Consider the following 57,671-nt stretch of genomic DNA (forward strand, 5'->3'; position numbering starts at 1 on the left):
AATAGAGCGATTATTGAAAAACTGAATAAAGTGCGAAAAAAGTAAGCTTTTTAAGCATTATTCTATGTGTCAATAAAATAGTGAAAGGTGAAAACAATATCTGTTTAGATAAAAGGTGGTTGAATGATGATGCTTAATGAGGGCGAGGTGAAAATCAATGATTTCTATTCTCTTTTGCATAAATATCAACGCGTCATCTTATTTTTAATCGTGTGCATGCTTCCGATCTCGTTGTTTGCTAAGAATAATTCTTCTTCAGATACACAGATTATTAGGGGGAATAAAAAATTGCAGGGTAGGCAGTTAGTGGTTGAGGCTGAAAAACCCGGAAAGTACCGAATTGGTATTCTTGTTTTTCCCGGAATTGACGTCATTGCGATTGAAAATAAAGAGGAAAGATTAAAAAAGAAACGAGAGGTGCATGGTAAGGTCATTCAGGCACTGTCAGGGAAAATTTCCCTCTATGATTTTCACTACAGGACCCTGTTTAAAGAAATTACACTCCCTTCAAAAGACAATAAATGGAACCCTGCTTCTGAATATCTGATTGATGAAGAACTCTTAGGCGCAAGCTATGATGTGATTGAGATATCTCGCACCGGGCGCTATATATTCCGCCCGGAAATTATCAGCCAGGACCCGGTATTCACTGATTATACCCTGATTTTTGAACCTGTGGGCCGTTCAGCATCCTTCTATGCCAAAGTGCGTGACTTCTTTCACGGTTACTTTCTGCGTAAGGATACGCAATGATAAACCGCACAGGGACGCTGAAAAAAACGTTGAATAACCCTTTCCCATGGCATGCCTTTTTACACGTTATCGTGTTTCTTGTGGCATTAATGGCACCGTTGGCAGGGTATGCCGAGGATATCAATTCCCCTATGGTATTGGCACCGCCCAAAGCGGAAAAGATATTGGCCAGACAGTTTGTGCTATATGCGGAAAAGTCTGGGAAGTATCAATTGGATATTCTTTTTTCTCCTGGGGAAGAAATTAATAATATTGTTGATTTTAATGAGCGTTTTACCAGGGAACGAGAGGTTCATAGAAAAGCTTTATACGATTTAGAAGGGCGTATTCTTGTTTTTGATTTACAGGAAAATATCCTGGTTCAGGAAATTTTTATTCCTACTCAGGAAAAGACTAAAACCTTTTCGTCACTATATATCATTGATGAAGATGAATTGGGTGAACTCTATCCTGCTGTTGATATACCGCATCAAGGGCGCTACCTGATTCGTCCTGAAATTTTCAGTCATTATCCTGAGTTTACCGATTATACGCTTTATTTTGTACGCGTCAGGTACAAATAAATCATTTACCCTTAAAATATTGAGGTGGATCTATGTCCTATTCAGTTACCGTAATGAATGATTCAAAGATTCTCGATAATCCTGAAGGCGGGGTTATTCATAGCTGGCTAAAATTCAATGATGGTTCTGCTGATGCAGATTATTTTGGTTTTACACCAAAAAATGGCTGGTTTGACAACAATATCCGGGGAAAAGATGCGGAAGGGCTTGTTGAGGATAGAAATGCGCTAGGACACAGACCCCCAACAGAAACCAAAACCATTCCCCTGACCGAAACACAATACCGGCAGATGATGCAAAGCATTAAGCAGTTTAAGCAACGCCAGCCTGGCTACGATCTCACACCGGATGGAAACGGTGATGCAAACTGCACCACGGCAGCAAACCAGATATTACAAAGTGGTGGAATCGATTATTTAGCGGGGCTGCAAACGCCTTTTGGCGTGGCCGATCGCATTAAGGGGCTGAATAATCACAATACCCTGGAAGACACGCTGGATGCCAAGGACAGACTGGATGAGCGCGTGGAACAACTCGGCACACAGACTCAAAAGACCCTGAGTGGTGCCGTCAACGATATCCTGAACGGTGCACGTGATGCCGTTCAGGATCAATTGGAAAACTATCTGAAATCGTTAACAGAACCTCGTCCACAGGCGAATATCGATGCGGCAGCGGCACTGTCAAAACATCTGGTCAGTCAGTTGCAGCACCAACTGGGCAGGATCGGTAATCATCTCGCCCCAATGGCACAAGAAGGGAGCCCATCCGCGCGCAAATACCTGCAAGAAGCGTTGGGATATCTGCGCAATCTCCTGAACGGCCCGCTTCAGGAGGCAATGAACAAGCTCCTTGACGGTGCATTAACGGGGTTGAATGCCAGCCCTTTCGGCCCAGGGGGATTAATGCCACCACTGGACGGGCTGCCCGATATTTTTGGGCCACCGGAGGGACCCGATACGGGGGATTCCGAAACGGCAGTCGACCCTATTATTCTCGATCTCGATGGAGATGGAATAGAAACGCTTCCCCTGTCGAAAGGCGTCTTTTTCGATCACGATGAGAATATGTTCGCGGAAAGCACTGGATGGGTAAGACCGGATGATGGTCTGTTGGTGCTGGATCGTAATGGCGATGGGCGTATTGATACGGGTCGTGAACTGTTTGGTAATCATGCCCGCCTGAAAGACGGCAAGCTGGCAGACCATGGTTTTCTGGCCCTTAAGGAACAGGATGATAACGGGGATGGCGTACTGGATGCCAAGGATATCAGTTGGCAGAAATTGCAGGTATGGCGCGATCTTAACAGTGACGCCAACGTAGATGAAGGAGAATTATTTACACCTAAACAGGTGGGCGTGACATCTATAGATACTCACTGGAAACCCTCCTCCTTCGTGGACGCTCAAGACCATGCGCACAGGCAGGTCGGCAGTATCACTTATAGCGATGGCACAAAAGGCCAGGCAAGTGATGTCTGGTTTACTGCTAATAAAGGGCATACGAGATATACCGGAGACATCAGCGTCGGAGAAGACATTCGGCGACTGCCGCACATTCGCGGTTTCGGCAATATGGCGGATTTGCATGTGGCGATGAGTCAGAGCCCAACGCTCCGCGCTTTGGTTGAAGACTATGCAGCAGACCCACAAGCCGCTCAACAGGCTGGAAAAATGGAGAAAATACTCTTTTCCTGGGCGGGTGTTACGGATATCGATCCTAAAAGTCGTGGTCATTATATTGATGCGCGCCAATTGGCGGTGCTGGAACGGGCGTCGGGCAAGGGCTTTAAACACCAGTGGAGTGGCGATACCAATCCCTTTATTGGCTCCGCTGGATTGTTAAAAGCAGAATACCGTAAGTTTGCCCAGCACACCGAAGCGTGTCTGCTGGCACAGACCTTGTACCGCAATGAATTTGCTTTGATCGCTGTGGATATAAAACCCGATTTCAGTGGCCTGACACTGAATTTTGACGCGTTTGAATCACATCTCAACCAACTTAAAGGGACTGACGTGGTAGCGCATTTAAGGCTCCGCAATGCATTCCATTCCTTTTTTTCTTATCATCCCACATTCAGTGCCGAACAAGAACGTATTGGATTCCCGCCGCAGCGGACATTTATCGGGGGGAGCGACAACGACACGCTTGAGGGAAGCCGAGGGGATGACATTCTGGTGGGCGGTGCAGGTGATGACTATCTCGAAGGGGGAAGCGGCAGCGATGTTTACCTGTTCAATCGGGGGGATGGAAAGGATGTGATTGCTGAGACCAGCAGTGAATCTGACGATGTAGATGTGCTGCGGTTCGGTGAGGGAATAAGCCCGGAACAGGTGGTGGTGGCGCGGCGAGGCGGATTGACGAGCTCCAAGGCGCTCAGTTTGGCTTCCGGTGATGACAGGGTAACGGTCAAAGATTTTTTTTATGAGAAACGACATCAGATAGAGCGCGTCGAGTTTGCTGAGGGTACCGCATGGGATGTGGATACCCTAAAAGCAATGCTGCTGCGAGGTACAGAAGAGGCGCAGACGCTGTGGGGCTATGAAGAAGGGAGTGAGATACACGGCGGTGGGGGAGATGACTGCCTGTATGGCAACAAGGGAAAAGACAGTCTGTACGGGGATGCGGGGGATGACACTCTGGAGGGCGGCACGGGTGACGATACGCTGGATGGCGGAGCGGGAAATGATGTATTGAGGGGCGAAAATGGTAACGACAGGCTGGTGGGGGGCAGTGGTGCTGACAGGTTGGACGGCGGGGCAGGTAATGATGTGCTGACCGGTGATGAGGGCAATGACACGTTGGAGGGTGGTACGGGTGACGATTGTCTGACAGGTGGCAAAGGCGATGACCGGCTTGAGGGGGATGGTGGTAACGACAAGTTGATGGGAGGAAACGGGAACGACCGCCTCAAAGGTGGAACGGGCAATGACATACTCTCAGGCGGTACGGGTAAGGATCATCTTGAGGGAGGAAGTGGCAGCGACACCTACTTGTTTAGCCGTGGTGGTGGCCAGGATGTTATTGCAGAACACAGCAGTGAATCTGGCGATGTTGATGTGCTTAAGCTTAGTAAGGGCATCACTCCGCAACAAGTAACACTACAACGCCGTAGTGGTTCAAGCTACAGCAAGGCCAACGATCTGGCGCTGTTGTTCCAGAACAGCAAGGATAGCGTGACGATCCAAGAATTCTTTAGCGCACCACGATATCAGATAGAACGCATTGAATTTGCTGACGGTACGCAATGGCAGTCAACGGATATTCTCAATCATATTGAATCCGGGCAAGCATTGCCTACTGGCAAGAAAGGGCGTCTGCAACGGTCTGTCGCTTTGATGAAACAAGATATCGTCCAGTTTATGGGTTGGGATGAAGAGGATGATGCCAGTGTCTCTTCCGTCTCGCTGCCGTTAGCAACGGCACCATCAGATCAGCATCGCCAGCAATCTTCTCTCGCGTATTAATGGAGGCAGGGCATGTCTCAAGATAAATACGTGTGGCAAGGATTGGCATCGATCGTGGGATATTACGGTATCGCCGTAAACATAGAGGCATTACAAGCGCAGTTCGGAACTGATACCCACCATGATATTAACGTGCAACTGGTTCGTGCTGCTCGTCACTGTGGCTTTCGCTGTCGCTATCAAGCCCGCATCACGGTTTCTGATGACATGCCCACACCTGCTTTAGTTTATTTTCCGGAAAAAGGGTATGTCTTACTGCTGGCCGTTAAAGAGGGAAAGTGGCTGATACAAGAGATATCTCGCGATCGATCTGAAATTTTCCATCCTGCTCAGGGGCAGACAGTAAGCGGTTTTATGTTCACCCGGCGTTTTTTCTCTGACAATTTGGCTCAGAAATTTAATCTGCGCTGGTTCGCTCAGGCTTTTATTCGCTATAAAAGCCTGGTGGTTGAGATCATGCTCGCCTCTTTTTTTATTCAGATATTGGCACTGATTCTTCCCTTATTTTTTCAGATTGTCGTGGATAAGGTATTGGCACACCAAAGTGTGTCGACGTTGGATGTGCTGGCACTGGGGATGATTTGTGTCACGTTGGCGGATGTGGTGCTGGATGGGTTACGCAACTACCAGTTGGCGCATACCTCGCAGCGTATTGATGCCACGTTAAGTTCGCTGCTCTATCGTCATCTGTTGTCGCTTCCGTTGGGATGGTTTCGTGGGCGTCAGACTGGGGTGACCGTCGCACGGGTGCATGAGCTCAAAACGGTACGGGAGTTTTTGACCGGCAGTGCAATGACGTTAGGGTTGGATCTGTTATTCACTGTGGTCTTTTTTGTGGTCATGGCGATGTATAGCCTTTCTTTGACCGTTGTCGTCCTGATATCCCTGCTGCCTTACATTGTTTTGTCGGCTGTCATTACACGACCACTACGGAATCGATTAGAGGATCAGTTTCGGCAGGGGGCGAAAAATCAGGCTTTTCTGGTTGAGAGTATTACTGCCATTGAACCCGTCAAGGCGATGTCCGTCGAGCATCACCTGACGCGTCGCTGGGATGAACAGACGGCGGCGTTTGTCAGCAGTTGCTTTAAAACTGGCAACTTGAGCAATATCGCGAATCAGATATCGCGTTTTATCAGCAGAATCACCAGCGTGGTTATTTTGTGGTATGGCTCTCGGCTGGTGATTGAGGGGGGAATGACGGTTGGAGGGCTTATTGCCTTTAATATGTTTGCCGGACACGTTACTGGCCCCATCTTACGTCTGGTGCAACTGTGGCAGGATGTGCAGCAAGTTTCTATTTCCGTTAAACGCCTGGGAGACATTCTGAATGTGCCGCCCGAGCAACAGCAACAAAGTGGCGTAACGCTTGCGGAAATACACGGGACCGTGCGTTTTGCTGATATCCGCTTTTCCTACCGTATTGATGCGCCCCCCGTATTGGATGGCCTCAACTTATCCGTGCAGGCAGGTGAAATCATTGGCATTGTTGGTCGCTCTGGTTCGGGTAAAAGTACCCTGGCTCGGCTGATACAACGTCTTTATCTTCCCTCGTCTGGGCAGATCTTTATTGATGACACCGACATTGCCCATACCGATCCGCATTGGCTGCGGCGAAGTGTCAGTGTGGTATTGCAGGAGACACAGCTTTTTTCTGGCACTGTGCGCGACAATATTGCGTTAGCGTTGCCTAACTCGCCCATCGAACAGGTTATTTCGGCGGCCACGTTGGCCGGTGCGCATGAGTTTATCAGCGCGCTACCGCTGGGGTACGACACCCCGGTTGGTGAGCAAGGCAACCTGTTTTCCGGTGGGCAAAAACAGCGTATCGGTATTGCACGAGCCCTTATCACTCAGCCTAGGATTCTCATCCTGGATGAGGCCACCAGCGCACTGGATTATGAATCAGAACGCGTGATTCAGAACAATATGGCTGAAATATGCCGTGGCAGAACGGTGTTCATTATTGCGCATCGGTTATCGGCGGTGCGCCGTGCTGACCGTATCATTGCCATGGTGTCAGGCAAGGTGAGCGAGCAGGGTTCGCATGACGAGCTTCTGGCGTCGGGGGGGCTGTATGCCCGACTGTATGCCTTGCAGCAGGGAGAGGCGTGATGAAAGCGCACTATCGTGAATTTCTTCCTGCGGTAATTGAAATCCAGGAAACACCGCCCTCTCCTGTAGGCAGAGCAATTTTATGGGTCATCATGGTATCACTCATCCTTGCCGTGCTGTGGTCGGCCCTTGGAAAGGTCGATATTGTGGCAGTGACTCACGGCAAGGTGGCGGTGAGGGAACTGTCTCGGCCTGTCAGCACGGCGGTCACGGCAGAAGTTGCCAGCGTGTTGGTACGCGACGGTATGGCCGTTAAGCAAGGACAGGCACTCATTAAACTGAATAGCCAGCATCTGGATGAGCGGGCCGAAGAGTTGCGGCTGAGGCAGAAGCTAAATCGTTTTCACCTTGTGCGACTGGATAAACTCAACCGGTATTACAACGGACAAACGTGGTCCACCGTATTTCCTGATCGTTACCGCCGTGAAGATACCCAGCTAGCAGACCAGCTCGCAGCCCTGCTGATAACCGAGGTGGAAAACGATCGGTACGAAAAAGAGGTCTATGAAAGTAAAAAGGCGGTGTTACACGCAAAAATGATGGGACATCACTCTCGCCAACGGCTGGCTGAAGAGCAGTTAATGGTTTTTAAAGAGCAATATCAGGCGATAGAGAGCCTGTATCAAAAAAAAATAACCAGCCGCGACAGCTTATTAGAGATTAAAAAGGAATATTTGGAGGCGCACCATGCTGTCGATGGCGTAGCGGCAAACCAGGAAGAAAGCCGCCGTAGCCTGACGCAGTTGGAACAGGAACAAAGCAGCGCGGAGGCGAAAAAAATCAATTCGGTAGCCCAGAATATAGCGGAACGTGAACATGAAAATCATCTGTTGGCGAGCCAACTCAAACAGATTAACGCCCAAATAGCACAATACACGTTGCGCTCACCCGTAGAGGGTATCGTTGACTCGCTGGCTTTCCGCGATGCAGGAGGGGCCGTCGAGCCACCTCAGGAGCTGCTCAAGGTTGTCCCCGTCGATAGCGAACTGGTGGCAGAAGTCATGATCAAAAATCAGGATGTGGGCTTTTTGCGCGTGGGGCAGTCGGTAACGGTAAAAATCAACACCTTTGATTTTACGCGCTACGGCTGGGTAGATGGCACGCTACAGAATATCTCTGCGGATGCCACAGAGGATAAGGCGCTTGGATTGGTTTATCGCGCGGTCATTGCACTTAAGCATCGTTCGTTGCGAGTAGGGTCTGACGAATGGCAACTGGAACCCGGTATGCAGGTGACTGCGGAAATCAAAACCGGTAAAAGGACTTTCCTTAGCTATCTCATCAGCCCGGCAATGGAGGCGCTGCACGATGTGGGCAAGCAGCGTTGAAAATACGCGATTAACAGCCCATAAAATCATCTGTCAGAGGGTATTATCTTTGTTTTCGTGAATGTGCTTTTGATTGCGTCACGGCCAACGGGGTTAACAACTGCTCCCGCTCATGCCATACATGGGCAAACATATCCGTGAGCGGCGGATCGAACTTAAGTTTCTTGAGTTGGTAACCGATGCCAAGGGCGGTGATGTAGGTTTCTTCGTCCAGCGGTGTTTTGTGCTCTAAAAAGGTTTCGATAAATTTTTTACCGCGTAGCGCGATAGCCGGGTCTTTTTCCTGCGGGAGCTTGTTGTTACGGGGTGTTTTTTGACAGATGCGTGTCGCGGTTCCTCTCAGTTTGGTATTTTTAAAAATGTCATCGACTGAGGTGACCGCAATACCGATCGCCTGGCAGCGGCCCTCATGGCCTTCTTTAACTGCACAGCGGTACACGCTTTTCAAACAAGGGTGTTTCCTGGTGGTGCGAAACAGAAAACGCTCTCGTTGGGCTGTCAGCAGGGGGAGCAGGTTGTTTTCAATCTTTTTAATCCGGTACGGCGCTATCTTGCTCGGAAACTGTTTTTCCTTGTGCTCAGTCGGTGCTATCAGGGGGCTGAGGCTCGGGGACTTATAGAGCGTGATAATCATGTCATCTTCCTTGTTGTTCCTGATTAGAGACTAGTATGCGCTATAGCCACTTGTTTTCTTTCTGAAAACGTTCCATGTGGTATTGGTGCTGGCTGGGAAAATCACGCCCTACAGTAGTTTTTCTTACCGTGGGTTGTGTCAACGGATGGTTTAAAAAGAGAGCTCGCGAATCAATACTGCCGACGCGAGTTTCCAGCCGCGCACCAACAGGCTTTGCGCTTCGCCCTCCATCACTACCGTGCCGCGTAGTACCTGTCCCGGTGCGTGAAAATCAGGCGGTAGTCGTAGCAGGACGCGATATACCGCCTGTTCCGGGTGGAGTTTACGCTGTCCATCACTCAGGGTGGCGATTGCTCCGCCGTAGATGGAAGCCAGCTCCGGCACGTTGTTCAGATCGCGTGCGGCAGTGCTGTCAATGTCGGCAACGGTGACGGGCATCGCTTCGTGGTTAACATCCTGAGCGTAAAACGTACCGGAATTACCGATGCGCAGGCGCTGCCAATCTTTCTCAGAAACGAAAGCCTCTACCAGCCCGCCAACGGGCTGAGTGACGACGGCCAGCCATTCACCTTGTCCAAGCCACTCGCCTTCAGACAGCGGTGTGCCCATATCTGCCACCACGCCATCCATCGGGGCGCGCACCGTCAACTGCTCGGATTGGCGCAACAGCACCTGTAAACGCTGTTGTGCGGCATCCCGTTCTTGCTTGACGCGCAGGTGGTCGCCCGCGGCCTCTTTATTGAACAACTGGAATGTGCTTTGCCACTCCAAGGTGGCGATTTGTCGCTCCAACTGCTGCCGCTCGTGGGCTAAAGGTTCCGACGAAAGCTGAAACAGCACTTGCCCGGCCTGTACCGGTTGGCCGACCTGTACGGCGATACCGGCGAGCATCGCGGGCAGCGGCGTGTAGAGGCTACTTTGCTGTTCTGCTCGCAGCAAGGCGGGCGCGTAAACGTTTCGTTGCCAGGGCAGCAGCAGGAGAAGCAGTACCAGGGCACTGAGCGTCAGGGTGGTTATCATATTGCGATTCATTCGGTAGTCCTTGCGACGTTGGCTCCACGCGCGCAGCTCATTGACGATGGGCATCACCACGAAAACCCCGATCTCCACGGCAAACAACAGCATGCCCAACAGCTTAAACGCCATGTGATAGACCAGAATCGCGATACCGGTAAACAGGAACAGGCGGTAAACCCATACGGTAAAGGCATAGCCGACCAGCGTGCGTTGCAACCAGCGGGGAAACATCTCGGGTGGCGCATCCCCAAGGCCAAACAGCCACTCGCGCATCTGCCAGCGGCCCATGGCAAAGCCGCGCTGTTGCAGGTTGGGTACCTGCAAGGCATCCGACAGCAAAAAGTAACCGTCGAACCGCATCAGCGGGCTTAGGTTGACCGCCAGCGTCATGATCCAGGTGGTGGTAGCCAGCATAAAGGCAGCGCTGCGCAGCATGCCATCCGGCAGGAAGCTCCAGGCCAGGGTAGCCCAGGCGGCTAACGCCAGTTCAGTCAGCATACCGGCGGCACCGATGGTGATGCGTTGACGCCGCCGCGTTAGTTTCCACGACCCGGAGGTATCGGTGTAGAGCATCGGCATCATCACCAGAAACGCCACTCCCATGGTGGCGACGCGTGCGCCAAAGTGTTTACAGGCGTAGGCATGGCCGAATTCGTGCAGGATCTTGGTAACGCACAGCGTAAGCCCGGCCAGTGCGGCACCTTCCAGCGTGAAAAAGTGCAAAAAAGTGTGGGTGAAGGTGTCCCATTGCCGTCCGACGAGAAACAGCCCCAGCACGCCAGCCAGTATCGTCAGCGTTAAGAATGAGCGGCGATAGAACAGCGAGACCCAGGGCAGCGTAGCGCTGAGAAAACGGTCCGGGTGCCACAGGGGAATACGGAAGAACAGATAGTTCTTCAATAACATGCGCCACAGTGATACCCGCGAGCGCTGCACTTGCTGAGAAAATTGCGCCAGTGCTTTATCACCGCTGACGCGCGTCAGGCTGTTGGTTTGCAGAAAGTGGTTGAAATAGTGCACATCACTTTCATCCAGCGCCAGCGTCGACGCCTGTTGGATATCTGTAATAATGCGTGCGGCGTCACCCAGTGACCAGCGCGACAGCATTGCCATCTCCGGCCATCCGATACGAAAATAGAGGCCGCGCAGCGGATCTTCCAGCGTCCAACTGGGGGAACCATCGCGGTTCGCCGGGCCTTTATGCAAAATCAGCTCATCCCGTAACGGACTGAGTGGCGTCGCGGAAGGGGTTCCCGGCAGCATCAGACCCCCAGCCAGACGCGCAGCGTCGCCAGCGGTTTGCGCAGCAGGTAAGCGACCAGCAGCGTGCGCTTACCGTACAGCTTGGCCGTGCCCTTTAGCCCGACGCGCCGTTGCGCATCGTCCTCGGTAAAGCGGGCGCGCAGGCGGTAGGCCATCACGTTATCCGGCGTGAGCGCCGCACGATAACCGATTTGCGTCAGTTGCGCCTCCTGAGCGGCATTGGGGGCGACATTCAGGAACAGCCGCACATCCGCGCCGGTTTCCAGCGCAATCGCATCCGCAGCGGGCAGTTGGATTTCCAGTTCCACATCTTTCGGATCGGCGATCATCATGATCCGCTCTCCGACCGCTACGGAACGGCCAATCCATTCACTGGCATCGTCAAACACCGCCACGCCATCGCGCGGTGAGGTCAACTGCATACGCTCCAGTTGACGCAGGAGAAAATCTCGCTCGCTTTGCGCCTGCTCGCGGCGGCTTTGCAGAACCGCCAGACTGGCCTTGCTGTTGGCATCAAACAGCGCCTGTTGTTGCGCCTGACGATACTGGGCATCGGCGGTGGCAAACGTCTGGCGCGCGGCTTCCAGCCGGTTTTCCAGTTCGCGTGCATCCAACCGCGCCAGGGGCTGATTGGCTCGGATGGGTTGATTGGGGCGCACCAGAATATCATCGACTACGCCCGCGACAGGCGCGCGCACCATCACCGGTTGATGCGCCACAATCTCTGCCGGGGCCAACACGGACTGGCGCACCGGGATCAACATCACTAACGCCAATGCCACGGCGCTACACAGCACGATGCGGCGTTTTTTCGGGTGTGTTGGCGTCGCGCGGCGCTGTTTATGCAAGCTGGACCAGGCGTGGGCGTAAGGTTCTGCCAGCGTGTCCAGCAGCAGGATCTCCGCTGCCAGCCACGGGGTTTCGCGTGCCAGAATCAGCGTCAGTGTGGTTTCCCCCTGCGCCGATCGCAATGGCAGCCACAACAGGTGTTCGGGCAGATGTTCATGCCATAACGCCTGATCCTCAACCGGCAGATCCTGACAGCGTAGCGTACCGCTCTGGCGCTGTTCTGCCTGCCACTGGCGGCACCACCGACTAAAGGTGCTGCAAAAGGGCGCATTGTGATCGAGCGAGGCCAATCCCGAGACCGCCTGTAACCGCTGCTGCTCGTTGCTCCACAACAGCGCCTGACGATATTTCACCAGCGAATGGGTTTCATTGACGATAAAAAACGCCAACTCATCAGATGTTTCACGCGCGCGGGCACGCCGTTGCAGTTGCAGCAATTCGGCCAGTAGCGTGAGCTGTGGGTCTTGCTCGGTAGGTGCCGCAGGAGCGGCGGTTGGGCGATTCATGGCGTGCTGCCGTCTGGCGCTGCTATCTGCGCGACACCGCTCATGCCCGGCAGTAAGCCTGCGCTTGGCTGGGCCAAACGACCAAACACTTTCACTGACTGACTTACCGGCTCCACCGAGGAGGAGATACGGCTAATTTCCGCTGGGTAGGTTAACCCGGTTTCATCCAGCGTTACCTGAAACGGGCTGCCCTGTTTCAGCCACACCAGCCAGCGAGAAGGCACGATCATCTCCAGCTCAAAGGCGCTGTCGTCATAGATAGCCAGTAGCTCTTTGCCTTCCGGCACGGATTCCCAGCGCTTGACCTTGGTTTCGGTGACTCGCCCCGAGAACGGCGCTTTGATGGCGCAACGTTGCAACATGGCGCGATTCACGCCGCTCTCCGCCTGTGCCATGGAGACGGTGGAGCGCGCCTGATCCACCTCAGACAGGCTGATGGCGTTGAGCTTGTCGAGGCGGTCGGCGATAGCCAGCTTTTTACGCGCGGCGTTTTCCGCCGCGCTGGAGTAGTTCAATTTCTCACGCAACACCGTACAGTCGAAGGTCAGTAGGGTATCTCCCTGCTTAAAGTGTTCACCTTCTTTCACGGTAATGTCGGTGATTTTTCCGGCGATTTCGCTCGATAATACGCTATAGCGCTGCGCGCTGAGCTGAACGCGAATATCCCCCTGCGCGGCCTGCCCCCACAGGGGCAGAACCAGCGTGCTTGCCAGCAGCAGCGGTCGCATCATGCTGCTCATCATTACCGCGAGCCTCCCGCCTGAAGGGATTGCAGGTTATCCCACATATCGGTGTTAACCACGCGATACGGTTTGGCCGCCGCTGATGCTGCTGTGGGGGTTGGCGTTCTCACCGTGGCAGCGGTTGGCAAGGGGGCCGGATGGGGCGCGACGACAGGTGCCGCTGGCGTAGCCGCTGCCAGCGACAGGCGCGGAACGGCGACACCGCCTTTTTCCAGCGCGCCCGTGGTGCGGGAGATGCTGTTGCTCAATGCCGCCAGGCTGACATCGTTGACGTTATCCGGCAACACATCCAACCCCGCCGCTTGGTATACCGCACCCAGTGCGTTTTGTACGTCGGCAAAGCTGCGATCGCGTGCGCGCGTGGTGAGAATGGTTTCGGTACTGACCCGTACCTGTTCCATCTGGGTTTCTGCCCGATGCTGCACGCTCAGTACGGTCTGATTCAGGATACCGCGCTGGATGCGCGCCAGTTCCTGATAGCGACCAAACATGCGTGTGCTCTGTTGGTATTCCTGCCAGGCCACGTTCACCTGCGTCAGCACCGCCATACGCAATGCCTGACGGCGCACTTCTGCCAGATCTTCATTGGCTTCACCGGCACGTTTTACCGACGACCACGACAGCACGTTAAGCAGATTGCCGCTGACCTGAACCCCGGCGCTGGCCCATTGCTGATTCACCAGATAGCTGTTGCTGTCGCTGTTCACACCGGCAAACAGCGAGACACCCGGCAGCAGACGCAGCAGCGACTTGCGGGTTTCCAGCACGCTGTTACGTGCCAGATAGCCCTCTTCGCGCACTTCGGGACGTTTCACCATGGAGAAGTTTTCCAGATCGTCGAGCGAATAGGCGATCTTCGGTGCCACCAGACTGCTTTCACTCGGCACTACAAGGTCGAATTTGCTGGAGGGCGGCAGGTTCATCAACGCTGCCAGACGCGATTTCGCCACCACCAGATCGCTGTCGACGATCTCTAGCTGACGCACCATCTCCAGCATGTTTTTCTGGAAGCGCAGCGCCTCCACAGGAGCCAACAGGCGTTGTTGTTCGGTCTGGCGTGCATAGTCCAGCGTCTGGCGGGCCTGCGTCAGTGCGGTGGTGACTTCCGGTTGTAAACGCTGGGCGGTGGCGGCTTCCCAGTAGGCGGTGCGCACCTGCCGGGTGATATCGGCCACCACGCGACGGCGGCGCTCTTCTGCTGCCAGAGATTTGTTGGCCTGCACCTTGGCGTTAAAGTAGCTGATGCCGAAATCCAATACGTTCCAGCTTAACGACAGATCGGCGGTGCGCGTGGTTTGATCCTGACTGGTGGAAGGCTCCAGAGATGTTTTTCCACTAGAGATAGATTTACTGCTGGAAGCGGAAGCGCTGTCGCGCGTTTGCATCCCGGCGCGGGCAGTCAGTTTAGGCAGCAGCATATCCAGATTCTGCACGCCGAGCAGGTTATCTTCCATGGCCTGTTCCAGCAGCGCAACGCGCTGTTGCAGGTTGTATTTCAATGCGCGCGCAATGGCCTCTTCCAGCGTAATGGTGCCGCGCACCGGTTCCTGATTGGCGAACATCTGCGTTCTGTCGCTCAGCGCCTGCGCCACCTGCTGTTCGGTGCTGATCGGTTGCGGTTTGACCGCGCAACCCGCCAGCCCGATGCAGGCAAGGGTGACGGCGATGCGCAGTGCTTTGGTGCCAGAAAGCCGTTGCGGCACGGCAGTGACAGACTGATGGTGGTGTTGCTGGCTATCCCAGAAAGTGGCTGTGTGCTGATTCACCGGGTTATTCCCTCTTGTAATGGGTTTATTCTCTGTCGGTTGTGGGCTGAGTGGCCTGCAACCGACTGAACGTATGGTTAAATGCTGCAATATGTCCCGCACCTGTCACGCGCGCAGACGGCTCAATTCACTCAGTGCTGCCAGCAGGGCATCCTGCTCGGCACGCGGTGCGCTAAGCTGCTCGCTAAACGCGGTTTTTCCGGTGGGCAGTGCGATCTCGATGCGGCTGTCCTGCACACTGTCGTACGGTAGCGGCGGCAGCGCGGTGGAGGCACCGCGATCCGTTGGCTGGCTAACCGATGTCTCGAGTCCGGTTTGCAATGTGACCGGTATGGTGCGACGCGCGCCGTCGGCCGCCTGCGCGGTCAGCGCCAACTGGATTTGGTTTACCTGCACGGCGTCAGGATCGGTGATGCGTAGCTGACCGCTGCGGGTATCAAACTGAATCCAGGCGGGCAGGGGACGTCCATTGGCGAGCTGCAACGACAGCGCTACGCCGTTATCACGCGCACTGAACAGGCGTGACGGCAGGGTAAACACCAGTGCGCCAGCGCTGTCGCGCTGCAACGACCCTTGCAGGCTGCTGTAAGCCGATTCCAACGAGGTGGTTTGACCGGGTACGCGCTGGAACAGCGATGAATCCGTCGCCTGTACCGGCGTGTTGTCGCGCTGAACCGCGTTGCCGCGCGCGGCAAAATTCACCGTTTCCAGCGGCGGCAGCAGCGTTTGCATCACGGGGTCGAGCACCCAGGGCGCGGCAGTACGTTCTGCTGCAGAGTGAGACTGCGCTGCCGCAAATTCCGCGGAAAACGTAGCGTGTGCTGCCGGTGAAGACGTTTGAGACAGCGCCGCCACGATCGCGCTTAATGGCTGTTCCTGTTCCCGTTCATTCAATGCATCGGGCACGCGTGCCGACGAGGTGGTCAGGATCACCGGGGCCGGTGCCGAGTTATCTGGCGTTTCCGGCTGCGGCTCCACAGGGGCTTGCGCGACGGTCACATTGACCGCATACGTGGCTTGCGCTTTGCCATCGCTGGCGGTGAGTACCACGGTAAACGTGCCTGATGTGGCGGGTGTACCCGAAATGGTGCGAGTTGCTGCATCAAAGCTCAGCCCGTCCGGCAAGCCGCTGACGTTCCAGGTCAACGTGTCGTTATCAGCATCGCTAAACAGGTTTTCCGGCAAGGTGTAGTGATAGGCGCTACCCGCTTGCAGTGCGCCCAGATTCAGCCCGGCTTGGTCGTTGTACACCGGAGCACTGTTATCCGGCTCGACATCAGGTGCTTGCGCTACCGTCACCTTGACCGCATGGCTGGCTTGCGCTTTGCCATCGCTGGCGGTGAGCGTCACGGTAAATTCACCAGACGCCGTAGGCGTGCCTGAAAGGGTGCGGGTTGCTGCATCAAACTTCAGCCCGTCCGGCAAGCCGCTGACGTTCCAGGTTAACGTGTCGTTATCGGCATCGGTAAACAGGTTTTCCGGCAAGGTATAGTGATATGCGCTGCCCGCTTGCAGTGTGCCCAGGTTCAACCCGGCTTGGTCGTTATAGACTGGGGCGCTGTTTTCAGGGACATCACTGCCTTTGAAGGTGACGACAGTTTTTTCACTGAATTCAGTCTTAAGCTCCTGCCGCCAGTCCCCTTCCTCATAAACGGTCAGACCCACTGTGCGGCTACCCGTAGCGTCTGCGTCGTTGTGGCTATAGGTGATACCATCGATCAACTGTGCGGTGCTGGCGCCGTCACGCGTAACATACAACGTCACGGTGGCAACGCCGTTGCTGACACTGACGCGGTATTCCATTCCGCTTTCACCAACAAAAGCCTGATAGTCGATGGTCTTGTCGAGCGAGATGTCCCCGCCCTCTACATGCAGCACATCACCGACACTGACCGGGGAAACGGAAATCTCTACCCGATGAATTTTTTGGCCAGCTTCAATGGTATCAATGAGTGTGTTCTTGAACAGCGTGATCGCATCGCTGCCCGGTACGTAGGTTGAGTTCACTGGCTCAGTGCTGACCACTGCCGGATCGTTAACGCCGATGAGATTCACCACGGTGGTGAATTCGGCTGTATGATTTTGTCCGTCATTGAAGTTGATACGGAAAGTGGCCTCAGTGCTGGCAGCCGTCAGGTCGTTACTGGTGGATTGGTAAGCAATGGCTCGCAGCACCTGCTGTGCTTCCGCTTGCGTAACGCCCGCCAAAAAGGTGATGGTCAGTTTGCCACTGGTATCGATAGTGACATTGGCGATCGCCTTGCCTCCCTGCGAGATCTTGCCATCTTCTGCCAGGGTCAGGCCGCTGCTGGCGGAAAGCCCAAACTGATCGCCAGCCTGTGCGCCGCCGGTGCGTTCAACCACCAGCGTGGCACCTTGATAGCTGCTTTGATCGTTGACCGGGGCCGACAAGGTGCCGCCGGGGAGCAGTGCAACCGCATCGCCTCTTTCGGTAAAGGTTTCAGTGGCAGGTATGAGATCGAGGATAACCATCCCTTCCGGCCTCGAGCCGCTGGTACTATCCTGGATATACAGGGTGCCCGTGAGGTAAAGCTGCTTCCCATCGGCGCTGAAGCTGGCATAGCGCACCTCGCTCAATACCGTCCCTTTATAATCTGCTACATTACCAAAGCCTTCCACTGCCTGGCGCTGTGTCAGGCTGCCGTCGGCAGCGCGCGCATAGAGAATGATGCCGTAGGTGTTGTAATTGTCGCTGCGCCCCAGTTCCCCGGTGATCACCACGGAGCTGCCATCAGGAGAGACCAGTACCTGCTTGACGCTGGTTGGTTTCCCCTCGTCGCCTTCACCTGAGCTGATCGTCAAGGTTGAGGTTGCGGTGAGAGTGCCGTCTTGCGCTACGGTGAAGATATGCAGCGAGGTATTGTTATCCACCACATACAGTGATTTGCCGTCGGGTGAAACCGTGATGGCGGAGGCGTAGTAACCCTCTTCACTGGCCGTCGAACCGGCGATAGCTTGTTTGTAGGTCAGGGTGCCGTCGTCGCTCACGCTGAACCTGCTCACCACCGTATCGCCGCCTGAGGTTGCGACAAACAGCGTTTTGCCATCCGGTGACAGGGTCAGCGCGTTGGCACCGTCGAGTTGCTGGCCGGTGTCTCCCGCATCGGTGAGCGTTGTGGTCAGTGTCAGCGTCTCTCCGGTGCGGGTGAACACCAGCAGGCTGTCGCCGCTGGTGATGTAAACCTTGTCGCCGTTGGCTAACACATCGCGCACCATGCCGATATCGCCGCCAACGGTGCCGATTTCATGCAGATCGTTGGCATCAAACAGCGCGATATTATCTGCACCAATGACATACAGGCTGCTGCCATCGCTGGAAACGCGCACTTGCGCCGCACCGGTTAACCCGGTGATCTCCGCGCTTTTGGTCATGTACAGCTTGCCGTCGGTATCACGCTCGACCAGGTAAAGGACGTTGGACTCAACGTCCTGTCCGGTTCCCGTCGTTTCGTCATAAACCCAATCGCTGTGAGTGCGAACCAGGTAGATCTTGTCTCCTACAATCGTGATGCCTTGAAGGCCGGTAAAGCGGGAGTTGCCTTTGTCATCCAACAGATCAAACAAGTGCGCATAGTCAAGCGCACCCGTTTCGGCACCCAGATGCGGTGTCAGGCGGGTATCAAGCACGGCAACGGTGCTGTGGATATCGAGCGTGGTGGTGTTATCGGCGCTATCAACCAGTTGTGTCAGCGTGACGGTAACGGCACCTTGCGCTACATCGCTGCTCAGTACTCTATAGTGGATATTGTCGATCAGGGCATTCACGTCGTTTGGTGTGTTATCGCCGTTCTTGAGCTTGAGTGTGAGGGTAGTGATACCATCCTTAACCGTCACCTGATACGAATGTCTCTGTGCTGTCACGCCTTCGGAAGCCGTTAACGTGATAGTGGTGCCATCAATCACCAACGCATCATTGGCGCTGGCACGGTTTACCGTGAAGGTCAATTCTGAGAGCGCCGCGCCCGCTTTGCCAAGTCGTACATCCACATTATCGAACAGATCGACTGCTGCGGGCAGGCCGCTGGTAGAGATGATGGCGGTGGTCTGCTTGCCTTCCGCACTCAGCGTGGGTTCAACCGGCGAGTCGGTTAACAGCAGTGCCACGGCGGTTGTGGCTGATTTGCCGCCGCTATCTCGCACGGCGATGTTCAGATCAACCCGCGCTGGTGCTTCGGTGCCGGTGTTACGGTAGGTGACCTGCTGCAATACCTGATTGGCGGTGGCTTTATCCACATCACGGCTAAAGGTGATGGTCAGTACGCCATCCTGCGTCGCAAAGCTGGCAATGGTCGCCTTGCCCTTCATGATCGTGCCGTTTTCCAGACGCAACCCGGAACCATTTTTAAAGCTGAATTGATCGTCCGCCGAGGCACCGCTGGCGCGACTCAGGGTCAGCGTCGTGCCTTTGTAATCCGAGATTTGATCCGCATCGACATCGGAGAAGTGTAATCCTTGCGCGAAGGGGGTTGAGCCATCGGCGGTGTAGGTTGCATTTGGTAAAGCCGAAAGTATCGCCAGTCCGGTGCCGCCGGAACTGCGTCCGCTGTATAGGTTGAGCCCATCTGCGCTGACCGCAATGTGGTTGGTGCGTGCGCCGGTATTGAGCGCGCTGACAAACGTCAGCGCACCGGTAATGGCATCGCGACTGAACACCAGTACTGAGCCACCGTTCATACCGGCATAAAGTGCTGTACCATCCTGTGAGATAACCAGTTCGCGCACCGAAAGCGCATTGGCAGGGGTATAGCCCTTGCTATAGAGATCCACCGTGCCGGCGTAGGTCAAACTGCCATCGCTGGCGTTGCGGCTGAAAATAGACAGCGTAGCCTGCTGCCCGGAACCGACATAAACAAAATTACCGTCGGGAGAGAGGGTAATGTCTTGCATATTCGCCAAATAGCGATTATCGCTGGGGCGCGCTGCGCTGTTGGGATCGGCGCTAATGCTGGCATCATTGATCAGGCCGACGTAAGTCAGTTTGCCGGTTTGCGTATCGCGAGACAGCACAGTGATCATGCTGTTGCTGCTGTTGGCAACGTAAACCGATTTGCCATCGCCGGAGATAACCATGCCGCTTGGCGCATTCATGCCGAGCGTTGCAGAACCCCCTTGATATTCGCCTAAATAGGTGAGGGCACCGGTATCCGGATCGCGAGAGAATTGGGCTAACACCGATTTGCCGGTGGTACCATCCACCGTCGTCAGGCCGTTGATGGTATAGAGCGATTTACCATCCGCTGAAATCACGATTTCGGTGATCTGTGCATCCAGCCCTGTTGCATCGTCCACCCCTTGGGTGGCGACGATGCCCGCATAGGTGTATTGGCCGCTGGTGGCATCGTAGGTGAAGCGCACCAGTGAGTAGGTCGTTGCATCGCCGCTGTGCCCGGCGACGTACAGATCGTTGCCATGCATGGTCATCGTGGTGATACCACTAAGGCCGTTGGCTTCGATCGCCGTGGTCTCCGGATTGTCGCTCTCACCCTGAATAAAGGTTTGCACCAGGGTTAATTCACCGGTTGTGCTGTTACGGCTGTAGATGCGCAGCGTGCTGTTGCCACCCGCATTGGCTCCGTCGCTGCCGCTGACCAGCAGCGTTTTGCCATCCGCCGACACGGTGATAGCGGTGACGTATTCACCGTATCCGCTTAGGGTGCCGTTGTTGTAATAGAGCGTGGCGTCGGGGTTGGTGATGCTGTTTTGCCAACCGGGAGGATTATTGATGGCTAACGCGATAGTGGCGGCGATCGCCAGATCGCCAGTGTCGTTACCCTCACCTTCGGTGCCACCGTTATCGCGCAGGCTGGTCAGCGTGATGGTGCGTGTGCCCGTGGTGGCCTGTTCGGTGTCATTGACGTAGGCGATGCCGTTGACCAGCGTTTGTGCCGCAGCGGCGGTTACGCCTGCTTCATGACCGATCGTCAGTGTGCCGGTTCCGTAGCTACGGGTGTAAGTGTAGTGATAGTCACCGGCCTGACCGCTGCCGTCGCTCGCCAGATCGATGCGCGTGCCAGCGATGATAATAAATTCATTCGCAGCCTGGTCTACGTTGTCAATGCTCAACGTCAGTTCGATAATCGACTGACCAATCTCACCGGCGCTGATCGTGGCGTTGCTAAACGGGTTAACCACCGTGCCGTGGGTGTCATAGGTCTTGTTGCCTATGGGGGTGGCATCGAGCGTCGGGGCGGTATTGTTGGTGATCAGCACATCAAAGGTGACGGTTTGGCTGTCTGCCTTGCCGTCATTGGCGCGCAGGGCCAGTTTTACCAGGGTACCATTGGTGTCGGCGCCGGTGTTGCTGTAGGTGATTTGGTGCAATACCGCATTGGCATCAGCTTTACTGGCACCCGCCAGGAAGGTGAGCGTGAGCGTGCCCGCGCTTTGGCTAAACGTGGCGATGGCGGTATCGCCCTTCATCACTTTCCCGTCGATCAGTTGCAGGCCACTGCCTGGCGCAAAGCCGAACTGGTCGTCAGCTTGTGCGTCGGTTGCGCGGGAAAGCGTCAGCGTGGTGCCGTGATAATCCCCGTTGCCGTCTGCCTGGCGGTCATTGTTGGCATCAGACAGCGTCAAGCCGTGTGCCAGCGTAATTTCACCGCCGCGTAGCAGCGTTTGGATGGGCGAATAGCGACTGATACCGTTGCCAGAAACCAGAATAGAGTTGCCATCGGCAGAGACAGCGATGTCACCGCCGTTGGTGGTGCCGGTGCTGCTGCCGGTGAGCGTCAGGCTGCCACTTTCACCCACGGCGTAAACATTCACGGTGCCCGTCGTGGTCGCAGCGTAAAGCTGGGTGCCATCGCGGCTAAGCGTCAGGCTGGCTATCTTGTCGCTGGTAACGGTGTTGATCTGGGCCAGCTTGTTGTCGCTGCCTAACTGGTAAATAACGATATTGGCGCTGGTTGGGTCACCGACGTACAGCAGCTTGCCATCGTTGGAGGTGGTCAGCGCGTAGTCGATGGCATCCATCCCTTTCTTTGTAAGAATAAGGTCGTCGATCTGTGTCAGGATGCCCGTCGTGGCATTACGTTGATACACCTTTATTTCGTGGGGGGCGGAAATCCCAGCACCGCTGTGGATTACATAAACATAATCACCGGAGGTGGCAATCATGCCGTTACGGTGGGCTTCCAGTTCCTGTCCCTGTGTTAATTTGCCATTTTCATCGCGGTTGTAGACATACACCGCGCGTCCGCTGTTGCTGCTGGCATCCACATAGACTTGTTTACCGTCGTCCGAAATCGCCAGCCCGCCGGTTGAGCCGCCAGCGGGCAGCTTGGTGGTACTGACATACGCCAGCTTGCCGTCGTTGACGCTCAGTTGAATCAGATTACCGTTACCGGCAATGGTGTAGACCGATTTGCCATCGGCACTGACCACCAAATGGTTAACGGTGCCGAGGTCGTCAACCACCAGACTCTGCTGCTGGGTTAAGCGCCCGGTGCTGTCGACGGCGAAAACGGTGAGGGTGTTGTCAGAACCGGCGGCGTACACGTGGCTGCCATCTGTGGAATAGGCGATTTCTGTCGCTTTCGCCAGTGTGCCTGCGGTAAAGGCCTCTGCTTCCTGTAATAGGCTGCCGGAAAGCGCGGGAGGCACGTTAACCTTGTTGTCTACCGTCACGGTGGCGTGAATATCCAACGCCGCTTTCGCGTCCTGATCGCTCAGGCTTTTCAGCGTAACCGTGACATCACCGCTTGCCACGCTGCTGTCCAGTGGTTTATAGGCAATGCCGTCGATCAGCGTGGCAACGTCAGCGGGTTGAAAAGCGTCTGATGATTCGATACTCAGCGTGATGGTGGTGGTGCCACCGCTGACGGTGACCTTATAGCTGTAACCGTTGTTGAGGGTCGCTTCGGTTCCGGTGGTGGTGGGTTTCAGGGCAATGTCACTGCCATCGATCATCAGCACTTGATTGGCACCGGTGCGATCGACGGTGATCACTAACTCGGTCAATTCCTTGCCGCTGCTATCCGCACCGGTGTCAGTGGACACGGTCACCTTACTGAACAGATCCACGGCGGCAAAGCCTGTTTCTCCCTCATTGATGGTTACCGTACCGTGGGCCGGGGTGGCATCCACACCCGGCGCGCTGTCGGTGGGCGCGATAACCTGAGCGGCAACGGCATCCGCGGTGGCGACGGCAGCGGCGTCGAACATCATGCGCGGTTCCAACACCCATGCCTGACGGGGTGGGCGCGCAGGTGTATTGCCGGCTTTGGAACGGGAAAATGTCATGGTGTTTTGTCCTTATAAAAGAAGCAAATCGCGTTTGGCTGGCGAGATAGGGGGCTTACTCCACCAACCGCACGTAGCCGCCCTCGGTTTCGATTTGGCTGGCAATGCGATTCAGCCGTTGAATCAGTTGATCTTCGACGCCCTCTGCGCCGAACCCTGCGCCATCTACAAAGCTCATGCGTTTTTCACCTTCGGTGCAGATAAGCAGGCCCGGAGTGGCTTCCTCGTCAAACAGGTTGCGGCCGAAATCCTCCGGATCGCCGGGGCGAATACCCACAAAATAGAATTTGAGATTGCGTATACGGAAGCTGTCACACAGATCGCGAAAGCGTTTACGGGCGAACTGGCGTGAAACGTCTGAGCCAGTGCTGCCAGAAAATTGATTGCGCTTGAAGTTGTAGCTGTCGGTGTCGAACCAGTTGCCGACGGTGTTCGCCATCATCACAATCACTTTTTGCCCGTCGCCTTTGCCGTCCTGATTGAAATCAAGCGGCAGCTTGGCATCGCCCCAGCCTTCCGAACCGCGCATATTGGGTGACAGCGCGGCGGCAGCCCAGCCCATGGCAATGGCATAGTTAACGTTGAAACGCGGGGTAAACTGAGCAATACGCTGTTCCAGCTTGGTTTCTTCATTAGTGAGCGGCAGCAGTGCGGCGTTGGGACAGCCGCGATCGGCTACCATCCAGCGAGTATCGTTAACACCGCTGGCCTGGCCGAAATCAGGGTTAGGTCCTACCCAGGAGATCGGTGCCGCGCCGGGGCTCCCGTTTTGCGGCAGATCGTGACGGTAATAGACGCCAAACTGCGCCACTGGCGGCTCATCCCAAAAGAAATTTTCTTCCGCGCCCAGACCGCGGTACATGCACAGCAAATTTGCACGTCTGTCGGGAATACGGCGATCGTCCAAACCGCGATAGCCCGTGCGAAATAGCGTGGTGAGTTCTATCGGGTTGAGCGCAGTAGGTGTTGCCCAGCGGCGAATACGGTTGGTATCTTCTGCGTCATACACGTTAACCGACTGGCTGTAAGGCACCAGCGAGAGCCACAGGTTGTCCCGCTTGCCATCGGCGCTGCTCAGCATGCGTTCGACAAATTTGCGGCTGACGCTTTTCAATGCGCGGATATCGGCATCGCTCATTTCACCGGTGACAGGCATCATGAAGGCGATTTCCGTTGGCCGATTGATCACTTCCGCCGTGGAGTACACCGCCTGCTTTCGCGCGCCTAAATTCATCAGATTAGGCTGGGTATTGAAGCTGGCTTCGACGGTATAGGTTTTGCGCGTGTCGTTTTTGCGCCCTTCGGTGACGGTGACATCTTCGCGAGTGAGCTTATTGTCGAGGGCGTTATTCAATCCAAGGTTGTTTTTGACGTATTGGTAGGCCAGCTCTTTAATCTGTTCCGGGTCATACTCGTCGCCATTGATGGTGGCCTGATGCGCGACGGCAAGTGCGGCGGCGTCTGTCGCGCGCTTGATCTGCGTGGCATCGCCGGTGGCGGTTGAGGTATCGACAATGAAGGCGGCGCTGACCAGCAGTGCCATGGTGCCGAGCACGTAAAACGCCGTGCCCGCGCCGGTTTCCTGATGCATAAAAGCGGACAGCGCGGTGCGCCAAAAGGGGCGCACGCTACGACCATCTTTTTTAACTTCACTGTTTTTAATCGCTTTTTTCATCTTTTATTGTCCTGATTGACCAAATTTAGTGCATAGCTATCCCGCCCGAATCAGCGGGGAAAAAGTAATACGACATGGCTCTGTATCAGTGCGCGTGGTTAGAGTGGGTCTTTTTGCCCGTCACGCGTCGTTATGTTTTATCGTTATCCAACCCGGCTTCTTTGCTCAGGGTTTCGTCTAAATCCACGACGCCGATGGCAACCCGATTGATTGCCGTGGCGTGCAATAAACCGCCTAATGACATGCCGCCCAGCAGGGCGACGTCTTTGCCCTGGCGACAAATCTCCACCACCAGCATGGAGGTATTCTTGCTTCCCTTTTTGGCATCGCGCTCCGGCAGGTCTGGCAGATAGGGCGTATTCGTCTGGGTTTCACTCCCCACGCACAGCCCTTTCGCCGTGCCGCGACTCAGTTGCCAATAGAGATCGCCAGTCTGGCGCACGTTGCTGATCAGTAACTGATAATTCCCCAATCGCTGATTGGGCAGTACGGTATCCAGCAACCCCTGCAACCCGGTTTCCGTCAGATCTTGTTGCATCGCCAGTATTGAGGCGATGGCACCCGCGCGCTGCTCCATACGAGAACGTTCCAGACCAACGCTGTACATGTCGGCGCAGAGCGAACCGATCGCCAGAACAATCGGAAACGCCAGTGCGGTTTCCACGGCGGCAACCCCACGGCATGAGCTGCGAAAACGTTTCACGTAGCGCAACAGCGTGTTAGTTATTGTCATTGCGTAACTCCGTGCCGAACACGTGCTTGTACTGATAGCGGAAGGTGGTGCCCAGGGTTAACACTTCCGGCAGCGGCGTGATGAACGCCTTTTCAATCTGTACCGTGACGGACCACACCGGCAGCGTGGTACTGTTCTCTTCGTCATTTTGTGCATCGTTTGATGCATTGCCGCTGGCGGTAAAACCACCCAGCTGGTTCAGGTTTTCAAAATGCAGCACATTGACGGTAAGGTTGTCTGCGTTGAGATAGCCATACGCCGAATCCACCATGCGCGTTTTCAGGCGCGTGCTCATCTGTTCCGGACTGGCGGCGTTGAGATTATCGAGGCGGAAGCTTTGCACTGCTTTATCCAGCGCAGCGCTGCCGACCGCGATCACCAGCCCGATACGCGCCAGTTCAAACAGCATCATCACGCCGACCATCGCGACCGGCACCAAAAAGGCCACTTCGGTCGCTACCACGCCGCGCGAGGCGCGCCAGCGTTGGGCCTGGTGTTGGAACGTATCGCGCATACTTGCCATTATTCCGGGCTACTCAGTTGCAGGCGCTGGCGGCTGGAGGCCAGCAGCGTTTCGCCACGGGTTTTATCCTGCTGCATCTGTTGCAGACGCTGGTGCAGCGAGGCGATCAGTGCATCAATCCGCTGTGGCTGGGCAATGGCACCGAGTGCCGTGCGCGCATCCTCTTCCCGGTCGCTGGCAAGATAGGCCAGCGCCAGATTAAGTTTACCGGTGGTGTTGCCGTCATCCAGTGAGCGCAGCAGCGGGATCGCTTTGTCCGGGTTGCCGCTGGCAAGCCAGGAGAGCGCCAGGTTGTTGATGGCGGAGACGTCTGCCGGGTTCACCTGCAAGGCTTTTTCGAACATCTGCCGTGCCTGCGTGTGCTGCCCTGCGCTGTCCATCACCACGCCCATGCCATTCAGCGCCAGCGTGTTGTTGGGCTGCGCTTTCAGCGCACAGGTGAAATCTTTCTGCGCCATGGTGTTACGCCCCAGCGCTAACTGGGCGCGCCCCATGCCGAGACAGACGGCCAGCGCTTCTTCGGGCGACATTTTGTCCGTGTCGCCGCCTAATGACTGACGTGCGCGGCTGTACAGCTCCAGCGTTTGCTGCGGGGAGCGAGCCAGCGCGGCAACGCTGGCGTATTCCAGCATCTCTGATCCTTTCAGCATGTTACGGCTGTCCAAACGGGTATAGACGTCGGTCGAGGCTTCCACCCGGCCCTGATCGCGCAGTAAACGCGCCAGACGCAACCCTTCGTCTTTATTGCCCTTGATCGCCATTGAACTGCCACAACCGGCCAGCACCATACTGAGCAGCAACACGGTCAATGAGAAGGTGCGGCGGCGGTAAGCCATATTGTTACTCAAGGTTATCTGACCAAACATCTTCACGGACTCCATCGGTGGTTCATTGTGACAACAGGCGCACCACACGCACCAGGGCGGGGGCAGCCATAATGGCGATAATGGGAGGCAGGATCAGCGTCATCAATGGCACGCTGAGCTGGGCGGGCAGCTTGCCCGCTTTCTCTTCCAGCCCTAAAATCAGTGTCTTGCGGCTTTCGTCCGCGATGGTACGCAGCGCCTGAGAGAGCGGGGTGCCGTAGCGTTCTGCCTGAATCAGGGTGGCGACCATGCTTTCGATTTCACTGACGCGCGTGCGCTCTGCCAGGTGCATCATCGCCAAGGTACGATCGGACAAGATCTGCAATTCAGCGGCGGTGTAGTGCAGTTCATCGGCCATTTCCGGTGAGGAAAGGCCCAACTCTTTCGATACCACGTGCAGAACACGTCCGATCGGCAAGCCTGCTTCGGCGCACACCACCATCAGATCCAGCGCATCCGGCACCGCACGCGCCAGTTTTTCGCCCCGGCTGGCGGCACGCCAACGTAACCACCACTCGGGCAGCATCGTGCCGACAAAAAAGCCGATAAGGCCGGTCGCGGCACCCGTCAGGCCGAGCCGATCGGCGGCGGGCAGCCATCCCCATACCAGCAGTACGGCAATCAGCGCACCGGTGATAAATTTTCCCATCACCAGCCAGCCCACCGCTTCATGACGGCGTAAACCGGCCAGATCCAGCATGCGGCGCAGGTTGCGACGGTCGCGGTCTGAACCCGCCAGTTGCTCGCCTTGCGCCGCGAGCGGCCGCAGCAGCGCTTCCAGCCAAGGGGATAACGCTGCTCCCTGACCGCGCAGGATGGAGTCTTGTGAATCTGTCTCCGTGCTCGCGGCAGGCAGATGCCCACGCAGGCGGTTTTCCAACAGTTTGTACTGACGCGCCTTATGTTGCGTACGGCCAAGCACGATACCCGCGATGATCAACATCAGCGCCAGCAGCAGTAAGGGGTCGCTTAATAACGTCATTTCGGCTCTCTCTTATCCAACCCGCTTGACCATCAAATGGGTCACCAACATCCCCAGCGAGACGCTGCACAGGGCGTAAATCAGCACCGAGGTGCCCACCGGGTCGGAGAACAAAAAGCTGAAATCCTCCGGCGATTTCATATACAAATAGGCGAGACAGCAGGGGAACAGGGCGGCAACAATCTTGGCGGAGGCGCGCGCTTCTGAGGTTTTCGACTGCACTTTCAGTTGCAGCTCGCGCCTGTCGCGCAGCGTGGCGGAGAGCCGCTCCAACGTCTCACCCAACCGACCGCCCGCTTCCTGGTTAATGATCAGAATCACCACGAAGAAGCGGTATTCCGCCATCGGCACCCGAGTGGCAGAGGTCTGGATCACCTGACGTAAGGGAATGCCCAGTTTGAGCCAGTGATCGATGGTTTTGAATTCGTTGGCCAGCGGGCCGCTCAGGTGCTCGGCCACAATGGCGAAGGTATTCGCCACGGGCACACCTGCACGACAGCTGCGGGTAATGGCATCGATCGCTTCCGGCAGGCTTTCGCGCAGGGCTTTCAGGTGCTTTTGTAGCGTGGAGCGGAACAGCAGTACGGCGGTGCTGACAAACAGCAGCAGGGTAAATACCAGTCCCATCGTCAATGGCAGCAGCGTGCGCTGTCCCATGATCATGCCGATCACCAGGCTGACAGCGCCTAACGAGAGTGCGCGCTGCACCAGGTTTTTTTTCCAGCCGATAAACGCCAACTGCGCCCAGAGGATCGCCAGCGCACGTCCCAGCACCGGCACACGCATAAACGGGGTCGTGACTTCATCGCGCAGGATGGAGTCGGAGGTTATCTCGGCGGCGGCTGGGCTGACCTCGTTTAACACCTGTTGCCAACGCTGTTCACGCTGTTGGCGATGCCGGCGAGCTTTCTGCCAGGCGGCGATAGCCAACACCAACGCAAAGACGCAGCAAAATATCAGCAAGGTGATCAGATTCAGGCGTGCATCACTCATCGGCTCTCCTTCGATCCTCACTGCGCATCGAACAGGTGCGCTTTGTCGCTGTAGAACTGCGGGCGCTGAATGTGCTGTACATATTCACCGGTGAGCATGCCTTGGCCATCCATGCCCTGGATCTGAAAGTTGAACAGATCCTGAAGCTGGATCACTTCGTTTTCCATGCCGCACACTTCGGTGATCGACACCACGCGGCGCATGCCGTCGCGCATACGTTCAATCTGCACAATCAAATGCACAGCGCTGGCAATCTGACGGCGAATAGCCATCAGCGGCAACTGCATGTTCGCCATCATCACCATGTTTTCCAGACGCTGGATGGCATCGCGCGAGGTGTTGGCGTGCACGGTACAGAGCGAACCGTCATGGCCGGTGTTCATCGCCTGCAACATGTCGAAACTCTCGCCGCCGCGCACCTCACCAAGAATGATGCGATCCGGGCGCATACGCAGCGCGTTACGCATCAGATCGCGCTGATCGACGCGTCCGGTGCCTTCGGCGCTGACCGGGCGCGTTTCCAGACGCACCACGTGTTCCTGTTGCAATTGCAGTTCGGCGGCATCTTCGATGGTGATGATGCGATCGGTGCTGCCGATCTTTTGCGACAGCGCGTTGAGCAGCGTGGTTTTACCGGCACCGGTACCGCCAGAAACGATGACGTTTACGCGCGCCTGCATCGCTTTATTCAGCACATCCGCCATGGCGTAGGACATGCAGCGGCGTTCCGCCAGCGTTTCCAGTGACAGGTTACGCCGCATGAATTTACGGATCGAAATGGTGGTGCCGTCGATCGCCAGCGGGTAGGTGATCACGTTGACGCGGCTGCCGTCAGGCAAACGCGCATCGACCATCGGGCTGGCTTCATCGATACGCCGCCCTACGGCTGCCGCAATGCGCTGCGCGGTGTTGAATACGTGTTCTTCATCGATAAAGGTAATCGGTGACAGTTCCAGCTTGCCGAAGCGCTCGATAAACACCTGCTGTGCGCCGTTGACCAGAATATCGTTGACGGTGTCGTCAGCCAGCAGCGGCTGGATCGGCCCGATACCGGTCATTTCATCCAGCATTTCGGCGGCGATGGCTTCCTCTTCCTGACGCGAAAGCTGGAGGCGCTGTTCGTCGCAAATGCGGCGAATCACGGTTTCAATTTGTGCCAGCAGTTTGTCGCGACCCATCATGGCCGCTTTACCTGCATCGATCTGATCGTAAAGCTGTGCACGGATCAGACGGCGTTGGCTGGTGCGGTTGTCCGTTTGGCGCGGGGCTGCACTGGGCGCCGCCGCCGGGCTGGCGGTGGACTGGGGGCGAGTGTCTGCCGCCGGGCGTGCCTTCAGCTCTGTGACGGTGGCCGCCGGTGTCGCTTGCGGTGCGCCTTTGCTGGCGTCCTGCTTTTGCTGCTGGCTTCTGCGAATCAACATGGTCAGTTACCTTTTCGAAAACGCCGCATCAGGCGCGTTTTAACCAGCGTGTAAACCAGCGTTTTTCTGCCGGTCTGGCACGCACACCGCAGGCCAGATCGACCAGCTGGCGCAAGCCCTGCAAGAAGGCGGGGGCGGCGGTCAGATTGAGCGCACCCAGCGTCAGGCTGTGCGCCAGCGCGTGACCAGCATGTGGCAACACCACGTCAATCTTGCGTCCGGTGAACTGCTCAAACTGGTCGCGGGTGAGTGGGGCGGCGTTGGCAAAACGGCTCTGGTTATGCACCAACAGCAGGCGCTGGCCTTCGCTTTCATCACCGATCTCATGCAGGATACGGCGCACATTGCGCGCATCTTGCAGCGTCAATTCGGTGACGATAATGCGCAGATCCGCAAAGGACAGGACTTCCAGCGCGCCGGTTGGGTAGCTGTTCGGCAAATCCCAAATCACCTGATTGAACATGCGACACAGCACGCCGCCGAGATTCAGCACGTTGTCCACGTCAACCGGACTGATTTCGCCCAGTTCTGGCTTCTGTGCCAGCATATGCAGGCGCGTATCCACGCGCAGCAGGGCGCGTTGCAGCAGACGGGTATCCAGCTCCTGCGTGTCCAGCACGGCCGCGAGTCCACCGTCTTCCGTTTGCCCTTGCAGCAGTAACTGATCGCCGTTACGGCGGTCGTAATCCACCAGAGCAACGGGCAGATGGCGTTCAGCGGAGAGCAAGCGGCTCAACCCCATCGCCACGGTGCTGCCACCGCAACCGCCGCTGGCGCTGACCACCGCGATGGTTCTGCCCATGCGGGCGTATTCCGGCCCAGCCTGTTGGCCTTCGCACTTGGCGAGCGTCGTCGCCAGCAGATCGAGGGTGAAGGGTTTGACCAGATAATCCACCACGCCAATCTGGAGCAGTGCACGGTACAGTCCGATATCCTGCGCTTTGCCTGCCGCCACCACCTGGGTGGTGGGGCCACACACGCCCAGCAACTCTTCCAGCGCGGGCAGCGGCCAGTGGGTATCATCAAGATCCACCAGCAGGATACGCGGCGGTACATTCAGCTCGCACCATTGGCGTGCGCCAGCAATACCGCCGGACAGCACCGGCACGGCATGCTGATTCAAGCGCGAGAGCAGATCGCTGACGTCAGCCGCCTCGCGGGCGTCATGCACGAAGGCGACCAGCGGTTGTGCCAGTGCTTCGCCATCGGTAAGGGTAATGTCGCTCATGGAATGCCTCGCCCTTAATCTTCGTCAAAGTTAATGTCGATGAGCTCTTTCACTTCACCTTTGTGATAGCGTTCGATGCTGTTCACTGCGGTGACGCCATCGGCAGCGTCCAGCGCCTTGGCCTGGATCAGATCGCGCGGCTCAGCCACCATCTTCGCCAGGTTGTTTTGCGTGGCACAGCCCAGATAGCCAATGCCTTCAAAAGGTTTCACCATCAACTGATCGGGATTGTTCACTTCGCAACGCGTGGTTTTTACCGCCAGCGCTTCTGAAATCACTTCCAGATCGCCGGTTTGACCGCTTGCTGTCGAACGGCGCAATTGCTTCACGTTGCGCGCGTCGGCTCCGGCATTTTTCAGTACCACGGCCAGGCGGTCTGCCATTTGCTCGCCGCGCACCGAATGCGGGACCAGCGTCAGGGTTTGTTTGGCGAGACGGCCCTGATCTTTCAGCATGACATTGAGCTGCTTGAGCGATTCAGGCGTAAAACCGCGTCCGTTAGGTGCAACCGCCAGCGTCACCGCCAGTGAAGTTGGACGGACTTCGATCGGTTTGAGAGCCGGCTGTTCGAAACGATCGGTACGCATTTTATTGATGCTGCTGTCGCCGCACGCGGCCAATAACAGCGCGCAGGCGCAGAGCGTCATGGAGAACAGCGTGTGCGTTGTGGTGTGGTTATTCATGTTTTTCACCGTTGTCATCCAGGGTTAGTAGAGGTAGCCGACGGAGCCGAAGCTCGGTGTGACGGCATCCAGCGTTCTTACCCCTTGCCCTGGCGTTTGCAGCTCTCCGGCATTGACCGGCTCAACGACATAGGCAGTGGCGATGATCACCAGTTCGGTTTCTTCATGGCTGGTGGATTCGTTTTCAAAAGCGCGTCCCAACAAGGGGATGCTGCTCAAGCCCGGTACGCCGGTCACGGTCTGGCCGTTGGCGCTGCGCAGCATGCCTGCCAGTGCAAAGCTTTGTCCGCTTGCCAGCTCTACCGTGGTATCGGTACGGCGCACTTTGAGCGCCGGTACGCGTGAGCCGCCGGGGATGTCTACCGCGCCTACGTCCGTCAGTTCACTCACTTCCGGCGCAATGTGCAGGCTGATGCGGTTAGCTGAGAGCAGCGTTGGCGTCATACGCAGGATCACGCCGTAAGATTTGTAATCGATGCTGACGCTGTTGTTGGTGATAAGCACGATAGGCACTTCACCACCGGCGGCAAAGGCGGCCGTTTCACCGGACATCGCGGTCAGGTTGGGTTCTGCCAATACCGTCGCCATGCCCTGCTGGTTTAACGCGGTTAACAAACCGCTTAAGCGCGAGCGGCCAAAGCTTAAGAAACCGGCATCGGTGGGGTTGCTAAAGCGTCCGGTGGCGGAGTCAAACAGCCCCAGTCGCGTACCGCTGCCCGCGTTGATGTTGCCGCTGCCCGTGCTCAGTGAGGCTGCCCAGTTAAAGCCCAGTTCGCTGGTCAATTTGCGCGAGACTTCTACCACACGCACTTGAATGTTGATTTGTGACGGGGTTTTGATCTTGAGCTGGTTGATCACTTTGGCGGAGGATTCACTGCTGCCCGGCAGTTTTTCAGCGCCGCCACCACCACCGCCGCCACCTTGTGCTCCGGCGGACGCGCTGATGTAAGCCTGTACGCTGTCGATCACCCGTTTTGCATCTTGCGGGGTGTCTACGCTGCCACGCACGATCACGCCGCTGGGGATGGAGGCTTCCAACTGGATATCCGCGCCGGGAAACTCGCGTTTTATCCGCTCGCCCAGCGCTTTCAAATCGTGCTCGGACACCAGACGGATGGCGTTGATCACCGTACCGTTCTCATCCATGGCGTAGAGCGTGGTGGTACCGACGCTTTTGGCATAGACAAACAGGTTGCCCGGAGAAGGCAGCTCGAAGCTGGCGATGTTAGGGTCTGCGACCAGCACGCTGTCCGGCAGACCGTCAAGTTGTAACAGGCGTCCTTGATGAACCGTCAGGTGCACCACATTAGTTTCTGCCACTTCTGATACGCCTGCGGCCAGTGCGGCGCTGGGTATCACTACGGCGATGGGCAGCGCGGTACTGAGCAGACTCGCAGTGAGTAATCGTTTGCATGTTTCCCGAAGGTGCGATTTCAAATACAGCGAAAACATCGTCATTTACGTTAATTCCGTTATGGCTTTTAGGGTTCCATCAACAGCCCGCGTGCGGCATGGGCAGGCTGCCTGAATGCTGTTCGTCAGTGGGCGGGGAACACCAGCACACCTTTCTGCTCACCGTGATACACTTTCACCTGATGGCTGGATAACCCGTTGTAAATTGTGGTGCTTTGCGACAGGGTAGTGACGCGCGAGTGGCCCGGCTTCTCATCCTGGGCATCGGGCGTGGCACTGCGCAGCGCCAGGTGCAACATCCCCACCTCTTTGGCGACCGCCAGCACTTCTGCCTGTTCAGGTGTCACTTCAACGGTGACAGTTTGGTAGCTCGGCGTCCGTGTGCTGCTGGTACTGGCTGGTGTACGGCTGCGTGCGTTGGCGTCCTGTGCGACATCCTCTTCCACATCGCGGCGCGGACGCACATCGGTGTCGGTTTGGTTATTCAGCGCCAGTACCCGCAGATCGCGTGCGATAGTCTGAGAGGCCAGCATCGGTCGGACGACCGGCTGTGTGCGGCTGGGCGGCAGTTCCGGCTGCTCATCACGTCGCAGGCTCAGAATGATGTCGACGCGATCGCCCGCGGCCACCAGGCCAGAGTTGCTGGCGACTGCATTGGTCGGAATGGAGATGGCACGCATGCCTTTACGCAGCACGGCGGCGACAAAGCCCGGTTCACCGGGTTTGACCAGCACGTTGCTGGTCAGGGGTGCGCCTTGCGCAACCGGTTCACGCAGCGTGGCGCCCAGCAGCAGTGACTGGCTGTCTTTGCCACGGATAAAGTTGAAATTGCGAGAAACCGTCCCTTCCACCACCTGCCAACTCAGCGAGGCGGCGTCAATAAAATCACCGGGGTGCAGATCTTTCGCCGCCACCAGAATAGCGGTTTGCTCCGGTGCTTTTACCGCCACCGGCGGCTGTGCGGGGGGCGTTGCGGCGAGATGGCTGCGGACCATTAGCGCAACGAGTCCTGCCAGTACCAGAGCGCCGGCCAGTACATAAGTAGCGTTTACTTTCATTCAGCTTGCCTGCTTTAGCGTGTGCGTCTTAATGTTGCGACGGATTAAAACGTTCAGATTTAAAAACATCGAATCTAAAGCCATCGAATTTAAAACCATTGAATCTAAAAGATGGAATTTAAAACAATGGAAAAATAAGGACATACATCGCACCAAAGGCAATGGCGACGCCATAGGGTATGCCTTGAGAAAGATCGGCGGGCAGTGCGGGAGGTAGCGGTAATCGGCTGTTAAACAGCCGGTTGGTTGCCTGTATGCCCAGTGCCACGGCGGTGGGAACGGTATTGAACAGCGGTAGCGTGAGCGCCAGAACCCCTCCCGCCAGCGCCGTTACCAGCACAAAAACGATCTGATGACCCGAGCCTACCCACAGGCACAGCACGCTCATCAGCTTGACATCGCCAGCACCTAACCGCCCGGTGAGAAACAGGATAAACCCGACCACCAGTACCACTGCGGCACCCGGAAGCGCCCACAACATTCCCTGTAACGCGGCGTTGTTTCCTCCGCCGAGTCGTACCACATCCGTGATGCCGAACAGCAACCAGCCCAACAGTAAAATCACTACCGCCCGATTGGCGATGCGCCGGACTAACAGGTCGGTACTGATACACCACGCCAGACACCCCAGCAGCAGCGCCGTTTGCAGCCACTGTGCGTTGACCGCCATCTGGTGCTTATTTCGCGCCGGAGGCTGCACCGCCACCCGCGCTGGTGCCAGCGCTGGTGATCTGATCGGCGATAGCGCTGAATTTCTCATTCAGTGCTTTCACAAAGATGCCATCGCCGCCAAAAATGGCGCCAATCGCTGCTGCCATTGCCGCCGCCAGAATGCCGTATTCAATGGCAGTGACGCCGCTCTCATCGCGCAGGAAAGAACGAAATTTTGCTTTCATGTTTCTCATGGGAAGGTTCTCTTTATTCGCAGCCAAAGAAATCATGGCTAATTCTTGAGCGGCCATGATGATAACGAAAGCAATAATGAGACTTATTATCAAACATCGCAAGTGACGTAACATTAATATTTGTTCATCTTTTATTACGTGAAATTGTCCTTATTAATCAGACGGTAAAACAATCTTTGCGCGATGCTTACTGAAGGGAGATTCCCCCTGTTTTAAGGGGGATTAGGGATATTGAGGCTAGGGATGACCGATGGATTGTGAGCCAGGAATAAGCTTGAAGTACATCTGTTCGGGGATAGGGCTGTCCCAGCCGCCGATCAACATGGCGAAGCCAACGGTGGCGAAAAGGATGCCGAGAATCAGGAAAGTCATCATCGCGCCGGACAGCGCTGCTCTCTGCCACAGGGGGCGATGTGCGTCTTCGCTTTTTACCGGTGAGCGCGGGGCATTCAACAGCGATAAGCTTAACGTTGATGCTACCGGACAGGATTCGACGCAGGTCATGCAGGCATTACATTCGGCGGTTGTTACCTGAATGAGCTTATCGACGGGAATATGAGATGGGCACGCTTTGGCACATTTTCCGCAGTCGATGCAGCTGTTGACGTCACGACGGATTTTTACCGGCGACAACAGCGAAAACAGGCCCAGCAGTGCGCCATAGGGGCAGAGATAGCGGCACCAGAAATGTCGAACGAACAGACTGATAACGGTGAAGCCAATAATAACGCCCAGGGTGATATTGCCAATATTACGGAAGAAACCGAGCATTTTGACATCGGCAATCAGGCCATAGGGAGACATCAGGAACATATAAATGCCCTGTGCCGGCATGGATAACGCAATATAAAGAAAAAAACCTAATAGCAGATATTTCAAACCGCGCAGCGGAATATCCAGCCATGTTGGCAGTGTGAAGTGTCGTTTAAATATTTTTTTGCCGATGGCAGCAATCAATTCTGAAAATGTTCCAATGGGGCAAAGCCAGGAACAGAAAGATTTTTTCAATAGCAGGCTAGTGATAATAAAAGTAAGCAGTAGCAGCATGGAGGCAACATGAATCGGTGGCAGACGCCCCATTTCCCACAGATATTTGATATTCATCAGTCCGGCAATCGGTAACCACCCTTCGATACCGCCGGGTCTGGGCAGATAAACGCTGGCCCCGCCCGTTTCAAAATAGCGCACCCAGAAATAGAAGGTCACGCCGATATAGATATTGATGGCCAATAACAGTATCTGCGTCGCTCTGCGCCAGGTTGACGCGTTACGCCAGTCATTCCATGGCAATTTACCGCCCGTAGTACCGGGACGGCGCTGCCAGCGTTTTCTTGTTTTTTCGCTCATTGCTCTTTTCTTTATTATTTGGCCTGTGACTACACCGTGGAAAGGTGAGGTTAAATTATCATGTCCACCTCAGGGAATAATTGATTTATGTGCGCATTCAGCGTGAACGGAATTATTAATTTGAGTAGAGGTTTTTAATTAAAACTGGCGTTTAATCATAAAAATACGCCTTTATGGGGATTGAAAAAATCACGCGACGACGCTGCATCAATCAGATTGTCCCATTTTCATCGATCAATGACCTGCGGGCAACTTATGCGTTTTCTCTGTGCACTTTACACTGCAAACCATCGATGCTCACACTGTCTTACTGGATGTTATCCACGGGAGTTTTCCATGAAATTGACGCAAATTCGTAACGCTACGCTGAAGGTGGACTATGCCGGAGCCACTTTCCTGATCGATCCTATGCTGGCGGAGAAAGAGGCCTGGGCCGGTTTTGCCGGAACCGCCCGTTCCTGGCTGCGCAACCCGCTGGTGTCGCTGCCGCTGTCATTAGAGGAACTGCTGGACGTGGATGCGGTGATTGTGACGCACACCCATCCCGATCATTGGGATGATGCCGCCCAACGCCATATCCCCAAGGCGATGCCGATCTACACCCAGAATGCACAGGATGCCGCATTGATTCGCTCACAGGGGTTCTCACAGGTGCACGTATTGACACAGGAGAATACCCTGGCCGGTATCACGCTCTGGAAAACTGGCGGACAGCATGGCAGCGATGCCCTCTATGCCAACCCGGATCTGGCGGCACGCATGGGGGAGACCAGCGGTCTGGTGTTTGACAGCGCGAAGGAAAAGCGCCTTTATATTGCTGGCGACACCGTATGGGCTCCCCCTTATGTTGACAGCCTGCAACGTTACCAACCCGAGGTGGTGGTACTGAATATCGGGTGCGCTACCGTGGATGGCTTTGGCCCGATTATTATGGGAAAAGAGGATGCCAGTCGAACGCTTGAGCTGTTACCGCATAGCATGGTCGTGGCCTCACACATGGAGGCAGTGAACCATTGCCTGCTTAGCCGTGCCGAACTGCGTGAATATTGTCGGGAAAATGGCATCGAACAACGCGTGTTGATACCCGATGATGGGGAAATGCTCTCACTTTGAATGCGTGGGTGACGGCAAAGGCCCACTGTCAGTAAACCGATATGTCACAGGAAATCGCCTATGCCCGCGTTACGCGTTGCCATTGTTGCCACTGAAGGATTCAGCCCGTTTCATTTTTCTGTGCCCAGCATGGTCTTCGGCAAGGCATTGCCAGAGGCGGGCCGGTTTGAGATGAAGATTTGTGCACTAACGCCGGGAAGGGTGCAGTCGGACAGCGGAATTTCCATTGATGTGGAGCACGGTCTGGCTCTGTTGGAAACGGCAGATATTGTTATCATTCCATTTTGGCATCATCCGGATGAGAAACCTGCGCCCGAGCTGCTGGCGGCGCTGGTTCGCGCCTGGCAGCGCGGTGCGGAAGTGGTGGGGCTGTGCCTGGGTACTTACGTACTGGCCTATGCCGGATTATTGGCAGGGCGACGCGCAGCCACCCATTGGGAGTTTGAGCGCGATTTCAGCCGCCGTTTTCCTGATGTGCAACTGGACAGCAATGCGCTGTACACCCGTGACGATCGCCTGATCACGTCGGCTGGGACGGCCGCAGGGATTGATTGCTGTCTGGATATTATCCGTTGCCACTGTGGCAGTGCATTGGCAAATCGCGTGGCGCGTCGCATGGTGGTGCCCCCTTATCGGGATGGCGGGCAGGCACAGTTTATTGAACGCCCGGTGCCGGAAACCACGCGTGACACGCATATTAATACGCTGTTGGATTACCTGCGCAGCCATCTCGACCAGCCGCACTCTCTGGATGCGCTGGCGGCTTTTGTCAGCATGAGTCGCCGCACCTTTACCCGCCACTTTATCAAGGCGACCGGCATGACGGTGGGCGAGTGGCTGACCGCAGAGCGTTTGCAGCGCAGCCAGATGCTGTTGGAAAGCAGCGATCATAGCGTCGAGGTGGTGGCTCACATGGCGGGATTTGCTTCGCCGATTTCATTCCGACAGCGCTTCAAGGCCCGTTTTAACCTGAGCCCGAGCGAATGGCGTCGGGCGTTTCGTGGGCCTACGCGCTGAGGGATTATTGATTCTTTTCTCTGAATGCTTTTGCTGCGCTGTTGTAAGTCGAGATAAGTTCTTTCAGCAAGCTTTCCGTGTCGATGTGTTCTCCTGTATCCTCAAGAAAACGGTCGAAAAACTCGATTACTGAAGGTTCCAGCCGATCACCAAAGGTTTCCACCACATCTTCCAGCGTATCGCGTGGGAAGGTGATGAGTTGCTTTTTCACCTCAGTCACTTCTTTCTCGACTTTATCAAGCGTCTTCTTTTCTGCTCTTTCATCCTTCGCCTTCGCTAACGATTTGAACATCCGTTCAACGTGGTCTGCACTGGCGCGCTGTTGCAATGTGGATATGCGAGTATTGGGTGCTGACTGGGTCGGTTGGTAGAAAACAACGTTTGTGGCGTCCGGGCCCAGTACCCGTGAGCGCCATTGTGCGAGAGTCTCATCAGCGTCGATAGGGCTGGGAACATTGATGCGGTGTGGTTCACCGTCAAAATCGACAATCAGCGAATACGCTTTCAGTATGCGATAACAATACTCTTCTTTTTTCATGATCCGGCCTAGGGTGTTTGCAGTAACTTATTGTATATAATATTTATTCTTGTTCTGTTCAAGCGGATTCTCCACGCGCATGGTATTCACTCGTTTCGCCTGAAGTCTACGGGCGCATCAGCGGTTCAATGCCTATCCACTCTTTCTGAGGGTGATAACACAAAGGCATCGGTGGAATCGCCACTTTTTGTCCTGCCACCGTCATTTCGCCTAAATGGATGGTCCACTTGGCGTTTTCCGTGAAGCGTGGCGTTTTGAATATCACATAGACCGAACCGTAATCATCGTTGTTAGTGAGTTTCGGGATACGGCGGTGCACTTCATCACTGTTGATATCGTAAGGGGATTGGCGCGCGTATTTCATATCGGGAATCGGGAAATCGTAGGTGAGCATACCGAGAAACAACTCTGGCCGCGCATTCACCCGAGTGCCATCTTCCAGCGTGACATAAGCCTGTCGGCTGTCGTAGAGCACCGGGATGGCAGGTTCACCTTTTTTACCGGGGCGAGAAGGGCGCTGACGGTTTTTGTTATAGGCGATCAGTTGAACATAAAACTCCGGTTTGGCTTCCGGTCCATTCACGTAAGGAATGGAGAACAACGCTTGCGTATAGCGGGAAGGAGCATAGGAAATCGCATGATCGTAGAGATAGGTTTCGAGCGTCAGGGTGGTTTCCCCCTGCGGGCCCGGCACCTTGAAAGGGTACTCACTCTGGCAAAGATCTGTGTAGGCGGCGCGTTGGCGCTGCATTGGTACACAGGCACTGACGGATACCGCAATCAGTGTCGCCATTACGGCGCGTGTACGCCATTGATAACATGCCATAACTACCCTCTTTTATATTTATTTTCCAAGATATTAGCTTAAGTACGGCCCCTCGAGTGTAGTGCTATTTCTCGTATTTGAGCGTCGGCGCAATCTGAAAAGTTACGCAGTGAATGATTACCTGAGTTAGCAAATGTTGACATTGAGCAACGAACATTTCGTTATGTGTGTAAATATATAACGAAATATTGCGTATTCAGGATGATGTTATGCCAGTAACACGACGACGCCTGCTTCAGGCGATGGCTGCCGCAGGGTTACTGCGGGGATGGCCCGCCTTTTCCGCCGAGGCCCTGACGTTTACGGTGGGAAGCTTACCCGCACCGCAACATATTCAGCGTGTGATCAGCGCGGGCGCACCTGCCGATTTGTTGCTGATGGCGGCGGCACCGGAAAAATTGCTGGGTTTCTCGTCCTTCGATTTCTCTCAAACGGGCAACGATCTGCTGCCGGAAGCGATTACCCGTTTACCCAAGTTGGGCCGTCTGGCGGGGCGTGCGACCACGCTGTCGCTGGAGAAACTGCTCGCGTTGAAACCTGACCTGATTGTTGACTGTGGCAATGCGGATGAAACCTGGACTTCACAAGCGCAACGCATCAGCAGCCAAACGCAAACCCCGTGGCTACTGATCAAGGGCACGCTGGCACGCACGCCGCAGCAGTTACAGGCGATCGGGAACGCGCTTGGCGTAGCGTTTCGCACCGAACCGCAGGCGGAACTGGCGCGTCAGTTTATTGAGGAGGCGCAGTCCTTCGCCCACTCGGATGCCGCTAACGTGCGCTTTTACGCGGCGCGCGGTGCCAGCGGGTTGGAAACCGGGCTGGCCGGCTCCTTGCACACGGAAGCGGCCGAACTGCTGGGGTTGAGAAATGTCGCGCAACTGCCGGGACGTCAGGGATTGGCGCAGGTGTCGCTGGAAAACCTGTTGGCCTGGCAGCCAGACATGATTTTGGTGCAGGAGGCCGCGACCCTGCACACGCTGACTCACGATCCGGTATGGCAGGGGGTGAAGGCCGTGGCGCAAAAACGCATCCTGTTTCTTAGCGGCTTGCCGTTTGGCTGGCTGGATGCGCCGCCGGGCATCAATCGGCTGCTCGGCTTGCGACGCTTGCACGCCTGGCTGGACAAGGACGTGGCACGTTCCTTTGAAGCTGACATGATGCGTTTTGCCACGCTGTTCTGGCATGCGCCGCTGAGCGAGGTCCAGTTTAACCGAATCGTTAACGCGCAATGAGAACGGCAACCCTGTTTACGCTGTTGAGCACCCTGGCGCTACTGTGCATCGCGCTGGCGGTGTTTTCCGGCGCTTATCCCTTAAGCCTTCATCAAGTGATCGGGCTGCTTTTCAGCCCTGACAGACATTTGCCGCAAGATCAGATCGTGTTCTGGCAGATCCGCCTGCCGCGCATCGCCGCGGCGTTGCTGATTGGCGCTGCGCTGGCGGGGGCGGGTACTACCTATCAGGGGATGTTTCGTAACCCGCTGGTCTCACCCGATATTCTCGGCGTGGCGGCGGGGGCGGGCCTCGGTGCCTGCGTTGCGATTTGGCTGGGCTTGCCGCTGCTGTTGATCCAGTTACTGGCATTTGCCGGTGGATTGCTGGTGGTGGCCGGGGTTTGGCTGATCACCCGACAGGTGACGCGGCACGATCCGGTGTTGACGTTAGTGCTGGTCGGCATTGCGCTGGGAACGGTGTGCGGCGCGGGGATCTCGCTGATCAAAACCCTCGCCGATCCTTATACCCAGTTGCCCTCCATCACCTTCTGGCTGCTCGGTGGACTTTCCACGGTGACGCGCGCCGATCTTGACCTGTGTGCACCGATCATCCTGCTGGGCATGCTGCCGTTGCTGCTGCTGCGCTGGCGCATGAACCTGCTGACGCTGGCAGATGATGAAGCTCGTACGCTGGGGATTAATGTCACACGCTTGCGCATGGGGCTGATTGTGTGCGCCACGCTGATGACGGCCAGCGCGGTAGCCGTAGCGGGCGTTATCGGCTGGGTCGGGCTGGTGGTGCCGCATATTGGCCGCTTGCTGACGGGCAACAATCATCAGCGTTTGTTGCCGGTTGCCATGAGCATCGGTGCCATTTTGCTGCTGCTGACCGATACGCTGGCGCGCGCCCTGAGTGCCACTGAAATTCCACTCGGCATTCTGACCGCCTTTATCGGTGCGCCGTTCTTCCTACTGCTGCTGTTACGAGGGGGCCGATGATGTCGCTGCTCGAGGTGCGGCAGGCCACGGTGGGCTATGCCCGCCACACGGTATTACGCGATGTGGCGTTTTCCCTACCCGCGGGCAGTGCCTGCTGTTTGCTGGGCGCCAATGGCTGCGGGAAAACCACGTTAATGCGCGCCATTCTTGGCGTGTTGCCGCTGCTTTCCGGCGAGATTGTGCTGGCCGATACCCTTTTGCACCGCTATTCAGATGCGCAGCGCGCCAGCGTGATGGCCTGGGTGCCGCAGGCGCACGAAGGCGCATTCGCCTTTAGCGTGCTCGATATGGTGATGATGGGGTTGACGCCGCACATGAGCACGTTTGCCGTGCCCGGTCAGCGCGAACGAGACGCGGCGGTGCAGCAGCTCACTGCGCTTGGGATCGCCCATCTGGCCGAGCGTCGTTGGAACCTGCTGAGCGGCGGTGAACGGCAACTGGTGCTGATTGCCCGAGCGTTAGCGCAAAAGCCACGCTTGTTACTGCTGGATGAACCGGCTTCCAGCCTGGATTTTGGTCACCAAATCGATCTGTTGGAAACGCTGGTGGCGCTGAAACAGCAGGGGATGACGTTGTTGATGGCGACACACCATCCTCTTCATGCACGCGCAATTGCCGACAGCGTGGTGATGGTGGAGCCCGATGGCCGGGTGACTCAAGGCGCTCCCGCAGAACAATTGCACACCGACAGGCTCGCCGCGTTGTACCGGGTAACCCCGGCGCAGATTCACCGCCATTTGTATGGCTCTCATTGATAAGGGATAGCAATGCTGATTGATGACATTGATTTTGCAGGCCTTTACCGCCAGCAACTGGCGCTGGCCCATCGCACCGAAAAAACGCCCGACCACTGGGATAAGCGGGCGGAGAAGATGGTGGAGAATTGTGCTTCGCCCCAGGACAGCTACCTGCAACAACTGGTGGCAAAGATTGACTTGCGCGGTGCGCAGTCGCTGTTTGATATGGGGTGCGGTCCGGGCACCGTAGCGTTGGCGCTGGCGGATAACCTGGAGACGGTGTACGGCGTGGATTACAGCCCGGGCATGCTGGAGGTGGCAGAGCGCCGCGCGCGACAGCAAGGTGCGGATAACGTGACCTGGGTGCGCCGTGCCTGGGAAGAGGAGTGGGACGCACTGCCGGTGTGTGATATCGCGGTGGCGTCGCGTTCGACGCTGGTGGCCGATATGCGGCAGGCCATGGAGAAGTTGAACCGGCAGGCACGGCTGCGCGTGTACACCACGCATCTGGTCAGCACCTCGTTTATGTCGCCGGTGATTCAGCGGGCGTTAGGACGCGAGGTGGTGGAACTGCCTAACTATATCTATGCCCTCAATGTGCTGTATCAAATGGGGATTTATGCACAAGTCGATTTTATCCGTGGACCCAACTGCCAGCAGGATAACAGTACTTATGCACGCTTCGAAGAGAACGTGAAATGGAGCTTCGGCACACTCAGCGATGACGAGCGTGAGCGGCTTTACCGTTGGTATCAACAGCAGAATGTCAGCACGATAGCGCCATCGAGTCGTGACTGGGCGTTGATCTATTGGGACAGCGTGCCGCTCGGGGCAACATCATGATTTTCCTTCCGCAGGCACTCACTGACGCTTGGCTACTGGAGGATATTCAGGGGGGCGATCTGACGACCCAGGCGCTCGGTATTGGTGGGCAGCCGGGACATATCACCTTTTTTCATCGGCAGGGCGGTTGTGTCAGCGGGATTGCCGCTGCGCGGCAGATGCTCACGTCACTTGGGGTGAGTGTGACCGCCTCGGTGAATGACGGCGAACGCGTGGTGGCCGGGCAGACCTTGCTGTGTGCCAGCGGCTCGGTGGCGGCGCTGCATCAGGGATGGAAGGCGGTGCAGAATGTACTGGAATGGAGTTGCGGCGTGTCTGGCTATCTGGCGCGCATGCTGGATCTGCTGCGCCAGCACCATCCTGACGGGCATATCGCCTGCACGCGCAAAATGATTCCCGGCACCAAGTTGCTCGCTACCCAGGCGGTGCAGGCCGCTGGCGGGTTGATTCATCGCGCCGGATGCAGTGAAACCATCCTGCTGTTTGCCAATCACCGCCGCTTTCTCGCAAACGGCGATGACTGGCCTGCCATGGTGAGCCAACTGCGCTGCCATGCGCCGGAAAGAAAGATCGTGGTAGAGGCGGATACGCCGGACGAGGCGCTGGCGGCGCTGCGTGCGGCACCTGACTGCATACAGCTCGACAAATTTACCCCTGAGCAGGCGGCGAACATTGCCCGCCTCGCTCCCACGCTCGCGCCTGCTTGCACGCTGGCGCTGACCGGCGGCATTACGCTCGCCACCCTGCCGGATTATCTCGATTGTGGCATCACGCTGTTTGTGACCTCGGCGCCCTATTACGCGCCGCCAGCGGATATCAAGGTGCGTCTGGAGCCAGACTCGCCGCGTTAGTGAAAATAAAAAAGGACATAATAACAATGAGATTCAAGAGAAATTATCTTTACACCGCGCTGTCGCTTGCTTTCGCGCATAACGCTGTTGCTGGGCTGGAAAGCGATACCATGACCGTGTGGTCGAGCCCGGTGCCTGCGGCTACCACCACGGTGCTTAATCAGGAAACCATACAGAAGCTGGATAAACGTAATGTGGCGCAGGCGCTGAGCGTGGTGCCCGGCGTGGTGTTGCAAAAATCCGGCGGACGTAATGAGCAACAGGTCAAGGTACGTGGCTTTGATAGCCGCCAGGTGCCGGTCTATTTTGACGGCGTACCGGTCTATGTTCCTTATGACGGCAATCTGGATTTAGGGCGTTTTCTCACCTCCGATCTGGCGTCGCTGGAAGTGTCCAAAGGCTATTCGTCGTTGCTGCAAGGCCCGAACCAGATGGGTGGTGCCATCAATATTACCAGCAAAAAACCGACCAAACCGCTGGAAGCCAGCGTGGGATATCGTCAGGGCTGGAGCCGAAGCAAAACTAACGCCTTCGACACCCAGGCATCCCTGGGCGCCAGTAATGACACGGGCTATATTCAGCTCAGCGGTAGTCGGGTAAAACAGGATTTCCTTGGTCTGCCGCGCAGCGTAGACAATCCGGTTGCCGGTCAGAATGGCAAGATGATTAACTCCGCAGCGGATGATAAACGTGGGATCGTCAAAGTGGGCTTTACCCCGCGCGAAAACGACGAATACGTGTTTACCTATATCAATCAGGACGGTAGCAAAGAGAACCCGCCCTACACGGGTACAAATCCTGACCAGAAATCTCGTTACTGGCACTGGCCGCAGTATGACAAAGAGAGCTATTACTATCAGGGCACTACGCAGCTTGGCGATCGCTACACCCTGAAGAGCCGTCTCTATCGCGATACCTTCGAAAATACGCTGTTGATGTATCAATCACTGGCCGATCTGAAGAACCGTAAAGGGAACTACAGCCATTACTCCGATTTTACTAACGGAGCCGGGCTGCAACTTGCCGCCGATATCCGCACCCGTGATTTGCTCTCGTTTGCCGTGAACTGGAAGGATGATGTGCACCGGGAACGGGGCGCTGTCGATGCGCCGTTTGACCGCTACAAAGATCGCACCTGGTCTTTGGCGAGTGAATACCAATGGGCTGCGGCCGATAACCTCGACGTAGTCGCCGGTATCAGCTATGACTGGCGCGACAGCCGTCAGGGTATGAAACACGAGAAAAACGGCGATATTACCCATTACGCCAACAATAGCCAGAATGCCTTTAACTGGCAGTTGATGACCAAATATCACTTCGCCAATGAAGATACGCTGTCGCTCTCTTTCTCGGATCGCACACGTTTCCCTACGCTCAAAGAGCGTTACACCACCTCGAAACCCGCCTATAACGGCCAGACGGTGCTGGTCAATCCGCACTTGAATCCAGAACGGGCGCAAACGGTTGATGTGACCTGGAACGGCACCTTTACCCGCGACTGGGGCTATGATGTCAGCGTCTATTATAACCGCGTCAATGATGCGATTCTGGGGCATACCATTGATGCCAATACCCTGCAAAACCGTAACAGCGGGCGTGTGGACTACACCGGTCTGGATCTCGGTGTAAAAGGACAAGTGACCGAGATGTTGGATCTTGGCCTGAGCTACGGCCTGATTCATGCTGATGTGAAACAGGATGAAGTCGGTAAAGTGACTGATTTGCCGACGCACACGCTGGTGGCATGGATGACCTTCAAGCCTTGGGAACCCTTAAGCTTCACCCTGTCGCAGGAGGCGCGCTCCTCGGCTTACAACAGCAGTGACGCGAAACAGCGCGCTGCTGGCTTCACCGTGACCAATTTGCGTGCGGATTACGATGTCGGCCATGGCGTTAGCGTCAATGCTTCGGTCAATAACCTGTTCGATACCGAGTATGCCTATAACTACGGGTTCATTGAGCAAGGGCGCAATTTCTGGGCGGGAATTGCCTACAAGTTCTGATTGTTTGCTCCCCGGCGTGCTGGGGAGCACCTGCATTGAGGGTGGAGATTTTATGGAACGTGAACGCGTTATGGAACACACAGCAACGTTATCCCGTATTTTGTGCAATGCGACATCAACAACGCCCCCCCATGAGAAGAAGGTGTTTACCGAGCGGGCCTGGATTCATTCTCACGGCCTGGAAACCGAGCAGGGGGATAAAACCTACTACCCGGATCCGGACTGTGCGTTATTACACTATGCGTGGGAACATTATGCTTTCTGGCGCGCTAAGTACCCCGATCGCGCTGCGCTATTCGACGCACCGGGCATTTTTGGTGAAAACTTTTCGACGCAGGGGATGACTGAACAGAGCGTGTGCGCCGGTGACATCTTCAAAGTGGGTACGGCTCTGCTTCAGGTATCCTGGGGGCGGATTGCCTGTAATACCATGGCGGGACGACTGGAAGATGATGCCGCACCGGCTTTGATGCACGCGCAATCCCGCAACGGCTGGTTCTATCGCGTGTTGCAGGAGGGCGAGGTTTACGCGGGGGCCACGTTTGAGTTGTTGGAACGCCCTTACGGTCAATGGCCGCTGAATCGCGTGCAGGATATCCTTTTCGATCTGGCCGCCGACCGTGAGGCGCTGGAAGCGGTTTATCAGATTGAAACCTTGTCGAGCACCTGGCGGGAACAGATTCGGGATCGGTTAGCACTGCTCGACCCACGTTGAGCGCGAAAACACTGCGACAAGGATGTGTTTGTTTCCACATTTTATGCTGGCGGTGGGGCGTTGTGAATGTTTTGTTAATGCGTGATAATCATCACAATAAAACGAAAATCAAACATCCCCCGCTTGCAAGGTATACCGGGTTATGGTGTATTCTCAGGCATGGATTGTTACTGTTTGAATAACAGGCAAAACCTAAAAGAGATAAAAGACTCTTTTACGTTTTGCCTTTTTTTTTGGGTGGAATATGAGAATACAACGGGTTCTGAATAACAATGTCATCGTTGCACGCGATTTTAGCGGCAAGGAGTGCGTTGTTATTGGAAAAGGCGTTGGTTTTAACAAAAAAACCGATGACCTGGTCGATGAGGCCTGTATTCAAAAAATATTTCGTCTCGATGAAGAGAACAGCATCGATAAAACCAGCGAGGCGTTTAAGGATGTTCCTGATGCGCTGTTTAATATCGTTCTCGATATCGTTAAGCAGGCGACCAGCAAACTTGACCGAAAAATTCACAAAAGCGTTTATGCCTCTTTGCTCGACCACTTGAGTTTTGCTATCGAAAGAACCCGGCAGGGTACTTATGTCGAAAATATGCTGCTGTGGGATATCAAGCGCCTCTACCGCAATGAGTTTACTATAGGCCAATGGGCGATTGCTGAAATTAATGCCCAACTCCACGTGGCGTTGCCTGAAGACGAAGCCGGATTTATTGCCCTGCATCTGCTGAACTCGCAGAAAGACGGCGCTATGCCGGATATAAAAGCGGTGTCGAAAGTGATTCAGGATATTCTGAATATTGTTAAATACCATTTCAAAATCGAATATGAAGAAGACTCAATAAATTTTCAACGGTTTGTTACTCACCTGAAATTTTTCGCGCATCGCTTGCTGAGTAACACTTATGTCACCAGCGATGACAGTTCGCTGCATGACGTTGTGGCGTTAAAATATTCTGCCTCCTATGAATGTGCCAAACGGGTGAATAAATTTATTAGTCATGATTATGGCCGTTCGTTAACCGATGATGAAATGATGTTTCTTTCTATACATATTGAACATGTGAGGAAATAAAATTTTAAAGACCGTTCTCACGATGGGGTTTACTGCAAGCGCTTAAATAGCTGCTTATTCATTCTGTAATAAAAATACGACGATGACTATTATCGAGGTCAGCCCATGAGTAATTTTCGTTTACTTGCCGGGGAAATACTGGAGCTTATTGGTGGTGAAAAGAACGTTGTTTCTTTAACTCACTGTATTACTCGCTTAAGATTTTCCCTAAAAGATGGCAAAAAATTTAATAAAGCAGCATTGGATAAACTCGATGGCGTTATTCTGGCCGTCGAAAGTAATAACCAATATCAGGTGGTGATTGGCAATGACGTCACCACCGTGTATCGCCTTTTGGTGGACGAGTTTGGCATTAAAGGCGATGCCTCCTCGGACAGCGAAGGTGAAGCCGATGGCAAGAAAGGCAATCTTGTCGGACGTCTTTTCAATAAAATGTCCTCTATCTTGGTGCCGATTGTGCCCGCATTGGCCGGTGCAGGGATGCTGAAAGCGTTTCTGGTGATCCTGTCGACCTACCACTTTATTGATACCGCAGGCAGTACCTATAAGATTCTGGCGGCAGCGAGCAACAGCGTGTTCTATTTCCTGCCGCTGCTGTTGGCGTTTTCCTGTGCCAAGGCGTTCAATGCGCATCCGTTTGTTTCCGTGGCGATTGTCGGTGCGTTGCTGGAACCGACGTTTACTGGGTTGATGGCAAAGCAGGGGGATATTGTCGAGTTTCTCGGGGTTCCGGTGGTGTTGATGAAATATTCCTCCACGCTGATCCCGGCGATACTGGCTATCTGGGCCTACTCCTATCTGGAGCGATTGTTAAAACGCCTGATTCACCAAAGTATCGAGATGGTGGCCGTGCCGATGTTGGGGATGCTGATCATGGTGCCGGTGATTGTTATTGCCGTCGGGCCGATTGGTGTCTACCTCGGGGACGGTATCGGTGCGGGTATCGCTTACATGAATGGCGTGAGCGGCATGCTGACCGGGGCGATCCTGGGCGGTGGTTGGACGCTGCTGGTGATCTTTGGCCTGCATTGGGGCATGGTGCCGGTGATGCTCAATAACCTGGCGCTGCGCGGCTTTGACACCATTAAACCGGCGACGGCCGCCGCGACCTTTGCTCAGGCGGGAGCCGCGTTCGGCGTGTTCCTGAAAGCCAAGGACAAAAAGCTGAAATCCTTTGCCCTGTCCAGCATGGTGCCTGCGCTGTTTGCTGGCGTGACCGAACCTATCGTCTACGGTATCTCTATCAAATATAAGCGCCCGCTGGTGGCATCGCTGATTGCCGGTACGGTCGCGGGTGGCTTTATCGGTTCGATGGGCACCACGGTTATGGCCTATGTGTTCCCGGCATTGACCACGTTGCCAGCCTTTATGACCACCACGTTTGCCTATTACCTGATTGGTATCGGCATGTCGTTCACGCTCTCGGCCCTATTGACCTACCTGCTGGGCTTCGATGAGTCACTCGGAGAACAACCGAAGGCCGCGCCGCAGAATACCGCCGCATCCACACCCGTGACCTCGGCCAGCAGCCAAAGTCTGTTACCGGGCATCACGCTGGCGGCACCGCTCAATGGCACTATCGTGCCGCTCACCTCGGTGAAAGATGCCGTCTTCGCCAGTGAAATCATGGGCAAAGGTATTGCGATTTTCCCTTCTGAGGGCGTAGTGACGTCGCCGGTGAACGGCGTGGTATCGAAGCTGTTCCACAGCAAACATGCCATCGGGATCACCTCTGATGATGGCGTGGAAGTGCTGGTGCACGTCGGGATCGATACGGTGCGGCTCAACGGTGAGCATTTTGCCAGCCACGTCAATGAAGGGGATCGTGTGACCACCGGGCAACTGCTGGTGACCTTCGATCTTGAGGCGCTGATCGCCAAAGGCTTCGATGTGACAACGCCCGTGGTGATCGCCAACACCGATGACTATCAGTCGATTTCAGCCACCGAACAACATCGCGTAAATAACAGCAACACATTAATGACCCTGTTTAGCGCCACCGTTTAACCATCAATGGGAGAGAAAATATGAAAGATTCAGCAATTACCGGTTTTCCAAAAGGTTTTTTGTGGGGCGGCGCAGTGGCGGCCAATCAGGTGGAAGGCGGATGGAATGAGGGAGGCAAAGGGCTCTCCACGGCAGACATGGCGATTCACAAAAAGAATCTGAAGCGTGAAGAGTATGAAAAGCACTATAAAATCACCGACGAGCAGATTGCCGATGCTATCGCCGCTACTGACGCCAGCCCGTACCCTAAACGCCGCGGTATCGATTTTTATCACCGTTTTCGTGAAGATGTTGCCCTGTTTGCCGAGATGAACTTCAAGGTGCTGCGCGTCTCCATTGCCTGGACACGTATTTTCCCCACTGGGATTGAAGAGCAGCCGAATGAAGAGGGGCTACGCTTCTATGACGAACTGTTTGATGAACTGCGCAACAACGGTATTGAGCCGCTGGTAACACTGTCTCATTACGAAATGCCGATCTATCTGGTCAACAATTTTGCCGGCTGGAATGGCAGAAAAACGGTGGATTGCTTTGAGAAATTCGCCGTTACCGTGCTGGAGCGTTATAAAGAGAAAGTGAAGTACTGGCTCACGTTCAATGAGATCGACAGCATCATCCGTCACCCGTTTACCACGGGTGGGATTGTGCCGGAGCGTTTCTCGAATGATGAGATCGAAACCGTGATTTATCAGGCACTGCACCACCAGTTTGTTGCCAGCGCGCTGGCGGTAAAACATTGTCGCCGCCTCTGCCCAGAGGCGAAAATTGGCTGCATGCTGACGCGCTTGCTGACCTACCCGGAAAGCTGTGCGCCGGAAGATATTTTGCTGGCGTACCGCGAAAACCAGCTCAACTACTTCTTTAGTGATGTGCAGATTCGCGGACGTTATCCGCGCCACATGACGCGCCGTTTCGCGGAAAAAGGCATTCATATCGACATGCTGCCGGGTGACGAAGAGATCCTGCAACAGCATACGGTGGATTTCCTCTCTTTCAGCTACTACATGTCGCTGGTCACCAGCGTCAACGCCGACAAGATGGATAAAGTGGGCGGTAACATTGCCGGTGGCGTGAAGAACCCCTACCTGAAAACCACCGAATGGGACTGGCAGATCGATCCGGTTGGGCTGCGGATTGCGCTCAACGATATGTACGATCGTTATCAGATCCCGTTGTTCGTGGTGGAAAACGGCATGGGCGCTGTGGATCAGATCGATGAAAATCATCAGGTGAACGATGATTACCGTATTGCGTTCTTCCAGTCGCACCTGAAAGAGATGAAAGAAGCGGTGAAAGACGGGGTGGAATTGATGGGCTATACCTCTTGGGCACCCATCGATCTTATCAGTGCATCGACGTCAGAAATGAACAAGCGTTACGGTTTTATTTATGTCGATCAGGATAACGACGGTAACGGCACGTTGGCCCGCTACCGTAAGAAGAGTTTCTATTGGTATCAGGATGTTATCGCCACCAACGGTGAATCGCTCTAAGGCGTGAATGCCAGGTCGGGGCGAGCATTTTGCGCCCCGACTTATCCGCATAAACCCGTATTTCCGGGCAGTGCAGGGCGGTATTATCGCGGTGTGTATTTATTGCGTTTGTGTTGGTACAGTAAATCGTCTGCTTTTAATAATGCAGTATCTAACGTGTCGCCGGGACGTAATTGATAAATACCGTAAGAAAACGCCGTCAATTTTTCTTTATCGGTTTCTGCCAGATTGCTATAAACCCGCGCAATGACATCCTGTGATGTCGTCAGGTTATAATCAATCAGAATCAGGCAAAACTCATCGCCACCCAACCGAATGCCGTAATCACTTTTGCGAATAGAGTGCGCCAGCGCCTTACCCAAAAACTGGATCGCTTTGTCGCCCAGATGATGACCAAGGGTATCATTGATTCTCTTTAATCCATCGATATCCACCGCCGCGACCGTTACTGAAATATCTCTGTTGATCAATGCCTGAATCTTTTTATCGAGCATGGGGGTCATTATTTTACGGTTATACAGGCCCGTCATGGCATCAGTCACATTATCTCGCGACAGAGACTGGTGGCGAACCAGTTGCTGTCTGGCATAGCGGCAGAGTAACCAGGTGCTGAGCACGTAAAGCGCAATCAGCCATAACATATTAAGGACGATATAGATCCCATCCAGTTTGATATGCAAGGTATAGTAACGAGTGATTTTTTCCTGGTGACTGATCAGCGCCACAGAACGCAGTGTGGGACGGTGGAAAACAATGTTATCGCCGGTTGTATTGTCTGTGACATAGAGTGAAAGGAACCGCCACAATAATGGACGTTCAGCGGTATAAAATGACGTCGCCAGATCGCTGATATTAATATCGGTAACGATAACGCCTTTAATTGTATTATTTTGAAAAACGGGTGTCAGCATACTGATTATGTTTTTTTCGGTATAACCGTCGCGGTAAATGTGTGAGACAATATTATTGCCATTATGCAAATCATTTAATGCAGTTGCATCGATATTTATTGTCAGCGCGCTGCGGTCAATATCGATGCGACCATCATTGCTGACCAGCCAGTTATTAAAAGTATAGTGGTGCGTATCGACCAGTCGATTGATATAAATGTAGTTATTGATCAAGTCGATATAATATCTGACGTTATTGAAGGTATAACCGGTGTAGTTCGAGAAACTGTACGTTGAGGAGGCACCCGCTTCATACTCCTGAATATTTGCCAGTGCGGCAACATCCTGGCTCCAGTCCGCGCACTCCGGGTTGCGTGTCTGTAACGTTCCACTGAGCGTAGGCAAAGTCTGTTTCAGTAAGTTCAAACCATAGGTTTCGCCCACTGACTCGGCATACTGACAGATATCATGCGGTATGTTCACTTTGTTATCGATAACGGATGCTGAAGGCGAAAACGCCCTGGAGAGGCGGAAGGCAATATTTTGGTTAATATATTCTTCATGAAATAGCGCAGATTTGCCATTCTCCGCAATATATCCCATATAGCTTCTGAGCCCGAGATACTCATTAACAATAAAACTGGTAAAAATGCTGGTGGTCAGAATCACAATGAAAATAATTGCGCTAATAAATTTTGGCTGTGACAAGATGCAGCATCCCTTTATTAAGCACTGATAGCCATAGTTATAGCATAAAGCGCTTCATTGTGTGCAAAAGGGCAGGCGAAGGCCGGCCCCTTTGTTTTGCGTTTTCTTTAGCGTGTTGATACCGCTCAGGTGTGTGTAATAAAGCGGGACAGACGCTGTTGCAGCCGTCGATTTTCTAGGCGCAACTGTGCGTTCTCTTCCAATAATGTCAGGGCTACGGCGATACCGGGCCAATCTAACGCTAACTCTCTTCTTAAACGTAGGGCGTGCTGCATAATCGCGGCTGCACGATCGTCAAATTGCCAGCATGAGTGTTCATCTTCATGAGGTTCAATCACTCCCAGGCCGACAATTTCACTCAGTTCATCTTCCGAAACGCCGGTATGCAGGCAAAACTCAGTAACGGTAAAGGTGATGGTTACTGTCGACATTATGCTTTCCCCCATGTTTTGCGAGGATCAAAGGATGGTTGGGCGTCTGCCAACTGTTGCCACAGGGTGCTGGTGCTGTCATCCGGTTTCGGTGGCATCACGATTTTTATCACAGCGTACAGATCGCCGGTATGGTGTTTACCGATAAGCCCCTTACCTTTGATACGTAACCGTTGACCTGCCTGACTGCCCGCAGGGATGGTCAGCAGAATGCTCTCTTTCAGTGTCGGTACGGTGACTTTTGCGCCCAGTGCTGCTTCCCAAGGAGCAAGCGGGACGACAATTTCCAAATCGTGGCCCACGATATCAAACAGCGGGTGCGGTGCAATATGGATAACCAACCACAGATCGCCATTCGGCCCACCGTGTTCACCCGGTGTTCCCTGGCCTTTAAGGCGAATGCGCTGACCGTTGCCCACGCTTGCCGGTATCTTCACATTGAGCGTTTTGGGAATTTCCTGCTCTACCATGCCGAAGGCGTTATACACCGGTAGCCTGTAACTGATGGTTTGATTGTGTTCGCTAAGGGTTTCTTCGAGGAATACTGCGACTTCGATTTCAATGTCATGACCACGGGCTGCGCGGGATTGCTGTGACTGGCGTGCATGTTGACCAAAGATAGAGGAGAAAAGATCGTCAACGTCTTCAGCCTTATAGCGCTGGTCACTTTCATGTTGCGGCTGCCGAGTGAACTGCGGATCATTACGGTGTTGCCACAGTTGGTCATACTCTGCTCGCCGCTGTTCATCACTCAGCACTTCCCACGCTTCAGCCACGGCTTTAAACCGTGCTTCGGCGTCGAGCTCTTTACTGACATCCGGGTGGTATTTGCGGGCCAATCGACGATAGGCGGTCTTGATGGTCTTGAGATCGTCAGTCGATTTTACGCCCATGATGGCGTAATAATCCTTTAATTCCATAACGTAATCTCGCGTCATTTGATCGGTAAATGGGATTCCTGTGCGTGTTTTCACCACTAAGTGTAGGATAATCCCATGCAATGCATATCTCCACTGCAAACCACCAAAGCGATAACCGTACTTAACGTAATGCATTGATTATCATTTTTATTTGCTGGAAACGGTTGATAACATCAGCAATAATTGCCGTCCGTTCAGCCCATTCTTCCCGCCTTGTGGCACAGGATCCTTGCGCGGTTCGGCACTGTTTTTACTACCGTTCGGGGCTCGATGTCATGACCGACAAAAGCAAGGATCTCGCCGCGTTATACCTCACAGAGCATGAGCGCCTGGAACGGCAGATCCGGCGTCGGGTGGGGTGCCGTAATATCGCCAGCGACCTGGTGCAGGATATTTTTCTGCGCTTGTGGGAAAAGGCGGTTGAGTGGAAGGGCGACTCTGCCGCGTACCTCACCCGCTGTGCGCGTAATGCGGCAATTGACCATTTGCGAGCGGAAAAAACCAAAGCGGATTACCTTCAGGGTGTGCTGCCCGAGCACTACGCTGAGGAAGCCGAGTCGCCACAAGAGATTGTCTCCGCACAGCAGAACATCCATCACATTGATGAAATCCTGGCTGCCTTACCGCAAAAAACGCGGCATATCTTTTTGCTCAATCGGGTGCATGGACGCAGCTTCTCGGAAATCGCTACGGTGATGGGCATTTCATCCCGTGCGGTGGCAAAACACATGGCGCGGGCCGTCGCTGCCTGCGAAGCGCGCATAGGAGGCGAGCACGATGACACCGACTGAGACGCAGATCCGCGAACAAGCGCGCGACTGGTTTATTTCTCTGCGGGATAATCCTTCGCGCGCTCAGCGTGCCGCCTGTGACCAGTGGCGACAGAGTCATCCCGCCCACGATGACGCCTATCGCGCAGTCGAGGCGGTGTGGCAGGCCACTGCGGCACCGGGCAAGCGACTGGCGGAAAAGGAGTCTGACGCGCTGGCGGTTTATCTCACGGCAATCAAGCAGGCAAAACGCCATCAACGCGCAAGGCGGTGGCTGGTCTCGGCCAGTGCCTGTTGTGCGTTGGTGATGGCAGGGGTTCTATGGTTGGAAAATCCCTACTGGATGCAGGATGTGACGGCGAGCCACGTGGCGAGCAAAGGCGAACGTCGTGACGTAACGCTGGCAGATGGCTCGCGGGTATTGCTGGATGCGGATAGCGCGTTCAGCGTAGCGTTTACGCCGCAAGGGCGGCGCGTCCACTTGCTGCGCGGTGCCGCTTTTTTTGATGTCACACCGTCGCAAACGCCCTTTGTGGTGGCGACGGCGGCCGGTGATGTGTGGGTGCTTGGCACACAATTCGATGTACGGCTGATCGATGACGCTGCACTGGTGACCCTGGCAAAGGGGAGCGTCGCGGTGACAGCCGGTGGCGCGATGACGCCAACGGTGCTGAAGCCGGGCGAACAGGCGCGCTTTAGTGCCAGCGGTACTCATGCGCCTGTCAGCGTGAATGTTGCAGACGAAATGGCCTGGCGCGACGGACGTTATATTTTCTATCGCGCTCGCTTGGCCGATGTGGTGCGTGAGGTGGAACGCTATCGTTCTGGGCGTATTCTCATCTCAGCATCCGCGTTGGCCAATGAAACGGTGACCGGTAGCTTCTCGCTGGCGGATAGCGATGCGGCATTGGCCTCTTTGCAAGCCAGTGTCGGGTTCCAGATGCGCAAAGTGACCGAACGACTGGTGATTCTCTCGCCATAATAATTTCATATTTTACAATGTGTTGTGATTTTTTGATTAAAAAGTTCATTTTCAGGGTTCAGTGATCCGTTTCCTCATTCGTGAACGTAGTGAGAGTGCAAATGATAATTACTATTATTAACGCGCTCGCAGTTCATGACACGAGATAAGGATCTCCTTAATGAAACAAAAAAGAGCACACCAGGCCGGCTACCTGTTCGCCACCCTTTTATTGACCAGCTTTAGCGGTGCGAACAGCGCCGCAACGCAGGTTCAGCAGCACGCAGCGCAGCAATTTAGTTTTAATCTCCCGGCGAAACCGGTCACTCAGGCGGTGAATGACATTGGTCGTATCACTGGCCTGTCAGTCGTTTTCCGTGAACAACAGGAAATGGCCGCTATGGGCAACCCCGTTCGCGGCACGCTGAGCGCAGAGCAGGCGTTGGCAACCCTGCTCAATGGCACCGG

At 55.1% G+C, this 57,671-nt stretch carries 45 protein-coding genes (1 of these 45 cut by a window edge); 20 read left to right on the forward strand and 25 right to left on the reverse strand.

Features of this window, described 5'->3' with window-relative positions; genetic code table 11:
* Positions 1–123: 123 nt before the first annotated feature.
* Genes J5069_RS12365 through J5069_RS12385 form a run of 5 tightly spaced genes read left to right on the forward strand, consistent with a single transcriptional unit; the run spans position 124 to position 8,226 of the window.
* On the forward strand, positions 124–753 hold the full coding sequence (locus J5069_RS12365) for a hypothetical protein (protein WP_264644162.1): 630 nt from the start codon (positions 124–126) through the stop codon (positions 751–753).
* A complete protein-coding gene (locus tag J5069_RS12370; protein WP_264644163.1) occupies positions 750–1,316 on the forward strand; it encodes a hypothetical protein in 567 nt (188 codons plus the stop codon). Before J5069_RS12365 ends, J5069_RS12370 begins: the two co-directional genes overlap by 4 nt.
* 32 nt (positions 1,317–1,348) lie before the next feature.
* A complete protein-coding gene (locus tag J5069_RS12375; protein WP_264644164.1) occupies positions 1,349–4,783 on the forward strand; it encodes a calcium-binding protein in 3,435 nt (1,144 codons plus the stop codon).
* A gap of 12 nt (positions 4,784–4,795) precedes the next feature.
* Positions 4,796–6,898, forward strand: a complete 2,103-nt coding sequence (locus J5069_RS12380; RefSeq protein WP_264644165.1) for a type I secretion system permease/ATPase — start codon at positions 4,796–4,798, stop codon at positions 6,896–6,898.
* A complete protein-coding gene (locus tag J5069_RS12385; RefSeq protein ID WP_264644166.1) occupies positions 6,898–8,226 on the forward strand; it encodes an HlyD family type I secretion periplasmic adaptor subunit in 1,329 nt (442 codons plus the stop codon). Before J5069_RS12380 ends, J5069_RS12385 begins: the two co-directional genes overlap by 1 nt.
* 43 nt (positions 8,227–8,269) lie before the next feature.
* Here J5069_RS12385 and J5069_RS12390 read toward each other — a convergent pair whose 3' ends face one another.
* The 20 genes from J5069_RS12390 to J5069_RS12485 form a co-directional block, all read right to left on the reverse strand.
* On the reverse strand, positions 8,270–8,860 hold the full coding sequence (locus J5069_RS12390) for a hypothetical protein (RefSeq protein WP_264644167.1): 591 nt from the start codon (positions 8,858–8,860) through the stop codon (positions 8,270–8,272).
* A gap of 150 nt (positions 8,861–9,010) precedes the next feature.
* Positions 9,011–11,140, reverse strand: coding sequence for an HlyD family efflux transporter periplasmic adaptor subunit (locus J5069_RS12395; protein WP_264644168.1), 2,130 nt, complete (start codon positions 11,138–11,140; stop codon positions 9,011–9,013).
* Complete coding sequence (locus J5069_RS12400; protein WP_264644169.1) at positions 11,140–12,495, reverse strand: efflux RND transporter periplasmic adaptor subunit; 1,356 nt, start codon at positions 12,493–12,495, stop codon at positions 11,140–11,142. Before J5069_RS12400 ends, J5069_RS12395 begins: the two co-directional genes overlap by 1 nt.
* Complete coding sequence (locus tag J5069_RS12405; RefSeq protein ID WP_264644170.1) at positions 12,492–13,238, reverse strand: efflux RND transporter periplasmic adaptor subunit; 747 nt, start codon at positions 13,236–13,238, stop codon at positions 12,492–12,494. Before J5069_RS12405 ends, J5069_RS12400 begins: the two co-directional genes overlap by 4 nt.
* Positions 13,238–15,004 carry a TolC family protein gene (locus tag J5069_RS12410; protein ID WP_264644171.1) on the reverse strand — a complete coding sequence of 589 codons (1,767 nt, stop codon included), beginning with the start codon at positions 15,002–15,004 and terminating at the stop codon, positions 13,238–13,240. The genes J5069_RS12405 and J5069_RS12410 overlap by 1 nt, the downstream gene beginning before the upstream one ends.
* Before the next feature lie 105 nt (positions 15,005–15,109).
* The gene (locus J5069_RS12415) at positions 15,110–23,266 is read right to left on the reverse strand and encodes a beta-propeller fold lactonase family protein (RefSeq protein WP_264644172.1); all 8,157 of its coding nucleotides are present in this window, start codon (positions 23,264–23,266) and stop codon (positions 15,110–15,112) included.
* 55 nt (positions 23,267–23,321) lie between these two features.
* Positions 23,322–24,941 carry a pilus assembly protein TadG-related protein gene (locus J5069_RS12420; protein ID WP_264644173.1) on the reverse strand — a complete coding sequence of 540 codons (1,620 nt, stop codon included), beginning with the start codon at positions 24,939–24,941 and terminating at the stop codon, positions 23,322–23,324.
* 130 nt (positions 24,942–25,071) lie between these two features.
* A complete protein-coding gene (locus tag J5069_RS12425) occupies positions 25,072–25,674 on the reverse strand; it encodes a TadE/TadG family type IV pilus assembly protein (RefSeq protein WP_264644174.1) in 603 nt (200 codons plus the stop codon).
* A complete protein-coding gene (locus tag J5069_RS12430) occupies positions 25,661–26,188 on the reverse strand; it encodes a hypothetical protein (protein ID WP_264644175.1) in 528 nt (175 codons plus the stop codon). Before J5069_RS12430 ends, J5069_RS12425 begins: the two co-directional genes overlap by 14 nt.
* Before the next feature lie 8 nt (positions 26,189–26,196).
* On the reverse strand, positions 26,197–27,033 hold the full coding sequence (locus J5069_RS12435; RefSeq protein ID WP_264644375.1) for a tetratricopeptide repeat protein: 837 nt from the start codon (positions 27,031–27,033) through the stop codon (positions 26,197–26,199).
* A 52-nt stretch (positions 27,034–27,085) separates the two neighbouring features.
* Complete coding sequence (locus J5069_RS12440; protein ID WP_264644176.1) at positions 27,086–28,045, reverse strand: type II secretion system F family protein; 960 nt, start codon at positions 28,043–28,045, stop codon at positions 27,086–27,088.
* A gap of 12 nt (positions 28,046–28,057) precedes the next feature.
* On the reverse strand, positions 28,058–29,038 hold the full coding sequence (locus J5069_RS12445; RefSeq protein WP_264644177.1) for a type II secretion system F family protein: 981 nt from the start codon (positions 29,036–29,038) through the stop codon (positions 28,058–28,060).
* A gap of 17 nt (positions 29,039–29,055) precedes the next feature.
* Entirely contained in the window at positions 29,056–30,459 is a 1,404-nt protein-coding gene (locus tag J5069_RS12450) for a CpaF family protein (protein ID WP_264644178.1), read from the reverse strand.
* 28 nt (positions 30,460–30,487) lie between these two features.
* The gene (locus tag J5069_RS12455) at positions 30,488–31,687 is read right to left on the reverse strand and encodes a hypothetical protein (RefSeq protein ID WP_264644179.1); all 1,200 of its coding nucleotides are present in this window, start codon (positions 31,685–31,687) and stop codon (positions 30,488–30,490) included.
* Between the two features lie 14 nt (positions 31,688–31,701).
* On the reverse strand, positions 31,702–32,370 hold the full coding sequence (locus J5069_RS12460; protein WP_264644180.1) for a CpaD family pilus assembly lipoprotein: 669 nt from the start codon (positions 32,368–32,370) through the stop codon (positions 31,702–31,704).
* Between the two features lie 24 nt (positions 32,371–32,394).
* Positions 32,395–33,828, reverse strand: coding sequence for a type II and III secretion system protein family protein (locus tag J5069_RS12465; protein ID WP_264644181.1), 1,434 nt, complete (start codon positions 33,826–33,828; stop codon positions 32,395–32,397).
* An 80-nt stretch (positions 33,829–33,908) separates the two neighbouring features.
* On the reverse strand, positions 33,909–34,841 hold the full coding sequence (gene cpaB / locus J5069_RS12470) for a Flp pilus assembly protein CpaB (RefSeq protein WP_264644182.1): 933 nt from the start codon (positions 34,839–34,841) through the stop codon (positions 33,909–33,911).
* Positions 34,842–34,959: 118 nt separating this feature from the next.
* Positions 34,960–35,511, reverse strand: a complete 552-nt coding sequence (locus tag J5069_RS12475) for a prepilin peptidase (protein WP_222159633.1) — start codon at positions 35,509–35,511, stop codon at positions 34,960–34,962.
* A 7-nt stretch (positions 35,512–35,518) separates the two neighbouring features.
* Positions 35,519–35,746 (reverse strand): Flp family type IVb pilin, encoded by a 228-nt coding sequence (locus J5069_RS12480; RefSeq protein ID WP_319801676.1) that lies wholly within the window; start codon positions 35,744–35,746, stop codon positions 35,519–35,521.
* 237 nt (positions 35,747–35,983) lie between these two features.
* Complete coding sequence (locus tag J5069_RS12485) at positions 35,984–37,093, reverse strand: 4Fe-4S binding protein (protein ID WP_264644184.1); 1,110 nt, start codon at positions 37,091–37,093, stop codon at positions 35,984–35,986.
* 336 nt (positions 37,094–37,429) lie between these two features.
* On the opposite strand from J5069_RS12485, the gene J5069_RS12490 reads away from it, so the two are divergent.
* Together J5069_RS12490 and J5069_RS12495 are read left to right on the forward strand one after the other, a co-directional pair.
* Positions 37,430–38,206 carry an MBL fold metallo-hydrolase gene (locus tag J5069_RS12490; protein WP_264644185.1) on the forward strand — a complete coding sequence of 259 codons (777 nt, stop codon included), beginning with the start codon at positions 37,430–37,432 and terminating at the stop codon, positions 38,204–38,206.
* Between the two features lie 60 nt (positions 38,207–38,266).
* Positions 38,267–39,223 carry a GlxA family transcriptional regulator gene (locus tag J5069_RS12495; protein WP_264644186.1) on the forward strand — a complete coding sequence of 319 codons (957 nt, stop codon included), beginning with the start codon at positions 38,267–38,269 and terminating at the stop codon, positions 39,221–39,223.
* 4 nt (positions 39,224–39,227) lie between these two features.
* On the opposite strand, the gene J5069_RS12500 is transcribed toward J5069_RS12495, so the two are convergent.
* Together J5069_RS12500 and J5069_RS12505 are read right to left on the reverse strand one after the other, a co-directional pair.
* A complete protein-coding gene (locus J5069_RS12500) occupies positions 39,228–39,761 on the reverse strand; it encodes a hypothetical protein (RefSeq protein WP_264628207.1) in 534 nt (177 codons plus the stop codon).
* Between the two features lie 106 nt (positions 39,762–39,867).
* Entirely contained in the window at positions 39,868–40,587 is a 720-nt protein-coding gene (locus tag J5069_RS12505) for a hypothetical protein (RefSeq protein WP_264644187.1), read from the reverse strand.
* A 209-nt stretch (positions 40,588–40,796) separates the two neighbouring features.
* Here J5069_RS12505 and J5069_RS12510 point away from each other — a divergent pair, with 209 nt between their 5' ends.
* From J5069_RS12510 to J5069_RS12555, 10 genes are all read left to right on the forward strand, one after another.
* Positions 40,797–41,822, forward strand: coding sequence for an ABC transporter substrate-binding protein (locus tag J5069_RS12510; RefSeq protein WP_264644188.1), 1,026 nt, complete (start codon positions 40,797–40,799; stop codon positions 41,820–41,822).
* Positions 41,819–42,802, forward strand: coding sequence for a FecCD family ABC transporter permease (locus tag J5069_RS12515; protein WP_264644189.1), 984 nt, complete (start codon positions 41,819–41,821; stop codon positions 42,800–42,802). The genes J5069_RS12510 and J5069_RS12515 overlap by 4 nt, the downstream gene beginning before the upstream one ends.
* On the forward strand, positions 42,802–43,557 hold the full coding sequence (locus J5069_RS12520; protein ID WP_264644376.1) for an ABC transporter ATP-binding protein: 756 nt from the start codon (positions 42,802–42,804) through the stop codon (positions 43,555–43,557). Before J5069_RS12515 ends, J5069_RS12520 begins: the two co-directional genes overlap by 1 nt.
* 12 nt (positions 43,558–43,569) lie before the next feature.
* The gene (locus J5069_RS12525; protein ID WP_264644190.1) at positions 43,570–44,382 is read left to right on the forward strand and encodes a class I SAM-dependent methyltransferase; all 813 of its coding nucleotides are present in this window, start codon (positions 43,570–43,572) and stop codon (positions 44,380–44,382) included.
* The gene (gene modD / locus J5069_RS12530; RefSeq protein WP_264644191.1) at positions 44,379–45,233 is read left to right on the forward strand and encodes a ModD protein; all 855 of its coding nucleotides are present in this window, start codon (positions 44,379–44,381) and stop codon (positions 45,231–45,233) included. Before J5069_RS12525 ends, modD begins: the two co-directional genes overlap by 4 nt.
* Positions 45,234–45,259: 26 nt before the next feature.
* The gene (locus J5069_RS12535; RefSeq protein ID WP_264644192.1) at positions 45,260–47,236 is read left to right on the forward strand and encodes a TonB-dependent receptor plug domain-containing protein; all 1,977 of its coding nucleotides are present in this window, start codon (positions 45,260–45,262) and stop codon (positions 47,234–47,236) included.
* A gap of 52 nt (positions 47,237–47,288) precedes the next feature.
* Complete coding sequence (locus J5069_RS12540) at positions 47,289–47,951, forward strand: MOSC domain-containing protein (protein ID WP_264644193.1); 663 nt, start codon at positions 47,289–47,291, stop codon at positions 47,949–47,951.
* Between the two features lie 244 nt (positions 47,952–48,195).
* Complete coding sequence (licT, locus tag J5069_RS12545) at positions 48,196–49,023, forward strand: BglG family transcription antiterminator LicT (RefSeq protein WP_264644194.1); 828 nt, start codon at positions 48,196–48,198, stop codon at positions 49,021–49,023.
* 105 nt (positions 49,024–49,128) lie between these two features.
* Entirely contained in the window at positions 49,129–51,030 is a 1,902-nt protein-coding gene (locus J5069_RS12550; protein WP_264644195.1) for a beta-glucoside-specific PTS transporter subunit IIABC, read from the forward strand.
* 20 nt (positions 51,031–51,050) lie between these two features.
* On the forward strand, positions 51,051–52,523 hold the full coding sequence (locus J5069_RS12555; protein WP_264644196.1) for a glycoside hydrolase family 1 protein: 1,473 nt from the start codon (positions 51,051–51,053) through the stop codon (positions 52,521–52,523).
* A gap of 83 nt (positions 52,524–52,606) precedes the next feature.
* Here J5069_RS12555 and dgcJ read toward each other — a convergent pair whose 3' ends face one another.
* The 3 genes from dgcJ to cbpA form a co-directional block, all read right to left on the reverse strand.
* Positions 52,607–54,121, reverse strand: a complete 1,515-nt coding sequence (gene dgcJ, locus J5069_RS12560) for a diguanylate cyclase DgcJ (protein WP_264644197.1) — start codon at positions 54,119–54,121, stop codon at positions 52,607–52,609.
* A gap of 125 nt (positions 54,122–54,246) precedes the next feature.
* A complete protein-coding gene (gene cbpM, locus J5069_RS12565) occupies positions 54,247–54,552 on the reverse strand; it encodes a chaperone modulator CbpM (RefSeq protein WP_264644198.1) in 306 nt (101 codons plus the stop codon).
* On the reverse strand, positions 54,552–55,472 hold the full coding sequence (cbpA, locus tag J5069_RS12570) for a curved DNA-binding protein (protein ID WP_264644199.1): 921 nt from the start codon (positions 55,470–55,472) through the stop codon (positions 54,552–54,554). The genes cbpM and cbpA overlap by 1 nt, the downstream gene beginning before the upstream one ends.
* A 275-nt stretch (positions 55,473–55,747) precedes the next feature.
* Between cbpA and J5069_RS12575 the strand changes: the two genes are divergently transcribed.
* From J5069_RS12575 to J5069_RS12585, 3 genes are all read left to right on the forward strand, one after another.
* Complete coding sequence (locus J5069_RS12575; RefSeq protein WP_264644200.1) at positions 55,748–56,263, forward strand: RNA polymerase sigma factor; 516 nt, start codon at positions 55,748–55,750, stop codon at positions 56,261–56,263.
* A complete protein-coding gene (locus J5069_RS12580) occupies positions 56,250–57,224 on the forward strand; it encodes a FecR family protein (RefSeq protein WP_264644201.1) in 975 nt (324 codons plus the stop codon). Before J5069_RS12575 ends, J5069_RS12580 begins: the two co-directional genes overlap by 14 nt.
* Positions 57,225–57,384: 160 nt before the next feature.
* Positions 57,385–57,671, forward strand: partial view of a TonB-dependent siderophore receptor gene (locus tag J5069_RS12585; RefSeq protein WP_264644202.1) — the start only. The gene runs 2,155 nt beyond the window's last position; only the first 287 of its 2,442 coding nucleotides appear in the window; its start codon is at positions 57,385–57,387; the stop codon falls past the right edge of the window.

Source organism: Candidatus Symbiopectobacterium sp. NZEC127, from assembly GCF_025962675.1.
Classification (GTDB): Bacteria; Pseudomonadota; Gammaproteobacteria; order Enterobacterales; family Enterobacteriaceae; genus Symbiopectobacterium.

Coding starts and splice junctions, on each gene's coding strand:
- J5069_RS12365 (WP_264644162.1), top strand. CDS start 124: ATGATGATGCTTAATGAGGGCGAGGTGAAAATCAATGATTTCTATTCT.
- J5069_RS12370 (WP_264644163.1), top strand. CDS start 750: ATGATAAACCGCACAGGGACGCTGAAAAAAACGTTGAATAACCCTTTC.
- J5069_RS12375 (WP_264644164.1), top strand. CDS start 1,349: ATGTCCTATTCAGTTACCGTAATGAATGATTCAAAGATTCTCGATAAT.
- J5069_RS12380 (WP_264644165.1), top strand. CDS start 4,796: ATGTCTCAAGATAAATACGTGTGGCAAGGATTGGCATCGATCGTGGGA.
- J5069_RS12385 (WP_264644166.1), top strand. CDS start 6,898: ATGAAAGCGCACTATCGTGAATTTCTTCCTGCGGTAATTGAAATCCAG.
- J5069_RS12390 (WP_264644167.1), bottom strand. CDS start 8,860: ATGATTATCACGCTCTATAAGTCCCCGAGCCTCAGCCCCCTGATAGCA.
- J5069_RS12395 (WP_264644168.1), bottom strand. CDS start 11,140: ATGCTGCCGGGAACCCCTTCCGCGACGCCACTCAGTCCGTTACGGGAT.
- J5069_RS12400 (WP_264644169.1), bottom strand. CDS start 12,495: ATGAATCGCCCAACCGCCGCTCCTGCGGCACCTACCGAGCAAGACCCA.
- J5069_RS12405 (WP_264644170.1), bottom strand. CDS start 13,238: ATGATGAGCAGCATGATGCGACCGCTGCTGCTGGCAAGCACGCTGGTT.
- J5069_RS12415 (WP_264644172.1), bottom strand. CDS start 23,266: ATGACATTTTCCCGTTCCAAAGCCGGCAATACACCTGCGCGCCCACCC.
- J5069_RS12420 (WP_264644173.1), bottom strand. CDS start 24,941: ATGAAAAAAGCGATTAAAAACAGTGAAGTTAAAAAAGATGGTCGTAGC.
- J5069_RS12425 (WP_264644174.1), bottom strand. CDS start 25,674: ATGACAATAACTAACACGCTGTTGCGCTACGTGAAACGTTTTCGCAGC.
- J5069_RS12430 (WP_264644175.1), bottom strand. CDS start 26,188: ATGCGCGATACGTTCCAACACCAGGCCCAACGCTGGCGCGCCTCGCGC.
- J5069_RS12435 (WP_264644375.1), bottom strand. CDS start 27,033: ATGGCTTACCGCCGCCGCACCTTCTCATTGACCGTGTTGCTGCTCAGT.
- J5069_RS12440 (WP_264644176.1), bottom strand. CDS start 28,045: ATGACGTTATTAAGCGACCCCTTACTGCTGCTGGCGCTGATGTTGATC.
- J5069_RS12445 (WP_264644177.1), bottom strand. CDS start 29,038: ATGAGTGATGCACGCCTGAATCTGATCACCTTGCTGATATTTTGCTGC.
- J5069_RS12450 (WP_264644178.1), bottom strand. CDS start 30,459: ATGTTGATTCGCAGAAGCCAGCAGCAAAAGCAGGACGCCAGCAAAGGC.
- J5069_RS12455 (WP_264644179.1), bottom strand. CDS start 31,687: ATGAGCGACATTACCCTTACCGATGGCGAAGCACTGGCACAACCGCTG.
- J5069_RS12460 (WP_264644180.1), bottom strand. CDS start 32,370: ATGAATAACCACACCACAACGCACACGCTGTTCTCCATGACGCTCTGC.
- J5069_RS12465 (WP_264644181.1), bottom strand. CDS start 33,828: ATGACGATGTTTTCGCTGTATTTGAAATCGCACCTTCGGGAAACATGC.
- cpaB (WP_264644182.1), bottom strand. CDS start 34,841: ATGAAAGTAAACGCTACTTATGTACTGGCCGGCGCTCTGGTACTGGCA.
- J5069_RS12475 (WP_222159633.1), bottom strand. CDS start 35,511: ATGGCGGTCAACGCACAGTGGCTGCAAACGGCGCTGCTGCTGGGGTGT.
- J5069_RS12480 (WP_319801676.1), bottom strand. CDS start 35,746: ATGAGAAACATGAAAGCAAAATTTCGTTCTTTCCTGCGCGATGAGAGC.
- J5069_RS12485 (WP_264644184.1), bottom strand. CDS start 37,093: ATGAGCGAAAAAACAAGAAAACGCTGGCAGCGCCGTCCCGGTACTACG.
- J5069_RS12490 (WP_264644185.1), top strand. CDS start 37,430: ATGAAATTGACGCAAATTCGTAACGCTACGCTGAAGGTGGACTATGCC.
- J5069_RS12495 (WP_264644186.1), top strand. CDS start 38,267: ATGCCCGCGTTACGCGTTGCCATTGTTGCCACTGAAGGATTCAGCCCG.
- J5069_RS12500 (WP_264628207.1), bottom strand. CDS start 39,761: ATGAAAAAAGAAGAGTATTGTTATCGCATACTGAAAGCGTATTCGCTG.
- J5069_RS12505 (WP_264644187.1), bottom strand. CDS start 40,587: ATGGCATGTTATCAATGGCGTACACGCGCCGTAATGGCGACACTGATT.
- J5069_RS12510 (WP_264644188.1), top strand. CDS start 40,797: ATGCCAGTAACACGACGACGCCTGCTTCAGGCGATGGCTGCCGCAGGG.
- J5069_RS12515 (WP_264644189.1), top strand. CDS start 41,819: ATGAGAACGGCAACCCTGTTTACGCTGTTGAGCACCCTGGCGCTACTG.
- J5069_RS12520 (WP_264644376.1), top strand. CDS start 42,802: ATGTCGCTGCTCGAGGTGCGGCAGGCCACGGTGGGCTATGCCCGCCAC.
- J5069_RS12525 (WP_264644190.1), top strand. CDS start 43,570: ATGCTGATTGATGACATTGATTTTGCAGGCCTTTACCGCCAGCAACTG.
- modD (WP_264644191.1), top strand. CDS start 44,379: ATGATTTTCCTTCCGCAGGCACTCACTGACGCTTGGCTACTGGAGGAT.
- J5069_RS12535 (WP_264644192.1), top strand. CDS start 45,260: ATGAGATTCAAGAGAAATTATCTTTACACCGCGCTGTCGCTTGCTTTC.
- J5069_RS12540 (WP_264644193.1), top strand. CDS start 47,289: ATGGAACGTGAACGCGTTATGGAACACACAGCAACGTTATCCCGTATT.
- licT (WP_264644194.1), top strand. CDS start 48,196: ATGAGAATACAACGGGTTCTGAATAACAATGTCATCGTTGCACGCGAT.
- J5069_RS12550 (WP_264644195.1), top strand. CDS start 49,129: ATGAGTAATTTTCGTTTACTTGCCGGGGAAATACTGGAGCTTATTGGT.
- J5069_RS12555 (WP_264644196.1), top strand. CDS start 51,051: ATGAAAGATTCAGCAATTACCGGTTTTCCAAAAGGTTTTTTGTGGGGC.
- cbpM (WP_264644198.1), bottom strand. CDS start 54,552: ATGTCGACAGTAACCATCACCTTTACCGTTACTGAGTTTTGCCTGCAT.
- cbpA (WP_264644199.1), bottom strand. CDS start 55,472: ATGGAATTAAAGGATTATTACGCCATCATGGGCGTAAAATCGACTGAC.
- J5069_RS12575 (WP_264644200.1), top strand. CDS start 55,748: ATGACCGACAAAAGCAAGGATCTCGCCGCGTTATACCTCACAGAGCAT.
- J5069_RS12580 (WP_264644201.1), top strand. CDS start 56,250: ATGACACCGACTGAGACGCAGATCCGCGAACAAGCGCGCGACTGGTTT.